33 protein-coding genes and 1 pseudogene are annotated in these 40,496 nt (G+C 58.1%); 15 read left to right on the top strand and 19 right to left on the bottom strand.

What is annotated here, in order from left to right; translation table 11 throughout:
- Positions 1 to 380: 380 nt before the first annotated feature.
- The 10 genes from cas2 to csx2 all read right to left on the bottom strand — a co-directional run bounded on the left by cas2 (position 381) and on the right by csx2 (position 11,511).
- Positions 381 to 659: a CRISPR-associated endonuclease Cas2 gene (cas2, locus tag SYN60AY4M2_RS09455; protein ID WP_011431332.1), complete on the bottom strand. Its 279-nt coding sequence runs from the start codon at positions 657 to 659 to the stop codon at positions 381 to 383.
- Complete coding sequence (gene cas1 / locus SYN60AY4M2_RS09450; protein WP_099812782.1) at positions 659 to 1,648, bottom strand: CRISPR-associated endonuclease Cas1; 990 nt, start codon at positions 1,646 to 1,648, stop codon at positions 659 to 661. The genes cas2 and cas1 overlap by 1 nt, the downstream gene beginning before the upstream one ends.
- Entirely contained in the window at positions 1,648 to 1,947 is a 300-nt protein-coding gene (csx18, locus tag SYN60AY4M2_RS09445) for a CRISPR-associated protein Csx18 (RefSeq protein WP_099812781.1), read from the bottom strand. The genes cas1 and csx18 overlap by 1 nt, the downstream gene beginning before the upstream one ends.
- 32 nt (positions 1,948 to 1,979) lie before the next feature.
- A complete protein-coding gene (locus SYN60AY4M2_RS09440) occupies positions 1,980 to 3,938 on the bottom strand; it encodes an RAMP superfamily CRISPR-associated protein (RefSeq protein WP_099812780.1) in 1,959 nt (652 codons plus the stop codon).
- A 29-nt stretch (positions 3,939 to 3,967) separates the two neighbouring features.
- The gene (locus SYN60AY4M2_RS09435; protein ID WP_099812779.1) at positions 3,968 to 4,609 is read right to left on the bottom strand and encodes a Uma2 family endonuclease; all 642 of its coding nucleotides are present in this window, start codon (positions 4,607 to 4,609) and stop codon (positions 3,968 to 3,970) included.
- Positions 4,609 to 5,001, bottom strand: a complete 393-nt coding sequence (locus SYN60AY4M2_RS09430; RefSeq protein ID WP_099812778.1) for a hypothetical protein — start codon at positions 4,999 to 5,001, stop codon at positions 4,609 to 4,611. The genes SYN60AY4M2_RS09435 and SYN60AY4M2_RS09430 overlap by 1 nt, the downstream gene beginning before the upstream one ends.
- Positions 5,002 to 5,014: 13 nt before the next feature.
- A complete protein-coding gene (gene cmr4 / locus SYN60AY4M2_RS09425) occupies positions 5,015 to 5,785 on the bottom strand; it encodes a type III-B CRISPR module RAMP protein Cmr4 (RefSeq protein ID WP_099812777.1) in 771 nt (256 codons plus the stop codon).
- A 45-nt stretch (positions 5,786 to 5,830) separates the two neighbouring features.
- Entirely contained in the window at positions 5,831 to 6,955 is a 1,125-nt protein-coding gene (locus SYN60AY4M2_RS09420) for a type III-B CRISPR module-associated protein Cmr3 (RefSeq protein WP_099812776.1), read from the bottom strand.
- Positions 6,952 to 9,945 (bottom strand): type III-B CRISPR-associated protein Cas10/Cmr2, encoded by a 2,994-nt coding sequence (gene cas10 / locus SYN60AY4M2_RS09415; RefSeq protein WP_099812775.1) that lies wholly within the window; start codon positions 9,943 to 9,945, stop codon positions 6,952 to 6,954. The genes SYN60AY4M2_RS09420 and cas10 overlap by 4 nt, the downstream gene beginning before the upstream one ends.
- Before the next feature lie 246 nt (positions 9,946 to 10,191).
- Entirely contained in the window at positions 10,192 to 11,511 is a 1,320-nt protein-coding gene (gene csx2 / locus SYN60AY4M2_RS09410) for a TIGR02221 family CRISPR-associated protein (protein ID WP_099812774.1), read from the bottom strand.
- Between the two features lie 178 nt (positions 11,512 to 11,689).
- Here csx2 and SYN60AY4M2_RS09405 point away from each other — a divergent pair, with 178 nt between their 5' ends.
- From SYN60AY4M2_RS09405 to SYN60AY4M2_RS09385, 5 genes are all read left to right on the top strand, one after another.
- Entirely contained in the window at positions 11,690 to 12,274 is a 585-nt protein-coding gene (locus tag SYN60AY4M2_RS09405; RefSeq protein WP_099812773.1) for a Uma2 family endonuclease, read from the top strand.
- Positions 12,275 to 12,301: 27 nt separating this feature from the next.
- Positions 12,302 to 12,910, top strand: a complete 609-nt coding sequence (locus SYN60AY4M2_RS09400; RefSeq protein ID WP_099812772.1) for a Uma2 family endonuclease — start codon at positions 12,302 to 12,304, stop codon at positions 12,908 to 12,910.
- Positions 12,911 to 12,986: 76 nt separating this feature from the next.
- On the top strand, positions 12,987 to 13,553 hold the full coding sequence (locus SYN60AY4M2_RS09395) for a hypothetical protein (protein WP_099812771.1): 567 nt from the start codon (positions 12,987 to 12,989) through the stop codon (positions 13,551 to 13,553).
- 153 nt (positions 13,554 to 13,706) lie between these two features.
- Entirely contained in the window at positions 13,707 to 17,423 is a 3,717-nt protein-coding gene (locus SYN60AY4M2_RS09390) for a PAS domain S-box protein (RefSeq protein WP_240527804.1), read from the top strand.
- Positions 17,424 to 17,743: 320 nt separating this feature from the next.
- On the top strand, positions 17,744 to 19,795 hold the full coding sequence (locus SYN60AY4M2_RS09385) for a prolyl oligopeptidase family serine peptidase (RefSeq protein ID WP_099812770.1): 2,052 nt from the start codon (positions 17,744 to 17,746) through the stop codon (positions 19,793 to 19,795).
- Here SYN60AY4M2_RS09385 and eno read toward each other — a convergent pair.
- Positions 19,792 to 21,090, bottom strand: coding sequence for a phosphopyruvate hydratase (gene eno, locus SYN60AY4M2_RS09380; RefSeq protein WP_099812769.1), 1,299 nt, complete (start codon positions 21,088 to 21,090; stop codon positions 19,792 to 19,794). The two genes, SYN60AY4M2_RS09385 and eno, sit on opposite strands and share 4 nt — an antisense overlap.
- A 659-nt stretch (positions 21,091 to 21,749) precedes the next feature.
- On the opposite strand from eno, the gene SYN60AY4M2_RS09375 reads away from it, so the two are divergent.
- The 6 genes from SYN60AY4M2_RS09375 (at position 21,750) to pxcA (ending at position 26,709) form a co-directional block, all read left to right on the top strand.
- The gene (locus SYN60AY4M2_RS09375; RefSeq protein ID WP_240527803.1) at positions 21,750 to 22,184 is read left to right on the top strand and encodes an alpha/beta hydrolase; all 435 of its coding nucleotides are present in this window, start codon (positions 21,750 to 21,752) and stop codon (positions 22,182 to 22,184) included.
- 210 nt (positions 22,185 to 22,394) lie between these two features.
- Positions 22,395 to 22,799, top strand: a complete 405-nt coding sequence (locus tag SYN60AY4M2_RS09370; protein WP_099812768.1) for a universal stress protein — start codon at positions 22,395 to 22,397, stop codon at positions 22,797 to 22,799.
- A 312-nt stretch (positions 22,800 to 23,111) separates the two neighbouring features.
- Complete coding sequence (locus tag SYN60AY4M2_RS09365) at positions 23,112 to 23,465, top strand: ferredoxin-thioredoxin reductase catalytic domain-containing protein (protein WP_099812767.1); 354 nt, start codon at positions 23,112 to 23,114, stop codon at positions 23,463 to 23,465.
- Between the two features lie 113 nt (positions 23,466 to 23,578).
- Positions 23,579 to 23,695 (top strand): photosystem II reaction center X protein, encoded by a 117-nt coding sequence (locus SYN60AY4M2_RS09360; RefSeq protein WP_011431350.1) that lies wholly within the window; start codon positions 23,579 to 23,581, stop codon positions 23,693 to 23,695.
- Positions 23,696 to 23,777: 82 nt separating this feature from the next.
- Complete coding sequence (locus SYN60AY4M2_RS09355; protein WP_099812766.1) at positions 23,778 to 25,181, top strand: glycosyltransferase; 1,404 nt, start codon at positions 23,778 to 23,780, stop codon at positions 25,179 to 25,181.
- A 157-nt stretch (positions 25,182 to 25,338) separates the two neighbouring features.
- Positions 25,339 to 26,709 (top strand): proton extrusion protein PcxA, encoded by a 1,371-nt coding sequence (pxcA, locus tag SYN60AY4M2_RS09350; RefSeq protein WP_240527802.1) that lies wholly within the window; start codon positions 25,339 to 25,341, stop codon positions 26,707 to 26,709.
- Positions 26,710 to 26,881: 172 nt separating this feature from the next.
- Here pxcA and SYN60AY4M2_RS09345 read toward each other — a convergent pair whose 3' ends face one another.
- The 5 genes from SYN60AY4M2_RS09345 to SYN60AY4M2_RS09325 all read right to left on the bottom strand — a co-directional run bounded on the left by SYN60AY4M2_RS09345 (position 26,882) and on the right by SYN60AY4M2_RS09325 (position 33,572).
- Positions 26,882 to 27,469 (bottom strand): DciA family protein, encoded by a 588-nt coding sequence (locus SYN60AY4M2_RS09345; protein WP_011431354.1) that lies wholly within the window; start codon positions 27,467 to 27,469, stop codon positions 26,882 to 26,884.
- 8 nt (positions 27,470 to 27,477) lie between these two features.
- Positions 27,478 to 29,334, bottom strand: a complete 1,857-nt coding sequence (locus SYN60AY4M2_RS09340) for a mechanosensitive ion channel domain-containing protein (protein WP_099812764.1) — start codon at positions 29,332 to 29,334, stop codon at positions 27,478 to 27,480.
- Between the two features lie 82 nt (positions 29,335 to 29,416).
- Entirely contained in the window at positions 29,417 to 31,504 is a 2,088-nt protein-coding gene (gene uvrB / locus SYN60AY4M2_RS09335; RefSeq protein ID WP_011431356.1) for an excinuclease ABC subunit UvrB, read from the bottom strand.
- A gap of 201 nt (positions 31,505 to 31,705) precedes the next feature.
- Positions 31,706 to 32,566 carry a hypothetical protein gene (locus tag SYN60AY4M2_RS09330; RefSeq protein WP_011431357.1) on the bottom strand — a complete coding sequence of 287 codons (861 nt, stop codon included), beginning with the start codon at positions 32,564 to 32,566 and terminating at the stop codon, positions 31,706 to 31,708.
- A gap of 28 nt (positions 32,567 to 32,594) precedes the next feature.
- Positions 32,595 to 33,572 (bottom strand): GTP-binding protein, encoded by a 978-nt coding sequence (locus SYN60AY4M2_RS09325; protein WP_011431358.1) that lies wholly within the window; start codon positions 33,570 to 33,572, stop codon positions 32,595 to 32,597.
- Positions 33,573 to 33,694: 122 nt separating this feature from the next.
- Between SYN60AY4M2_RS09325 and SYN60AY4M2_RS14100 the strand changes: the two genes are divergently transcribed.
- Both SYN60AY4M2_RS14100 and SYN60AY4M2_RS09315 read left to right on the top strand, forming a co-directional pair.
- A complete protein-coding gene (locus SYN60AY4M2_RS14100) occupies positions 33,695 to 33,865 on the top strand; it encodes a hypothetical protein (protein ID WP_011431359.1) in 171 nt (56 codons plus the stop codon).
- A gap of 364 nt (positions 33,866 to 34,229) precedes the next feature.
- Positions 34,230 to 34,361, top strand: a pseudogene (locus SYN60AY4M2_RS09315) (IS200/IS605 family transposase); the annotation flags it as partial.
- A 215-nt stretch (positions 34,362 to 34,576) separates the two neighbouring features.
- Here SYN60AY4M2_RS09315 and SYN60AY4M2_RS09310 read toward each other — a convergent pair.
- The gene (locus SYN60AY4M2_RS09310; RefSeq protein ID WP_011431360.1) at positions 34,577 to 35,173 is read right to left on the bottom strand and encodes a chromophore lyase CpcT/CpeT; all 597 of its coding nucleotides are present in this window, start codon (positions 35,171 to 35,173) and stop codon (positions 34,577 to 34,579) included.
- Positions 35,174 to 35,640: 467 nt separating this feature from the next.
- On the opposite strand from SYN60AY4M2_RS09310, the gene rlmN reads away from it, so the two are divergent.
- Positions 35,641 to 36,711 carry a 23S rRNA (adenine(2503)-C(2))-methyltransferase RlmN gene (rlmN, locus tag SYN60AY4M2_RS09305; protein ID WP_099813314.1) on the top strand — a complete coding sequence of 357 codons (1,071 nt, stop codon included), beginning with the start codon at positions 35,641 to 35,643 and terminating at the stop codon, positions 36,709 to 36,711.
- Here rlmN and SYN60AY4M2_RS09300 read toward each other — a convergent pair.
- Positions 36,708 to 39,644, bottom strand: a complete 2,937-nt coding sequence (locus SYN60AY4M2_RS09300) for an ATP-binding protein (RefSeq protein WP_099812763.1) — start codon at positions 39,642 to 39,644, stop codon at positions 36,708 to 36,710. The two genes, rlmN and SYN60AY4M2_RS09300, sit on opposite strands and share 4 nt — an antisense overlap.
- A 7-nt stretch (positions 39,645 to 39,651) precedes the next feature.
- Complete coding sequence (locus SYN60AY4M2_RS09295; protein ID WP_011431363.1) at positions 39,652 to 40,293, bottom strand: ABC transporter permease; 642 nt, start codon at positions 40,291 to 40,293, stop codon at positions 39,652 to 39,654.
- 78 nt (positions 40,294 to 40,371) lie between these two features.
- Between SYN60AY4M2_RS09295 and SYN60AY4M2_RS13910 the strand changes: the two genes are divergently transcribed.
- On the top strand, positions 40,372 to 40,496 hold a 125-nt coding region (locus SYN60AY4M2_RS13910), incomplete at its 3' end, for a MerR family DNA-binding transcriptional regulator (RefSeq protein ID WP_143597320.1).

Here is a 40,496-nt window from a genome sequence, read left to right as displayed (position 1 = left end):
CCGGAAAGCCCAATCGAGTTTCCAATTTCTAGGGATCCCCCCGAAGGGGGAACAGTAAACCAAATCTACGAACAGCATTAATAATTCTTTTAGGTTTCCAATTTCTAGGGATCCCCCCGAAGGGGGAACTCTACCCCTATTAAACCCAAGCAGGGCAAGGAATGCAAGACCCATTTGCGAGGGGGTCGGTCGAAGAGGGCAAAAAAGAGCTTGGGAGAGGGGGGTGAGAGGCCTGAAAGCCTTGTGGCGCAAGGCATCGAGCGGGTCAACGAAAGAATCGGCCTTTGCGGGTTTTGGCGAGGCGCTCGCAAAAGCGTTGATACCGTTTTTGTGTGCTTTTGAGAACATCAAGTACTGAAGTGGGTGGAGAGTTGCTTGAGCTAGACAACGATCGAGTGGGGGGGTGCAGTTAAGGGGGGCCCACCCCAGATTTCCACTTGGTCAAGGGCGTGGCTGGTGAGGGGATAGAAGCGGACGCTGTCCTCATCGGGCTTGACCCTTTTCCGGAGCCGTAGCTTGAGCTCCTCGAACTTGTCCTTGTCGAGGACACACTCGAACACGCTGTATTGCACGCGCTTGCCGTAGCCTTCTAGCAGGTCGGCAATTTTCTTGCGGCGCTTATCACAAGGGGTGTCGTAGGTAACGACATAAAGAAACATCAGCGAATCCGGTAAGGCTGATACAGGTCTTGAGGATTATAGACAGAATGCTTAAATTTCTTAACCTGCTGCGTCAGCAAATCCCAGCGGGGTTGATCCCCATCGGGGGTTTGGATGGATCCCTCCATTCTCTGGAGAAAAGCTTTGAGATACTTCTTTCTGCCAGCATCGCTGAGAAAACAGCCCCCATCTCGATACTCGAAGTCTTCTTGGATATCCATAACACCGCTGTTGACCAGCCACAGTACCAGTGAGTCCACAATAGGCGCTCGGAACTCTTCCAGCAAATCGGAAACCAAAGCAGCGTGGCGTTCGCTGCTGGCATGTAGGCAACCTTGATAGGGATCCAAATCTTGCAGCTCAATTAAGGTTAATAGGTGGTTCCAGAGCACCATGTAGCCAAAGCTGAGCATGGCATTCACTGGATTGGTGGGCGGCTGTCGGGTGCGCTTGATCAAAACAAATCCTTTTTGTTGTAAGCAATTGCCCAATTCGGGAAAATACAAAGCTGCGCCGATCCCTTCAATGCCTCGCAATTGATCCAGCGAAGTAGCCTGCAGAGCTTGAGCGGCCAAGTGTTCCAGGCTGCGCAGGGTTAGATCCCTGGTTTCGCTGGGGCGCTGCCTAAGTTGTCGCATCAACAGCACGCGGCCATTGAGGAGCTTAGCTCGCACTATTTGGGCTGCTGTTTGCAGTCTCCATGCTTCAGGGAGCGCCTGTTGCCAATGGGCCAGGCGGCGGTAGCCCCTTTCAATGGGAATGAGGCGACCGTAGCAATAGCCGAGCCGGGAGAGGTAGGCAATGGGGATATTGCGCTTCAAGCACTCCCTCACAACATCGGTAGTCACCTGAGAGCGGCCAAAGATTAAAATTTGCTCCAGCAAGGGCAGAGGCATCTCTTGCAAGAGCGACTCGCCCAAATGAACCAGCACAAACTCTTGCCTGAGGCTTAGCCTGCACCCTTGCTGGGAAACATACAAGGTTCGCATTATTGATCATCTCGACGCAGACTCTCTGAGCCTCGCCTTGGCTCTATGGAAGTGCTGGTCTTGGATTGGCGCTCTTCTGGCAAAACCTCCACGTCAATTTCAGGGCTTGACAAAAGATCCATGACCATCTCTGTTAAGCTTCCGGAAAAGAAGCTGGCAATGGCAACCAAAATAGTGTTGGTAATCACGGCTGCCAGGCCCAAGGGAGCAATGAGCAAAATGGCCAGTGTAATCGAGCCATTGATTACGGCTGTAACAAGGTTTCTGAGAACTTTGGCATTGATCTTCTTTTTGGGCATTTTGTTTCTCCAAAAATTCTTCGAGATTTCTTCTATTTCGAGGGCCAGATTACTTGAAAATCATCAGCATCTTTCTTGAGCTCCTCAAGATACTTTTTCCTAGGATCTGCCGTTGCCCCAAAAACGGTAACCACTTGGTAATCACCCAAATCGGCAATCCAAACCGGAGAGGGCAGAGCACCTCCCTGTACACCCCCGCACAAGAATTTGTCGTACCGGCCTTCATCTTGTCGGCCTAAGCGATGCAAAGTTGCCAGGGCATAGGGTTTGTTGAAATCTTCCTCGCCGCTGCAGACTACGATCCTGCAGTTGGCATCCACCGCTTGCGGCCATTTATCCCTCTGAACCTGGCCAGCACTTCTTGGGCTATCGGGGTTAATGGCCTGCTTGGTTAGAGTCTTGAGAGCGTCAAAGAAGTTGCCCAGGCGCTTTTGGAAAAGCTTCTGAAACCCGGCCACCGACTCCGCCAGCTTCCAAAAGGCATCCTCCGACCTGGGAATTAGGGTAGAGCCGCGCCACCAGGGAGCCCGCTCCCGGTTCTGGCGGGAGTAGCAGGGTCTTCTAGCTCCTTGACCCACACCTCCCAGATGGAACATCATCCAGGTGAGGTTAGTAAAGAGCCTTTTCACCGCCTCCTGCTCTGCTTGGGAAGCGTAATTTTGGCACTCGCTAGAAAAACTCAAGACAAGGATCCCTTCCTGTTGGCCTGCGGCTTCTCCTCGCTGATTGGGCTCCAGCCGAGAGACTTTGCCGTTCAGCAAATCCACATGGATCCAGCCGTGTTTTTGCTGGGGAGTGATGGCCCCAAAAAGTTGCCCCTCCCATTCCTGCACCTGCTTCACGGGCAAAACACCCAGGGCAAAGGTTCGAAACCAGTAGCGCAGCATGTTCTTAAAGGCTACCGGTCGGACTTCGGCAATTGATTTGTTGTCATACCGGTTCTTATCAGGTTTCCAGTTGACCACTTGCCGCCCGTGGATCAACTGACCCTCCAGCTCAAAAGGCAGCCGCAAGAATTCTCCCTTGTATTGAGATAGAGTTTTGCCAGTTTGAATCAGCCGACCGTAGCCGGTATTGACTTGGGATCCCACTCCTTGCTCCAGCCCGCGGATGAGCCATTCTTTCACTTGGGCCAACATCTCGTCGGTGCAGCCTGGGCCTTTGCGGATCCCGATTAAAAACGTGGCCTGTTTGAGAGAGAAAAAGACATTGGGATTTGCTTTATATTCCAAGCTGTTGCCATTCCATCTCCAAACGTTATTGGCAATATCAACAGCCAAGCCTCCCGACCTGGAGTTATCAGGATCCCCTTGTCTTTGGGGACGGGTTGGCACGGGGTAGGCATCTAAAAAGATCACCTTGCCAGCACTATCTTTGTCCTCAGCTTCTAGATGCCCAAGCCAGGGTGCCACTGCTTTATCTGCCTCCTCCCAAGACAGATTGTGCTTCTGCATCAACTCTCGAATGGCCTGGGATCGGGCTACGCCGCGCAGGGTGGAGCTGGGAATGTAAGGGATCCCTAAGGGATCGAAAGCGGGGAGCAACATGCTCTCTGGACCCTTGGCCCCACCGACTCGAATTCGCCAGGGACAAGTAACCTGAAAGGTGTCGCTGGCAATGCGTTGGGTGCGCTCATTCAAAACTTTCAGGCGGGCTCCAAGGTTGATCGTTGTTTCCACTTGGTGCGCCAGCTCCGCCTTGGTGCCGTCTTTAAAAGCATCGAGTGGCGCTCGCATCCAACGCAAATATTCAACAAAGCCAGCGGTGGGATCGGGGTTGGGCGTGGGATCCAAGGGGTGACCTAGCCACAGTGAGGGCTGAGAATTGTTTCCCCCTTGGCCACCACCTCCACCGCGCGGCTGGTTTCCCCCACCATTACCTCCTCTAGGTCGATTTTCCCGGGGTGGCTGGCGGCTGGGATCCCCTGGCCTGGGGGGACGAGGAAGCGGCTGAGGAGCGTTGCCAGGACGAGTAGGGCGATTGCCAGTCATGGGATCTTCTCCAAAAGTGGGAAACAGCGTTAGGAATTGCCAAGGGTTTGCCGAAATTTGCGCAACATAGCGCTGGTGCCAATTTCTAGGGCGCGTCGAATGAGTTGAGGTACAAGATTGGGGATGTCGAAGTCTGGAAAAAGCCAGCTGCAGCTTGATTCTACGTAGTCTTCTCCCTGCAGAATAAAGATCCGCAAACTTCGCTCACCCAAGATCCAAACTTCCGGCACGCCGATGGCTCTATAGGCCTCGATAAAAGTTCGGGAAGTAACGTCGGACTCGATGGCCAGATCAGGTGGGGGCAACTGATCGACATCGATCCTGCCCTCGCAACCTCGCACCAACTCCAGGTGATTGACATAGAAGCAGGTGTCGGGCTCCACGCCAGCTCTGCCTGGCTTTTTGAGGGTTGTTGAGCCAAAGTCTTCCCAATCTCTCCCCTGAGCATCTAAGAGAGCCTTTACAATGTCACTGGCAATGCGATGAAGGCGCTCGTGTTTGGATAAAGGAGACATGATCTCAAAAGTGCCATCGTAGTAGGCAATGCGAGTGTGGCGATCTTCGCCCAGCTCCTCCAGAATGCTCTCGCAGTCTTGCCAGGTAAGAGAATGAATAACCACTCGGCTGCCTTCTTGCAGGGAAATCGCTTGCAGGGGGATCGCGACGCCCATTACTCTCCTCCTTTAATGTCGTGGTAGATGGCCATAGCCCAAAAGCCGAATTCCTGAGCCAAAGCCAGACCTAGCCCTGTTAAACCTAGATACTCTTCAACTCCCAATTGCATAAGACGATCCAGGCCGTTGGAGTTAGCAATTCCCTTTTGGCCAGAGATCTCTTCTAGGCAATCAAAAAACTCCTTGACTACTTGTTTTTTCCCTTCCTGGTTGAGGGCATCTTCTTCTGCCTTAAGGCGCAGCAGGCCCCAGGTGGAAAGGTAGGTGTAGAGCTCCACAGCCTGGTTTTTCTGCTCCTTAAGCTTTTCTTGGTCTCTGGTTTGAGCCCTTAACTGGCGAAGGGATTCGTAAACGGGCTTGGCCAACGTGCGGGGATCAAAAGTTTCCATAAAGCCTCCTCAACTAGTTCCAAGACAACTCGACAAAGCCCCGGCCTAGGCTCTCTTGGCCGCCAATTTGTAGAAGTTGGTTCTTCTGGAGAAGCTTCTGAAATTGCTCCACTGCTTCTTGGGAACTGCCGTTGGCCTGGGCTGTTACCCCCCAGGTAAAGTACATCAGGCTATCGGGGGGGATGGCCTCTTCGTAGCGAAAGCCGCCTTCTACAACTTTGTGCTCGCTGAGCTTAACTTTTACCTGCCGCCACAGGCTCATTTGAATAAGGGTGGCACAGTGCTGATCCGGCAAGACAAGGACGCGGCTGATGCTGGAAGATTTGACAAAGCTTTGCCAGTTTTCCCACTTTTTCAGGCCATTTTTTAGGATGGCATCCTTAAGGTAGATGGGTCGGTTTGTCTCCAAGTTGGTGCTATAGGGATCCGGCGCATCCAACTTTTGACCACTTAGCCGCAGCCAGCGCTTGAGCAAGAGGGGGCAGCTAATCCAGATCACGCCGTGGCTGAGGGAAGCCACCGGCACCCACAAGAGGGATCCATCCCCAATCCAAATGGAGCCTTGGGTAAGCTGATCCCCTTCCCCAATTTCGTTGCCAAAGAGCTCGAACTTTAACTCTTTCTCGGCCACGCTGGCCCGCAATTTGCCGCGGATGGTGCTGGAAGGAATGTAGGGCAAGTTGGTGTGGGCTTCGCGGGCAATGCCCAAGAGGTTGCCTTCTTGGGTGGTGCCGCCGGTGTGCAGGGGAGTCAGCAAGGTGAGATAGACCAGGTGAAAGGCCATAGAAAAACACTCCTTATCCGTTAAAACAGGACTTCAAAAGCAAGCTCAATGGGCCCAAGGCAGCCAGAGCAACTCGCTGTAGCCCAACAGCCGCCAGCGGTGGAAGACGTTGAGCCGGCCATTTTCCAGCTCCGGCTCGTCCTGGGCAAGGGGAGCTGGATGCTCCAGGTAGTAGATGCTGCCAGGCGGGGCGGCAAACACTTGCGGAGCTGGCAGGCTGGTCTTGCGCGGCTCTGTTAGGGAGTCCACCCGCAGGCGACCGCTGATGGGAACTGGCTTGCCGGTGGCCACGCTCACCAGAGGACCGGTGAGGGAGTGGGCAGGATGGGGGGTGACCAAGCGCCATTCCCAAGGCCAGGCGCGGCAGAGGGAGCGCCCATCCACCTTTTTGATGAACACCCCAGGCGTGACGAGGTAGGCCAGGGATCGCTGGCCTTGCCGGAAGGTCTGCCGGGAGAGCTCCTGCAGCGCTTGCCATTGCTCGCCCAGCTTTGGACAGGGGCTTAAGAGGGCGCCGTGGCCTTCTCCTCCCAGCCGCACCACCACTTCTTGCTTCAGAGGCAAGGGATCCCAAGTTTCGCGATCGGGATCCCAGCACTCGATGGAAAGGGCCAGGCTCCAGCCGGGCTGCAGGCGGATGCAGGTCTCCACAAAGTAGCCCTCGGCCTCCCGCACCTGGCGTTTGCCTGCCTGCAGGGTGTTGTGGGGCCGCACCTCCGCCACCCAGGGGGACTTTACTGCCTGCTCCAGATCCCAGCCCTTGCCCTGCAGTGCAGTTTGCACCGCCTGAAAGGGCAGGTAGCCGGCGGCCTTTTGCTTGGAGCTTGGCCGTTCCTCCTCCGGAGCTGCTGCCACCAAAGGGGCGGGCCGGGTGGGATCCCAACGGTAGCCGTCATAGGAATGGCCCTCTTCCAGCCAGGGGATGGGCACCAGCGGGGATCCCTGGTAGAGGTGCAGAGGGCCGGGGAAGTAAAGCTGCTCATCCCAGCAAAGGAAAGGGCCGCATAGGCGCAGGGTTGCCGGCTGGCCCAGGTGAGCCAGAATGGCGCCGGCCAAGGTGTGGCCGCTGGGGGGAAAGCCGCTATTGGCCCAGGCCCGCTCCCCCGGCGCAAAGGGCTTGGCATCGCGAAACATCCACACATCTAGAGGCGATAGCGTGAACCAACTCATCGACCGTTCCTCCCCAAAGTGACGGTGCGGTTGCGCAGCACAAAGGCCGCCAGCTTGAACCAGTTTTTGATGGCCAGATCCCAGGCCCCCGGCTGGGCGGGCAGGCTGTGCTGCCAAAAGTGCTGGATAAATGCGATTAGCTGGGTCTGGAAACGATCCGTCTGCTCGCTTTCGCCGTGGAAGAGATCCCGGCGGCTGCAGAACAGGCGGGCCCAAGCAGGCACCGCTTCCAGGCTGGGGGCTGGGTGCTGCTCCCAGAGCTGGGCGGCGTGTTCAAATAGGGAGCTTTGATCCTGCTTTTGGCCCAACAGCTTCCAGTCAAAATCCAGCAGGTCTTTCCACTTGTCGAAGGTGTCGAACTTGCAGGTGCTCACCAGTTGGTTGCCGTTGGCAAACAGTACCCGCACCTGGGCGCTGTCTTTGGAGCTGCCCTGGGCATAGGCCTGCTCTTTGGCGCCTTGTTCTGCCTCCCAGAGATTCTCCAGGGCAATGGCCAGGGGCACCGAGTGGTGGGCAATCACCACCCCAAAGCTAATGCTGGCCAGGGATCCCAGGGTAAAAAGAGGGCGACGGCTGAGGCCAGCCGGCAACTGCGCCTTTTGCCACTGCCAGTAGTCCCCTTCGTTGGCAAACTCGCGCCAGTCGTCTTCGCCGCCGCGGAAACACTGGCGGATGTCCCAGAGCCAACTATCCCACTCCCAGAGGTTGGTGTAGGCCAGAACGTCGTCCCCCCCGGCGTAGATGAGCCTGCCGGCATAGCGCTGTTCAGTAAGGTAGGGCACCAACTGGCCGGAAAAATCCAACAGAGCCCGGCTGAGGGCGCTGTGGGTGGCTGGGCCCATGCGCTTGCGGCTGGCTTTAACAAACTCGCTGAAGGCGTCCTTGACTTGCTTGAGCTCTTCAGAGTCGAGGACGCGGCCAATAGCGTCCCTCTGGCCATCCGCTAGGCGCTGCAGCGGCTGGGGCAGGTAGTCGTAGTAGGGCTTCATCTTCCCCCCGCTCAGCCACTGGCCCATGTCGTCGCCATCGCCCGCAGCCAGCACGTACCAACTGGCGGGGTTGATGCTGGGGTAGTAGCGGCTGAGGGTGGCCTCGATCTCCTGGCGGCAGCGCTTCTGGGTTGCCTCGTCCGCTTCCAGGTCTTCCACCAGCCAGCCGGCGTTGAGCAGGCGGGGGTGGTAGCGCAGGTTTTGCTGGTCAGCCCACGGGATCCCCCACTTGCCACGCATCTCCCGGATCACCTCCCGCATGCCGGGGTGAATGGCCTCAACGGCGCGGCAGGCCTGCTCGAAGTGCTCCTGCTCGCGTCGCCCGTGGGTTTTCAGGTAACCGGCCACGCCAGCAGTGAGATCTGGGTAGGAAGCGGCGACCTCGTCTTCGTCGAGGGTGGGGAAGAGCTCCGGCAACACCTTGTCTAGGGCCCGCTTAACCGTTTCGGTGGCGTTGAGCTGCTCGCGGCCATCGAAAAGCCCTGCCTGGCGCTGCCAAAGCCGCCGGCTCTCCCCTTCGCTAATCCAGCGATTCCTGGGGGAAGGGTGAACCACCGGCCCTAGGCCAGAGACGGTGCTGCGCGGCCCAAAGGCCACCGGCAACTGCCAATCGCGGGCCTGTTTGCAGGCAGCCTGCAGCCGGCGCGTCGCCTCTACGGCTGCGGCCCACCAGGAGCCGACGTTGAGCCCCGGCTTGCACTGGCGGCACTGCTGCCTTTCGGGATCCCAGAAGCTGATCCGCAGGAACTTCAGCTCCGGATCGGCAAAAAGCTGCCGCTTTCCTTTGAGATGGTAGGTGCGGTTTTGGGCGCTGACCCAGGGATCCCGCTCAATGGACTCCTGGGACTTGAGGATGGCGGTGTCTTTAAGCCTTTGGTGGGGGGATCCCAGGGGCGCCGCCGCCCAGTAGATCTGCCACTGGTGCTCCAGCCATCCCCCCCAGGTGGGATCTTCTGGGCGCAACTGCACCAGCCAGCGGCGCTCCAGTTGCAGGTGCTCCAGCGCTCTTTCCGCCAGGTGGCGCCATTCTTCTTTGAGGGTCTGCTGGGCCAACTGCATGGCCGCCTGCAGCCGCTCTTCGGGCAACAGCAAGAGGATCACGTTGGGGAAGCCGGCGGTGAGCAGAGTGTTGGCAGAAGGCTGCGGGATCCACTGGGCAAATTCGGGATATCGCTTCAAGAGCCAGGCGTCGATCAAGGGCTGGCCGTAGAGGCTGGGGTAGAGCAGGCAGTCGGGGCCGTATTTCTCCGCCAGGCGCCAGCAAAGCCGCGCCGAGAGGTAGTGCAACAGCCAGGATCCGGCCCAAAAGTCCCGCATCTTGCGGCTGGCTTTGATCAGCTCCTGGATGGGGTTGAAGGTCAAGCTGGCCAAAAAGGGCCGCGTGAACTTGGGCTCGTCGTAGCCGGCCAAACAGCCCGCCAGAGCGGCCACGACGCTAGTGTGGCTCCACAGGGATCCATCGGGCAGCCGCGTTTCTGCCGGCAAAAGCAGGAGGCTTTCATCGCCAAACTCCCGCGCCAGCGCCTGGGGAAAACAGCGCCAGAACCACCAGAACACCTTCTGGATATCCTCCTGTTCTTGCCAAATCCAGTCGGGAACTACCCTTGCTTCCTGCGCCAGCAAGTACTCGGCGCGGGAGCGGGCCTGCTGCAGGGCCCGGTGCTCCTCTTCGGGCAGTTGCCAAAAGCGCTTGCGCCCGGAAAGCAGATGGCTCATCTCTAAGCCCGGCCCCAGGCTCTGGCCGCGATCCGCTAGCTGGTAGTCGATGGCAACGGGCAGGTGGCCAATGGCGGCCCGATCGCTGGCGGAGGCGACCAGATCCGCATCTCCCACCTGTGCCAGAGGGGATCCCTCTGCCTTGGGCGAGATCCACCCCTGCATCGCTGCTAGGTTTGGCCACAGCCCTTCCTTAGCGCGGCCAGAGGCGTCGTGGAGGGCTTTGAGGGCAGGATCATGCAGCAGGCCCCAGAGCTTTGCTTGCCAGTAGTAGTGATAAGACATGGTGTTTTCGCAGGAAAGATAGGAAAGTTAAGAACTGAACGTGCAAGAAACAAAGTAGACAAAACCCCAGCAGCCACCCGATAGCCGGCTGCAGAAGCTACAAAACAAAGTCCACCGATCCCGACCGGCCCTCAGGTTTTTTTCAGTATTTCTCCAGGTCAATAGGACTTGTTCAAGCTCAGCCCCTGCCAACCGCTGGACCGAAATTGAAAACCCAGAACCTGAGGGTGGGCCGACGTTGGTAGCCTACCGAGAATTGGAAGGATCCCCTTCCAATTCCCCCTCTGTTCGAGTCAATTCAGGAAACAGCGCTTCCAGTTTCGGCAGCAGATCCTGCAGCACAAAGCTCTCCAGAACTTCGCTGCGTAGAGATTTGGGTTTCATCTGCACATGGGCCACGTCGTTGCGGTATTCGCTCAGCCGAGACCAGAGCTTGGCTAGCTGCTGCACATCTGGGACATGGGCGGCAATGGGAGGCAGGGACTGAAGCTGCTCTTGGTGTTGGATAAGGGATCCAGTCGCAGGGAGATCTCCCAAGAGCTGCTCTTCCCGCGGGATGAGGGATCCCAACTGGTGTTCAATTCCCTGCCGCGCTTCTCGTTCGAGGTAGTTTTGGATCCCCTCACAGAGGCAAAGGGCAGAAACCACCCACTCGCGGGCCAAGAGAATGGCTTGGGTGGTGAAGCGCTTTTCCACATACCAGCGCAGCAGTTGAAAGTGCTTTTGAACTTGAGCGCGGGGATCCTCCTTCTGGTCTGCCGGCAGCGCCAGTTGGCTGTAGCTATTTTGAATGCTTTGCAGCAGCAGGCCGAAGGGCTTGGCAAATTGGCCCACCTCTTCTGCCAACTCCTGGGTAGAGTGTCTTTGTAACTTGCGCAAGTCCTCCTGCAGGCTGACCGGCCTCACCAGCTCCAGAGAACGGGAGATGTCGCGGATGGCTTGTCCAAAGCTCTGCAGCCGGGTGGGCCTGGGATCCCCTTTGCCGGGCCTTTGCTGTCGGTAGAAGTCCCGTTGAACGGTGTCCAAAAGCTGGCCCAGCTCTACTGCCGAGCCGGTGCTGATGAACTTGTCGCTGGCCGTCAGCCAGTCCAGAAGCCGAATGGCCGGCGTGAGATCGATAATGGGGGTCTCCGCCTGGCCAGGGCGGTAGAGGCCGTAGTAGAGCCCCTGGATCTCGACATTTTTGGCCTTGCGCAAAAGGGCGGCTCCCAAGAGCACCAGCAGCGGGATGGAGCGAAAGGCGTGGGTGATATCAAAAAGCAGCCGGCTGTTGGGCTCGATGCCATCGACCAGCACGTCGAAAATCTCCCAGGTCTCCGCTTCCGTTTTGCCCTCAGGAATGGCTTTGGCCACCTTCTCCACCTGGGGTGGCAAGGACTCCTGCAAGCGGCCCCAGTGCTTGGCGCGGGCCTCCTCCGTCAGCAGGAGGATGATTCTATCAATTTCAAAGAGCTGGCAGAGGGCCTTGGCGACGTAGCAGGTTTTGTCTGCCCTTTGCTCCCCAAAGAAATACGTCGTCTCGGTGTAGTCGCCAGTGCCCAGGGTGGTCAAAAGGGTTTTAGCCATAGGGATCCTCCAGGTGGGTCTGCAACGCATCAAAGCACAACCGCTGGCAAGCTACCGCAACCTGGAAGCCCCCCCTTCCCAAAAACAAGAGGCCTTTTCCCGCGCAGTGAAGGCGAAAAACCCAAAGTTAGCCTAGAACTAGAAAGCAGTTGGCCTCTAGAACGAGAGGGATCCTGGCATGCTATCGACCGAAGAGCTGTCGATTGCTCATCCAAAACTTACTCCCGAACAGTTTCTCGCCTTGCCAGAGGAAGATACTACCTATGAGCTGGTCAATGGACAAGCTGTTCCCAAAGATTTGCCGATGTCTCCTCAGAGATTTCATGCCTCTTTGCAGAAGCGGCTGCTTTTCATTCTGGATGCCTGGTGTCAAGGCAAGGGGGATCTGTACACAGAGCTGGCAGTTGTTTTGCAAAGGCAGGATCAAGATTGGCTTCCTGTTCCCGATTTGCTCTATGTTTCCTTTGAACGCTGGCCAGCGCAGCTTGAGGAAGACGGCCCTTGTCCCGTCGCTCCCGAACTGGTAGTGGAGATTCTTTCTCCCGGCCAGAGTTTTGGGGCTGTACTTCAAAAAGCAGCGGACTATCTGGAAGCTGGGATCCCTCGCGTTTGGGTTGTGGATCCCCAAGCCAAGAGCATCACCGTTTTCTACCCCGATGCCCCGCCGCGGACTTTTACGGGATCCCAAGCCATCCAAGATGAGTTTCTGCCCGGCTTGAAGGTTGTCCCCCAGGATGTGTTTGCCCAGGCTCGGATCCCTTAGTTGTTTTAGCTATCTGAGAGGGCTACCATGATTGAAGCTCTGGAAAGGCTAGCAAAGGAACCTGCCGAAAGCTCTGCAACAGCTTCTCGGAAGATTTGGACTGATGAAGAGTTTATGGCTCTGCCCGATGATGGCAATTGCTATGAAGTTGTCGATGGGAAGCTGATTGCTTTGGGTTCGGCAAGTGCAAGGCATGGATACTATGTAAGTTTGATTCACATCCTCCTAGGTGCCTATGTTCGCAGCCAAAAGATTGGCTTTACTTTTGACTCCGATACTTCGTTTAAGATGAAATCTGGCAATCGCCGCTCCCCAGATTGTTCTTTCTTCTCCAAGGAGCGGCTGCGATCTCTCGGCGGGATCCCCAAGAGCTATATCGAGGGATCCCCAGATTTGGTTGTAGAAGTTCTCTCTGAAGTCAACACAGTGGGAGAGATCCACAATAAAATCGTCGAGTACTTTGAAAATGGATCCCGCCTTGTTTGGCTTATTCATCCCGAAGAAAAGTATGTTTTGGTTTACCGTCAGCCTGAGCCCGCAGCATTGAAGCGGCCAGGAGATATCCTGGAAGGCGAAGAGGTGATCCCTGGGTTTGCCTTGGATTTGTCAGAGTTTTTTGCCGAACCTGAGTTTTAGCTGTTTGCCAAGCTCGCAAGTCTTCCAGGGTTCCGCGGCACCTGGTAAACTGGCGCCAAAAACGGGATCCAATTTCATGAGGCCGGTTTACCTGCAAGTTCTGGAGCGCAACCCCAGACGGCTGCGAATTGCCCTGCAAAGGTTTACCCCTGAGCAACTGGCCTGGCGGGTGGTGGCGGGTTTGGGGCTGTTGGCGCTGGGATCCCAGCTCTGGGGCCGCTCGCCGCTGGTGGGGTTGCTGGCCGTAGCAGCGGGCCTGGGGATTGGGATCCCTTGGGGGCTGGGGCAGATCCTGAGCTTGGATCGGGAGCGGCAGCGAGCGACCCTGACCCGGCTGGGTGGCCCCTGGGGGCTTTGGCGGCAGCAGGTATTCTCTTATCCCCTCGCCCAATTGCAAGGGGTGCGGCTGCAGCGGCTGGGACAGGAGATCTTGGATGAGGAGGCGCGGGAGAGCTTTCAGATCCAAGCTCAGGTGCGGTTGCAGTTTCGCCGCGGCGCTTTTGAACAAAAGCTTGAAGAAAAATTTCAAGAAGAGGTTATTGCTTGCTTCAGCAGCCAATCGGCGATCAAAGAAGGCGAGCCGGAAGCGCTTACCCTGGCACAGCGGCTGGTGGGCTGGATCCAGGACTATCTTAACCTGTGAGGTTCCCTTCTGGGCAATTGCCGAGGTTATATAGAAGTTCGTGAGTTGTTGATTGTGATACTTGGCAATCCTTGGCAAACTGCCGAGAATTGGTGTGGGTTTGAATAGGCACTCTCGCCTATCTTAACAGAATTTTGGCAATGCTAAGCTGTCATGATCATTCCTTGGGAGACCATTGTTGAGGAAGCTTTGGGCAACTGGCCGTGGCTGCTTTTGTGGGCAGCCTGGCTCCTGGCGCTTGTCTTCTGGCAGAGGCGGCGGCCGCATCAGGCCCAGGTTGGTTTTCCCGATGTCATCATGCTGGCGCGGGCGGATACAACGGTGGTGGAGTGTAACGAGGCCTGCCAGAAGGTTTTCGGCAATTGGCAGGGCCGGCGCTGGATCGAGGCCTTGCCGCCAGAGGAGCAAGAGCAGGTGCGGCAGAAGATATCCCAGCTTACTCCTCAGCAGCCTACCTTTGCTTGGGCTCACCCCTTGTTCGATGCGGAAGGAAAGGTGCGGTGGTTTGAGTGGATCAACCAGGGCCTTTTCGACCGGCGGGGCCGCTTGCAGTTTATTCGCGGGGTGGGCCGAGACATTACCGAGAAGAAGCAACTGGAAGAAAATCTGCGCCTGCGGGAAGCCCAACTGAGGGCTCTTCTGGACGCCCTGCCGGCAGCCATAGGGGCCAGGGATCCCCAGGGAGTGCTGATTTTGCAAAATGCCACCGACTGCGCCTGGTATGGCGATCTGCTGGGCACTTCTCTGCAAGAGGCAGCGCAGCAACATCCCCACTGGCTGGAGTACACTGGGCAAGCCTTGTTTGACCTGGAGCGGCAAGGGTTTTCCCGATTGGAGAGCAAGGAAATCATCCAAGGCCAAGAGCGCTACACCTATCGCCTGGCTGTCAAGCTGCAGGATGAGTCCAAAGGTTTGGGATGGCTCGGCATTGTCTTGGATATTACCGAGCAAAAGCGGCTGGAACAACAACTGCGAGAACAACAGGAGCGCTTTCGCGCCTTCCTCGACAACAGCCACGACATTTTGTGTTGGATCGATGCCCAAGGCTTGGTTCATACTCTCAATCGCCCGGTTACCGAGAAAGTCTTGGGTCGTTGTCCTGAGGAGGGAGAACCTATACCTCTGGATTGGGTTCACCCGGAAGATCGCCAGATCGTTGCCGACGCCCTTGAACAACTGAAGGCTCGGCCTGGCGAGACGCTCAGCTTTGTCTATCGGATGCAGCATGCCGATGGCCATTGGGTGTGGTTGGAGAGCCGCTGCACCAATCTTTTGCAGGATCCTGCGCTAGGGGGAATTGTCTGCAGCACCCGCGACATTACCCAGCAAAAAGAGGCAGAACAGGCGCTGCGGGAAAGCGAAGCCCGCTTTCGCGAAATGGCCGAGGCTGTGCCGGTTTCCTTCTTTCTCTATTCTCCAGATCTCAGTCAATTGTTTTATAAAAGCCCTCAGTGCGAGCAGATCTGGGGATACAAGCCGGAGGAGTTTTACCAAAAGCCCGATCTGTGGCGAGAAAAGATTCATCCGGAAGATCTGCCGAGGATTTTGCAAGCCGTACCTCAGGTCATCCAAGGAGAGAAGCCGATTACCTATCGCATCATTCATCGAGATGGCCGGGTGCGCTGGTTGCGGACTTCCTGCCGGCCTATTTTCAATGAACAGCAAGAAGTGATCCGCATTGCCGGCATTACCGAAGATATCACCCAGCAAAAAGAGGCGGAGCTGGCCCTGCAAGAAAGCGAAGCCCGTCTCAAAGCTATCCTCGATGGGATCTCTTTTCCCATCTTTGTTAAAGACCTGCAGGGCCGCTACTTACAGGTCAATCGGGCTTACCTGCAGAAAAAAGGTAAACTTCCAGAAGAAGTTCTCGGCAAAGTCGATGCGGAACTCTTCTCGCCAGAGGAAGCTCTGAAGTTTCGCGAGGAGGATCAAAGGGCAATCCAATCTGCTCATCCCATCAGCTATGAGCACACTGTTTGCCGTGATGGGCAAGAACTGGAAAAGTGGATCACCAAGTTTGCCCTGCGGGATCGGCGAGGGGATCCCTATGCCGTTTGCGGCATTGTGGTAGATATCACCCCCCTCAAACAAGCCCAGGATCTGCTGCTGCAAGAGGCAGAGCGAGAGAGACTCCTGGGATCCCTGCTGCGCCGCATCCGCGAGAACTTGGACTTGCAGCCCCTCTTGCAGACCACGGCGGCGGAAGTGCGAGAGTTTCTCCAGGTGGATCGGGTGATGATCTACCAGTTACAGGACGGCATAGGGGGATGGGTAGCTGCCGAGGCGGTGCTGGATCCCTGGCCCAGCCACTTGGGCCGCTCCGTGTGGGATGCTTGCTTTCGCCAGGATCCCTGCTATCGCAAGTACCAACAGGGCTTTGTGCAGGCCATCGACAATGTGGCGACAGCCAGTTTGGATCCCTGCCATCGGCAACTCTTGGAATCCTTTCAGGCTCAGGCCAACTTGGTGATCCCGATTCGGCGGAGGGAGGATCTCTGGGGCCTCTTGGTGGCGCAGCACTGCCAATCCAGCCGCCCGTGGCAGGAGTGGGAAATTGAGCTTTTGCAGAAACTGACCGACCAGTTGGCTGTCGCGTTGCAACAGGCTCAGTTGTACGAGCAGATAAAAGCTCTAAAGCAAACGCTAGAAGAAAAAGTGCGGCAGCGCACTGCGCAGCTAGAGCGGGCTTTGCAATTTGAGGCTCTCCTAAGAAGCATTATCAACCGCGTGCGCGATTCTCTCGACGAAGCTGAGATCCTCAGCGCCGCCGTGCGCGAGCTGGGAGAAAGTCTAGATGCCGATGGCTGCGACATCAGCCTTTACAACGCCGATTTCACCCTTGCCACCATCCGCTACGAGTATTGCCCCCGCTCCGATTCTTATCTGAACCTCTCCATCCCTTTGCAGGGAGGGCCTTACGAAACCGTGTATCGACAATTAACTGCAGGGCAGCCTTGTCTATTTTGCTTCTTAGGGCGAGCCTCGGAAAACCGCCAGGTAGTAATGGCTTGTCCCTTGCTAGATAAAGGCCAAGTGCTGGGGGATCTGTGGATCTTTCGCTCGGCGGCGCGTCCTTTCGACGACCAGGAGATCCGACTTATCCAGCAGGTGGCCAACCAATGTGCCATTGGGCTGCGGCAGGCGCGCCTGTTCCAGGCTGCCCAAGAGCAGGTGCAAGCCCTGGAGCGCCTCAACCGTCTCAAAGACGACTTCATCAGCACCGTCAGCCACGAGCTGCGCACTCCCCTGGCCAGCCTGAAAATGGCCCTGAAAATGCTGCAGATAGCTCGCTCAGAGGAGAAACGAGCGCAATACTTCCTCATTGCCGAGCGGGAGTGCCAGCGGGAGATCGAGCTCATCAACGACCTGCTGGATCTGCAGCGGCTGCAGGCGGGGGCCTATGCGCTGGAGGTGCAAGCCCTCACCTGGCGAGATCTGCTGGGGGATCTGCTGACCGTTACCGAAGAGCGGGCCCGCGCCAAGGGGCAAACTTTCCAAGCCAGCGTTCCCCTGGAGAGCTCCCTCACGACAGATCCCTTGCTGTTGCAACGTATCCTGCGGGAGCTGCTGCACAATGCTGTGAAATACACCCCGGCCCAGGGATCCATCCGCCTACGGGTAGAAACCGAAAACCGCCGCAGCATCGTCGAGGTCAGCAATAGCCAGCCGATCCCCGCCGAGGAGTTGACCCGCATCTTTGAGCGCTTTTACCGCATTCCCAGCAACGATCCTTGGAAGGAAGGGGGCACGGGTCTGGGCTTGGCCTTGGTGAAACAGATGGTGGATCAGTTGCGCGGATCCATCGAGGTGAGCAGCGCCGCCGGCTGGACAACCTTTACGCTTCACCTACCTCATCTGCCCCAACTTTGACACAAAAGGATAGCTTGGTAGCCCCGTACTTGAGTGCGGGGCGGAAAAGCCCTTGAGCCACTTTAGTTGCTTCTTTGTTATAGTTAGTACAGAGCTTCTCCAGGAAAACAACCTACTGCGGTGCAAAACCCGCGCGGCAATAACTAACCTAGAGGAACTTAAGTCCGAAGTAAGCAGAACTTTGAGGTTATGCCTCAAAGGACTGTCTAGGGGCGTCTTGACAGCGCCTTCGCGAGTCCATTTGGGTGGGAGTGTCAAATCCCACGCTGAGGTCTCAGGCTTCTGCCATAGTGGAATTGGTCTTTTGTTGCTCCGTCTCTATGCTCAACTACCCGCCCAGCCATCCGGATCCCACTGTTGTCGACTTCTACCATGGGCAAGCGGTGCCGGATCCCTATCGCTGGCTGGAGGATCTGGATTCTGAGCAGACGCGAGCTTGGATCGAGGCGCAAAACCGCCTAACTTTTGACTACTTGCAGCGGATCCCGGCCCGGCAGCGGCTTCTGGAGCGCCTGAGGCAACTGTGGAACTACGAAAAATACAGCCAGCCCTTCAAAGAGGGCAACCGCTACTTCTACTTCAAAAACGACGGCCTGCAAAACCAGAGCGTTCTCTATACCCAAGAAAGCCTGGAGGGAGAGGCGCGGGTTTTGCTAGATCCCAACACCCTCTCGGAAGACGGCACGGTGGCCCTCTCAGGGATTGCCATCAGCCGCGACGGGCGCTACCTGGCCTATGGTCTCTCCCGCTCCGGCTCCGACTGGCAGGAGTGGAAGGTGCGGGATATCGAAACGGGAGAAGACCTGCCGGATCACCTGCGCTGGATTAAATTCTCCGGGGCCAGCTGGACGCTGGACGGGCAGGGATTTTTCTACAGCCGCTACGACGAGCCGGCCCCTGGCAGCGAGTACGAAAGCGCCAACTACTTCCAAAAACTCTACTACCACCGCCTGGGCACCCCCCAGTCGGAAGATCTCTTGGTCTACCACCGCCCTGACCAAAAAGAGTGGGGCTTTGCCGGCGGGGTTACCGAAGATGGAGACTACCTAATCATCTCCGTCTGGCGGGGCACGGATCCCAAAAACCTCCTCTTCTACAAAGACCTGCGGGATCCCAGCTCGCCGGTGGTGGAGCTTATCCGCGAGTTCCAGGCCGAGTACGCCTTTGTCGGCAACGACGGCTCCCGCTTTTGGCTGTTGACGGACCTCCAGGCTCCCCGGCGGCGACTGGTGGCCATTGATCTCGACAACCCAGGTCAGTTGCAAGAGGTGATCCCCGAAGCCGAGGAGACCCTGCAGGGAGTTAGCCTAATCCACAACCAGTTCGTTGCCTTCTACCTCAAAGACGCCCACACCCAGATCCGGACCTTTGCTTTAGACGGCACCTACCTGGGGGAAATCCCCCTGCCGGGGCTGGGATCCGCCAGCGGCTTTGGCGGCAAGCGCCACGACACCGAGACCTTCTACACCTTCACCAGCTTTACCACTCCCCCCACCATCTACCGCTACGACTTCACCAGCGGCCGCAGCACCCTCTTCCGTCAGCCCCAGGTGGATTTCGATCCCCAGGCCTATGAGGTGCAGCAGGTGTTCTACGCCAGCCAAGACGGCACCCGCATCCCCATGTTCCTTGTCCACCGCCGCGGCCTAGCGCGGACAGGGGATCACCCCACCCTGCTGTACGGCTACGGCGGCTTTGGCATCTCTCTGACCCCCAGCTTTTCGGTGGGCCTGGTGGCCTGGCTGGAGAGGGGAGGGGTTTACGCCCAGCCCAGTTTGCGCGGCGGCGGCGAATACGGGGAAGCCTGGCACCAAGCGGGCACCAAGCTCAACAAGCAAAAGGTCTTCGACGACTTCATTGCCGCGGCTGAGTGGCTCATGGCCAACGGCTACACCAACCCCTCCAAGTTGGCCATCGCCGGCGGCAGCAACGGCGGCCTCTTGGTGGGGGCCTGCCTGACCCAAAGGCCGGATCTCTTTGCAGCAGCCCTCCCCGCCGTGGGGGTGTTCGACATGCTGCGCTTTCATAAGTTCACCATCGGCTGGGCCTGGATCTCCGAGTACGGATCCCCGGAAGACCCGGAGGAATTCAAGGCCCTCTACGCCTACTCCCCCCTGCACAACCTCAAGCCCGGCACCGCCTACCCCGCCACCCTGATCACCACGGCAGATCACGACGACCGGGTGGTGCCCGCCCACAGCTTCAAGTTTGCCGCCGCCCTGCAGGCGGCCCAGGGGGGATCCCAGCCCATCCTCATTCGCATCGACACCAAAGCCGGCCACGGGGCCGGCAAGCCCACTGCCAAGCTCATCGAAGAGACCGCCGACCGCTGGGCCTTCTTGGTGCAGGTGCTGGGGATCCAAGCGGGCTAGCGACTCCGCGCCGGCAACCCCCTAGGCCCCAGGCCCACCCGACCGGCATAGACGGCCGCTTCCCCCAGCTCGTCTTCGATGCGCAGCAGTTGGTTGTACTTGGCGATGCGCTCGCTGCGGCAGAGGGATCCGGTTTTGATCTGGCCGGCGCGGGTGGCCACCGCCAGGTCGGCGATGGTGGTGTCTTCTGTCTCACCGGAGCGGTGGCTGATGAGGGTGCGAAAGCCCGCCTGAACGGCCAGTTGAATGGTCGAGACCGTCTCTGTCAGGGTGCCGATCTGGTTGAGCTTGATCAAAATGGCGTTGGCAGCGCCGCTGTCGATGCCTTTCTGCAGCCGGGCCGGGTTGGTTACAAACAGGTCGTCCCCCACCAGTTGCACCCGGGATCCCAAGCGGGCGGTCATGGCCTGCCAGCCGGCCCAATCTTCTTCCGCCAGCCCGTCTTCCAGGGAGAGGATGGGATAGTTGGCCAGCAGTTGCTCGTAGTAGTTCACCATCTGCTCGGCGCTGCGGGCTTTGCCCTCGAAGTGGTACTGCCCATCCTGCAGCAGCTCGTTGGCCGCCACGTCCAAGGCCAAGGCGATATCCTCCCCTGGCCTGTAGCCCGCCTGTTCAATAGCCGTCATCAATAGATCCAAAGCTGCGGCGTTGGAGTCGAGGTTGGGGGCAAATCCGCCTTCATCCCCCACCCCCGTGGACAGTCCCCTCTGCCGCAGCACTTGTTTTAGGGCTGCAAACACCTCGGCTCCGTAGCGCAGCGCCTCGCGAAAGCTGGGTGCTCCGATGGGCACGATCATAAATTCTTGAGTATCGAGGTTGTTGTCGGCGTGGGCGCCGCCGTTAAGCACATTCATGAGCGGCACTGGCAGCAGGTTGGCAAAGGGTCCGCCCAGGTACCTGTACAAAGGCAGGCCCACCGCATTGGCAGCCGCCTTAGCCGTGGCCAAAGAGACCGCCAAGATGGCGTTGGCTCCCAGTTGCGACTTGTTGGGGGTGCCATCCAGATCGATCATCAACTGGTCGATGCGGGCTTGGTTGAGGGCATCTTCCCCTCGCAGCTCCGACTGGATGGGGCCAAGAATGTTTTCCACCGCCCTCAACACGCCCTTGCCGCTGTAGCGCCTGGGATCCCCATCCCGCAGCTCGTGAGCCTCAAAAGTGCCGGTCGAAGCGCCACTGGGCACCTGGGCCAAGCCGGTTGCCCCATTGGCTAGGCCCACCAAAGCTTCTAAGGTCGGCTGCCCCCGGGAGTCGAGGATCTCATGGGCGGTAATCCACTCGATGGCCGTTTCCACAGTTGCACCTCAGCAATTGGCTAGACAGTTCTGGCCGAAGCCAGATTGCCAATAGACTAGTGGATTTTTGCCCCCGGATCCCTTTGGCTTCCGGAAAACTTTAATGGGCACAGGCGGCACAGTTGCTTTCGGTCTGAGCTAGGAACAGGCAGGGAGTAGCTGAGAACATAAAGCCCTATCTCCGTCCACAGCTTCAGATGTCTCGACATCTCCTCTGGGCTCCTTACCCCTTGGCTGGGCCAACTCTGGCTTGATTGAAACTAATCTCAAGAAAAAAGAGATTTTTTATCACTAGCTGCCACGGGATCCCTTGCTTAAACCCGGCCCTTTAGGAACAACTACCGCCTACGAGAGCCGCAGCCTGCCAAGTCAATCCAGCTTTTAACAAAACTTAACCCTAAGTATATTGATATCTTTTCTCAAGAAGCTTAGAGTAGACTACAGCTTAAAGTTGAGATTTACTATCAATAATTGGTTGTATGGCTCGAAAGGATGTGTCCGTGCGGCCAGAGGCAGCTCTGGGGCAAAGTCTCTGGCCTTTTCCTAAAAAAGCTTGTTTAGCAACGCAAAAGGAGCGGGGATGACAGCGACAACATTGAGGGCAAGAAGGGGGATCTAACTTGCAAAAGTAGATCCCCTAGGGGGCGGGCAACGCCCGTTTGACTGATCTTTTTGGCTGCTGGGGGCGCATGTGGCCCATGCAGCGAAAAATGTTTTGCTGTAGCCGAGAACAGCTCCTGGTGCGTATAGCCCAGAGCCTTCTGCCAGCTTCAGAACAGTGGCGAGCGCGCTCACTCTCCTATGCCCTGGCTAAAGATTTAGACACTTCCCCCATACCTCACTCCCTATTTCAGGTGGTAGCGATTCCAACCCAGAAAGTGTCGGTGCCGATGTTGGTTTGCGCCAGCGAGGATGACCCCATTGTGGATCCCGCTTCGCTCGAGAAGTGGGGAAACCACTTAAAGCCAGGGGATCAAATGTGGTTTTGCCCTGGGGGACGACAGTTTTTTCATTATTCTTTTCCAAGTTTGGTCAATCTGAAAATCATGGATTTTTGGCAGGAATTGCGTAAATTTCAGCCCAGCATGGCCTAAGGCGGCTGGAGTTTTGCGGGATGATGGGCATGGCCGCTCATCCCAACAGGAGAGGGGCTCCGTTTGCAGCCCAGGTCGAGCCCCTGACAATAGAAAAACGGGCAGGGGTGGAAGGAGGCCATTGAGCTTCCGGTAAAATTGATTGGTAGAATAGGGCCAGCCCCCGACGTGGATAGGGAAGGGGCGGGCTTAAGTGTGGGATCCGCGACTATGTTCGACAAACTGCTCTTTCCCATCGACAACTCGCGCGAAACTAGCCACGCCCTGCCCTTGGTGGCGGACATAGCGCAGCGCTACAAGAGCCAGGTCTATCTGCTCTCCGTCCTAGACAGCACGGACCTGAGCCCAGAGCAAGCCGAGCAAGCCCGCCAAAGTATCCACAACTTGCTCAAACAGGCTGAGGCTGGCCTCCAGCAGATTGGCATCCAAAATGTCAAGAGCGAGTATCGCGAGGGGAAGGTTCCTTTTGTCATCTGCGACGTGGCGGACGAGCTGGAGATCAGCCTGATCGTGATGGGATCCCGCGGCATCAGCTTGTCTGCCGAGGGACAGAACAACTCCGTCAGCCACCGCGTCATCGACCTCTCCCCTTGCCCGGTGCTGGTGGTGCCTTGAGGAAGGGGATCCCAGCCGACGCCATTCTTGCTGTTTTGTTCTATTCTGTAGAGTGCGTTGAGGCCGGCTCTGGCTGAAGAACCCGAATGTTGCCTTCTGTAACAGCAAGGCGGCTGATATTTGTATTGTCCAAAAGTCTGCAGTACAACGAAGAGCGAGATACAGCTTTTTCCGACTCTGTGAGAATCTTGTGGAGAGGTAGGATCCCTGTCATACAGGAGAAGCATCTGATTTTTATGAGCGTTGGTCAGCGTTGCTGGGAAAAGCTGTAAGCTCCATTGCTATTCACTAGTGCCACCTTTAGGAATCGTCATGGAAAGTCGTGGTTACAACAAGGCCTCCCAGAAGACCTTCGAGGTGATGCGGCATTTCGCAGAAACCTACGCCAAACGTACCGACACTTTTTTCTGCTCTGATCCTACGATTACGACGGCAGTGATCGAAGGCTTGGCTCTCCACAAAGAGCAGTTGGGCGCTCCGCTCTGTCCCTGCCGCTTTTACGAAGACAAAGAGGCGGAAGTGAAAGCCGGCTATTGGAACTGCCCCTGCGTGCCAATGCGCGAGCGCAAAGAATGTCACTGTATGCTCTTCTTAACCCCAGACAACCCCTTTGCCGGCACCAGCCAAACCCTAGAGGAGGTGCCCCTGGAATACCAAACGAAATAATCGGCCAAGTGCCTGTCATTGGAGGGGACGATCGGGCGGGGAGGGGTGACAAAGATCGGTATAGTCAGAGAATAGCTGGGTAGTTGCTATTCGCAGGAGGAGGAAACTCTTTTATGACTCCCTCACTGGCTAACTTTCTCTGGAGCTTGCTGTACGGCGCAGTGGTGCTGGGGCTTCTCTTCGGCGCCATCGTCTTCGTCAGCCAAAGAGATAGGGTGCGTCGTCGCTGAGTCTCCTGCTCGCCAGGGCTTGTCTGCGGATTGCCCACCGCCCTTTATGATCTAAAGCTGATCTGGCGACATCCCGGGAGCGTTGACCCACCCCCTGCACTACTGGCGGCAAAAAAACCGCTACTACCACGAGGATCTGGAGCGGCTGCACCGCTTCTTCGTTCCCCCAGGCCTGCGCATTCTGGAAATCGGCTCCGGCACCGGATCCCTGCTCAACGCTTTGCAGCCCAGTTTTGGGGTGGGGATTGACTGGGACGCAGAGATTGTTGCCCAGGCGCAGAGGCAGTTTCCCCATCTTCACTTTCGGGTGCAGGATGCCCACACGCTGGACAAGCAGGATCCCATCTTAGCGGAGCCTTTTGACGTTATTTTGCTCGTCAACACCTTGGGCTACCTGGCAGACGTTCAGCAGGTTCTTGAGCGGCTGCGCCGTTTTTGTACCCCGCGCACTCGCCTGATCCTCTCGTACCACAACCCCCTCTGGGAGCCGCTGCTAAGCCTGGCGACCGTCCTCAAGCAGCGCATGCCCCTGCCGGCAGCCAACTGGCTCTCGGCAGGCGATGTGGCCAATTTGCTGCACCTAGCAGGGTACGAGGTCATTCAGCAGGGCAAGCGGCTGTTGTTGCCGCGGCGGATCCCACTGCTTTCGACGCTGATTAACCGCTTCATTGCCCCCTTGCCCGGGATCAACGCCCTTTGTCTAACGGAATACACGATCGCCCGCCCCCAGCCCGATCCCGCCTGGGATCCCCCCCTTGAGGAGCAACCTTCTTGCACAGTGGTGATCCCAGCCCGCAACGAGGCGGGCAACATCCGCCGCTGTGTGCAGCAGTTGCCAGAGATGGGATCCCGCACCGAGATCATTTTTGTAGAGGGGCATTCCAGCGACGACACCTGGGCTGAGATCCAGCGGGTTCAGGACGAATACCAGGGGATCCGCACCATCCAGGCTCTCCGGCAAGAGGGCAAAGGCAAGGGAGATGCGGTGCGCAAGGGGTTTGCCGCGGCCAGCGGCGATGTGCTGATCATTCTCGACGCCGACTTGACTGTCCAGGCGGAAGAGCTCCCCAAGTTTTTCCGCGCGGTGGCCTCCGGGCGGTGCGACTTTGCCAACGGCTGCCGCCTCGTCTATCCCCTGAAACCAGAAGCGATGCCGCGCCTCAACCAGTGGGCCAATCGTTTTTTTGCCGCTCTCCTCTCCCACATTCTCGGCATCCGCATCAAAGATTCCCTCTGCGGCACCAAGGCCCTGTGGCGGGAGGACTATTGGCAGATTGCCAAGCTGCGGCAAGAATGGGGGGATTTTGACCCGTTTGGGGATTTCGACCTGTTGTTGGGGGCGGCCAAGCGCACCCTCAAGATCCTGGACATCCCGGTGCGCTACTTCCCCAGAACCTATGGGCGCTCCAACATCCAACATGTGCGGGACGGGCTGCGGCTGCTGCAGATCTGCGCTTTTGCCCTCAGCCGCTTCAAGGGATCCTGAGCCCTAACCCCTTCAACACGGTTTTGATCCAGACGGGCCGCTTCCCCATCCGGATCCCTGCCCAGCCTCCCAGAAGTTGTTACAATAGTTAGCCATTGAAAAATGCATGGATCAGCCCTGAGAAAAACCGCCACAGGAAAAAGCAATGGGGGAATCCGTGTTGAGCAGGCTCGGCCAATGGATCTCAAGTACTCCCCTACGCTCCCTCGATCGAGCCTATGAAGCTGCCCTGCGCATCAAAGCCATCGAAGACCGCTACTTTCAGGGGGGATCCATCGGCAGCAACGGAAACCACGGCCAAAACACCAGCCGCTACTTTCAGATCCAATTGCGCCAGGAATTGCGTCAAATTGATCTTAGTTTAGCGGAGTTCAGGGCCAGTAGCGTTTTTTCTCGCCTGCCGGATCCCGAGCAAAATGGCAGCGGCCCTCCCTTCTCTTCCGACAAAGATCAGGCCAAAGAGGCCCCCGTCGGCCCTTCTGAAAACGACGGTAAAGACGCTGAAAATGGCCGGCAAAGTCGGGATCCCTCGATTTTGGAAAAGCTGGAGTTTATCGATCAGGTGACCTCGCGCTACAAGCGCCCCGCTGCTCAACCCAGGTCCACCTCCCCTCCGCCCAAGTCTCAAGAGCAACCAGAGCCACTGACCTCAAGCCAGCCGGAGCCCTCCGATCCCTCCATCAAGACCAATCTTGCTAAGACAAACCTCGACAACAGCAATGCCCCGGTTGCCTCTAAAACGGCCCTCCTGCCTCGCTCCATCCTGCGTACGGCCAACCAGATCCGCCGTGAGCTGAGTTCGCAGGCAGAAGAAGAGCTGCTCCAGGAGTATCGCGGCCAACGCACGCGCACACTGGTGGCAGTTCGGTTTTTGTTGCTGCTGGCCATTTTGCCGCTGCTTGTCCAGATTTTCTCGAAACACTTCCTGTTCGGGCCGTTGGTGGATCGCTTTCAGCCGCGGGAGCCCACCATCCTGGCTCTGAGCTACGAATTTCAAGAAAAGGCTCTCTCCGAGTTTGAGTTTTTCAAGGAAAAAATAGAGTTTGAGCGGGCTTTACACCACCAATCTCCAGAGCTCGACCTGGAATCCGAAGACCAACTGTCCAAGAAGGCAGAGGAGTTGCTGCAAAAATACAGCCGTAAGAATTTGGAAGGCCTCAAGAACGTCCTTGCCGACGTGCTATCGCTGCTGGTGTTTGGCTGGCTGATCTTCATCGGGCGCGAGGAAATTGAAGTTCTCAAGTCTTTTTTGGATCGCCTGATCTATGGCCTCAGCGACAGTGCCAAGGCTTTCATTATTATTCTCTTCACAGATGTGTTCGTCGGCTACCACTCTCCCCATGGCTGGGAGGTGCTGCTGAGCAGCTTAGCTGCCCACCTGGGTCTGCCAGAAAACCGCAATTTTATCTACGGCTTTATTGCCACTTTTCCGGTTTTCCTCGATACACTCTTTAAGTACTGGATCTTCCGCTACTTGAACCGCGTATCGCCGTCGGCGGTGGCCACCTACCACGCCATGAACGATTGAGGGTTTGCAGTTGCCTTCATCGAGAATCCAGGCCGCTGCCGCCACCATCCACAACCTCAGGGGGAGTTCCCCTCACCCCCGGCCCCTCTCCCTCTGGGAGAAGGGAGCTGGGGATCGACCTAACGAGTTGTTTCGTTGCCCCTGGAAACAGCCCTAATTTGAGTTCCCTGAGTTAGCTGCGCACGCGCAAGGACTGGCGATGGCAAAACCCGCAGACCAACCAACGCTCCAGTTCGGCGGCAGGGGCGGGGCAGCCACAGGCAGGGCAAGGGAACAGGTTTTGCTGAGTTTGTCTCTGTTTCACCAGTCGGGCCCAACGTTCGAAAGCGGCTTTAGCATCGGCGGGAGACGGCCGTGAGCCGGAGCGGCGAGCGGTTGCAGGCTGCTTTTGGGCTGGGGTTGCAGATGAGATGGGGTAAAACTTGCCTACCAACTCCGCATCAGGGTGGGGAGCGGACGGGCTGGATCCCTCGTGCCAAGCGCCGGGGCTGAAGCGAATGTCGCTGAGAGGAGGGTGCAGGCGGCTGTTGAGTTTCCTGAGAATGAGCTGGCGCTGCAGAGTTAAGTTTTGCGCCCAGGACGGGGTAGAGGTGGCCACCTGTAGCACCTGGCGGCGCAGGTTGAGGGGATAGGTTTGCGCTGCTACCGCCTCTCCCACCACTTCCGGCCAGAGCTGTCTTAGGAGCTGCATTTGCTTCAGTTCAGCCCAACACGGATGGCTGCCAAAGCTACCCAGTGCCTCATCTAACCGTTGCAGCATGGTGTCGCTCAGGAAACGCCATTTTGGTCTTCCAACGATTTTGCCGCTTCGCTGAGGGCGGACTGAATGGAAGCGGCATCGGGCAGGGAACGGGATCCGCCGTTTTGACTGGGGGGAGCAAATCCTTCGAGGCTGCGAATGTGAATATCTTGCTGGGGGAAGGGGATGCGGATCCCACGCCGGCGAAACTCTGCTTCGATGGCAAAGTTCAGCTCGCTGATCAAGACAAATTGATCCTGGGGCCGGTTGATCCACACCAGCAGCTCAAAGTTGAGGGAAGAGGGGCCAAAAGACTTGAGCCACACCTGCGGGGCGGGGCTGCTCAGTACCCGCGGATTTTCCTTGGCGGCGCTGAGCAGGGCTTCGGTGACCAAGGTGGTATCGGAGCCGTAGGCCACGCCCACGGGAATGTGGATGCGACAGCGGGGATCCCGGTAGCTCCAGTTCACCACCTTCGACTCGGTGAAGCGGGAGTTGGGCACGATTACAAAGATGCGATCCAAAGTGCGCAGGACGGTGGCCCGCGGGCCAATGCGCTCCACGGTGCCGAGCAGGTTGTCCACTTCCACCAGATCCCCGACTTGGATGGGGCGCTCCAGCAGGATGGCGATGTAGCTGATGTAGTTGTTGGAGAGGTTTTGCAGACCAAAACCGATCCCCAAACCCACCGCCCCGGCAATCACCGCCAGGGATCCCAAATTGAGGCCACTGAAGGGCAAGACCAAGAGGATCCCGAACAGGGTGAGGATGTACTTGAAGATGGCCGTTGTAGACTCCTGGGTGCCCAGATCCAGTCCCAGCCGGCTCAGAAACCGCTGCTTAAAGCCAACGCTGACGTAGTGGGCAACGGTGAAGACCAAAGCGGCCAGCACAAAAAAGACCAGCAAGCTGGCGATGGAGACGCTGGAATTGGGCAGCGGTTGGGTGAGGACGCCCAGCGCCGTGGCCACCACGCGCCCCAAGCCCAGGTAAAAAGCGCGCTGAAAAGGCCGCAGGGCAGGTATAAAGCTGATGCCGCGATCCAGAGAGATGCCGGCAATGAGAATTGCCCCCAGGCCTCGCAGCAGCACCCCTGCGATGTCGATCCAGCTCCCCCAGGCCGGGTCGGCCTTGAGCTCCAACCAACTTTGCAGGCGGACGAGACTGCGGTCGAACAGCCGCCAGAGAAAGAACCCCACTGCCACGGTGGCCAGCCCGGCCAGGATGGTGAGCATCAGCACGCGCGGATCCTGCGCCCGCTGCAGATCCAGCCGATCCTGCCGGTAGTCGGCAATGGCTTGCTCCAGCCGCCGCGCCCAAGTGTTGGCCACCAGACGCACGTCGTTGAGGCTCACCTGGCCCAGCGGCACCCTGCGCTCGGCGGCGGCGTCGGCATAGGTGACGGTAAACAGATACCGCTGGGTGGCCTCAAAGCGACCTCTTTCTCCCAGGCGGAGGACGTACTGGCCGTTGGCATCCTGGGCCACCCGTACCTCCGGCTCTGGCAACTGGCCTTCTTCCAAGAAGCGCTCAATGATTGCCCGCACGTTGTCGGCCCGCACATCGCTGGGGTATTCTGCCGTCTGCAGGCGAAACACCGGAATGTTCCCCACCAAGACTTCTGTGCCCTCTTGGCCGGTCAAGGGGATCCGCAGTGGGCTAGAGGTCGGGGAAGGGGATCCCTCAAGAGTTGGCGCTTCGGCAGGAGTGGGGTGGGAAAAGCCGGGATCCCGCAACTCGAGGGCTTGGGCCACCGGGATCCCAGCAGCCTTGGAGACCGGAGCGGGCAGGAGCCAGAGGCCAATCCCGGCTATCAGCCCCACCGCCAGGGCCGCTCCCTTCAGCAGGACAGAGTCTCGAATGGCTCGTTGGACCCGAACGCCCATTGTCTCGGGGATCCCTAGGATGCTGCTGTAAGCCTATGGTGGCATAAGCAAATCCCGATTTTGGCCGATCCAAGCGAGGACCTTAAGTGCTCTGATGGTGGCCCAAAAGGCGTTGGCGCAGCTTTTTAATTTGGTCTCGCAGTTGCGCAGCTTCTTCAAATTCCAGGTTTTTGGCCGCTGCTTTCATCTTCAGTTCCAGTTGGCCGATCAGCTCTGGAATCTCCGAAAGAGGGATTTCGTCTGCAACTGGAAAGGCTTTTTCCAGGTCTTGGCTGTTGAGTTTGCGGGAGATGGCCAAAAAAGACAGAATGGCGTTGCTGTTTTTCTTAATAATGGGCTTAGGAGTGATGTTGTGTTGGCGGTTGTATTGCAATTGAATCTCCCGGCGGCGCTGGGTTTCGGCGATGGCCCGGGCCATGCTGCCGGTCAGGGTGTCGGCGTACATCACCACCGTGCCACGGACATTGCGCGCTGCTCGCCCGATCATCTGAATCAGGGATCGCTCCGCCCGCAAAAATCCCTCTTTATCCGCGTCCAAAATGGCCACCAAGGAGACTTCCGGCAAATCCAACCCTTCCCGCAACAAATTGACCCCTACCAGTACGTCAAAAGCTCCTTCGCGAAAATCTTGTAAAATTTCGATCCGCTCAATTGAGCTGATCTCGGAATGCAAATAGCGAACCCGGATCCCGCGTTCTTGCAAGTATTCTGTGAGATCTTCGGCCATGCGTTTGGTGAGGGTGGTCACAATGACCCGTTCCGGGAGGCCCTGCTGCGAACGTTCCAATCGCAGGTAGATCTCTCCCAACAAATCCTCCACCTGCCCGGCTGTGGGGCGGACATGCACTTCCGGATCCACCACCCCGGTGGGCCGAATGACCTGTTCTATAACCCGACCGGTGCCCGGCACATAGAACTTCAGGGTTTTGCCGTTTTCCACCACCGTTTCAAATTGGGCTCCGCTTTGCTCCAGTTCCCAGTTGCCGGGCGTGGCGGAAACAAAGACGCATTGGTGGACTTTGGCCCAGAACTCCTCGGCTTTGAGAGGGCGGTTGTCGAGGGCGCTGGGCAGGCGAAACCCGTGATCCACCAGCACCTGCTTGCGGGCGCGATCCCCATTGTACATGCCGCGGATTTGCGGCACGGTGACGTGGGATTCGTCCACCACCAAGAGCCAATCGTTGGCCTTGAAATAATCCACTAAACAAGCAGGCGGCTCCCCTTCCTTGCGCCCCGTCAGGTGCCGAGAGTAGTTTTCGATGCCGTTGCAATAGCCCACCTCCCGCAGCATTTCCAGGTCGTAGCGGGTGCGCTGTTCTAGCCGTTGGGCTTCCAGTAGCTTGCCTTGTTTGCGAAAGAAAGCCAGTTGCTCCTCCAGCTCCTGCTCAATGTTGAGGATCGCCTGCTGCAACTGGGCTTCTGGCGTTACAAAGTGGCGAGCCGGGTAGACTCTGAGGGCGCTGAGGCTGGTCAAAATCTCACCTGTAACCGGATCAATCAGGCGAATGGCCTCGATCTCATCGCCAAAAAATTCAATGCGGATCACCCGATCTTCATACGCCGGCACAATTTCCAGCACATCGCCCTTGACGCGAAATCGCCCCCGCGCCAGCTCCAGGTCGTTGCGCTCGTACTGAATGCCGGCCAGATCCCGCAAGACCTCCCGCTGGTTGATCTCCTGGCCGACTTGGAAGGGGATGGAAGCCTTCAGGTATTCCTCCGGCATGCCCAAGCCGTAGATGCAGCTTACCGAGGCCACCACGATGACATCTCGCCGTTCAAATAGAGAGCGGGTAGCGGAGTGCCGCAACATGTCGATCTCATCGTTGATGGAAGAAGACTTGGCGATGTAAGTATCGGTGCTGGGCACATAGGCTTCCGGTTGATAATAGTCGTAATAGCTGATGAAATATTCGACGGCATTGTAGGGAAAAAGCTCTCGCAGCTCGTTACACAGTTGGGCGGCCAAGGTTTTGTTGGGAGCCATCACCAAGGTGGGCCTGCCGACTTGCTGGATAGTATGGGCAATGGTAAACGTTTTGCCGGTTCCGGTTGCCCCCAGCAGGGTTTGAAAGCGATGGCCCTCTAAAATCGACTTCACCAAGCCGGCAATCGCCTTGGGTTGATCCCCCGTGGGCTGATAGGAAGAAACCAGTTGAAACTCCGACATAAGTCTATCCGTTGATCTTTTGAGGATCCATGGTTGAGTGTTCTGGTTAAGACTTTTAATTTAGACAACTGGGCAGTTACAGCCTGCTTGGCCAGAACCTATATCGTCCCATAAGCTAAAACCTTTGTCAGTGGAGTTTCCGTCGGTGCGCTGGATCTCCTGACGAAAGAGCAAGCTGTAGTTGAATTCGGCGGCTACACCTCACAGGCTGTAAATTTGTCCATCGATTAGCAGATGGGTAATGCCTTTCTTCTGCAATTGTGGGCGTACAATCTCCAGAATGTATCCGGGAAATTGGATGACCCGGTAGGGCGGATAGGTGTTGCTGCCACGACGGCTCATCTCGGAAAAGCGCCGAGCCACCTTGTGGTTGTCGAAAATGGGCAGCGTATTGGCGTTTTCGATCCCCTCTACGGGCAGGGATCCCAGCCCCAGAAATTCCTTGAGGGGGCGGGTGGTCAGCTCTTGGTAGCGATCCACCACAACATAACAGGTCTCAGGCAGGTCGAGCTTCTCTAGGGGGAGTACTTGGATGTGATGGACGGGATCCGCCAAGGGATCTTCTGAGGGCACCGCTGCCGCGTCGTCTAAAAAATCGTCGGCATCCTCTTCTTCGTCGTCATCGTCTTCTTCGTCTTCCAGGTCGTTGTCCTCGTCGTCTTCTAGGTCTTCTTGAAGCTCGGCTACGAGCTGGGCCGGCAATTCTTCGGGGGCCAGTTCTGCCACCGTGGCCGTCCTGTCCTCAGGGATCCGCTCCCCTTCGCTGACATCGCTGAGATCGGAGGCGTCGGCAGCCCCCTGTGGGGGCAAGACCTGTTGCCCCTCCATGCCGTCCAGGGGAAGGGTGGGTTCCTCGCCCGTGTCTTTGCGGCGAGCTGCTGAGCGTTTGAGCTGGATCAGCCGCTGGTACTCGTCGGCAGCGATGTTTTCCTTGAGGACACGGGTGATGGTGGTAACGCTTACCCGAAATTGCTCGGCCAATTCGGCGGCAGTGGCTGCCGAGCCGCGGTAGGTGCTAACAATTTGCTGTTGTTCTTGTTCTGAAAGTTTGCTGCGGGCCATCGCGGTTATCCCATCCCAAAACTTGGACTCATGGGCAGGCGGCGGTTGCCCGACACAGCCGGTTGAGGCCGGCGGCCAGCGCTTCCCGCTCTAGTTCCTTGCCGATGAAGACAATTTTTGACCAACGCGGCTCATCGGGATCCCACTCCCGCTCCAAGAAGAGGGTCTGTCGTCGGCCCACCTGATGAAAGATAACCCGCTGCGGCTCGTCCGCAACCCACAGCACCCCCTTGGCGCGAAAAATCGTCTCCGGCAGATCCTGCAGCCAATCGCGGAAGGCCGCCAGATCCAGCGGTTGCTGCAGTTGAAAGCTCAGAGATTGGATCCCGTCTTCTTCCAGATGGTGACTGGGGTGAGCGTGACCTTCAGCCTCGGCAGCGGAGAGCTTGGGATCCCACAGCTCTGGGCGAAAGGCGTGCACATCCAAAATGCGGGCCAGGGGCACCTGGGCGTGGGTGGTGGGCAGACAGGGAGCGTCGGGGTTGTAGCGACGCAGATCTAACAGGATCTTCTCTTGTTCGGCTGGGGTGATCAAATCTACCTTGTTCAGGAGCAAGATGTCGGCGCTGCTGATCTGGTGGGCGGTAGTTTGGGACCGCTGGAAGTTGCGCCAGTACTCGGCCCCATCCACCAGGGTCACCATCCCATCCAGGCGCAGCTCCTCGTGGAAGGTTCTCTGTACAAACAGCTCGGCCACCTGCCTGGGATCCGCCACGCCGCTGGTCTCCACCACCAGGTAGTCCAACGCCTGGGCATGCTGAAGCAGCTCGCGAGCCGCCCGTTCGAGATCCTCCCGCACCGTGCAGCAGAGACAGCCGTTGCTGAGCTGCATCAGCCCTCCTTGGGGCATGTTGACCAGTTCGCCATCGATGGAGATCTCGCCAAACTCGTTGAGGATAACCCCGATGCGCAGCCCGTGTTCCTCCTGCAAGATGCGCTTGAGCAGCGTGGTTTTACCACTGCCCAAAAAGCCCGTCAAAATTGTAACCGGAAGCTGAGCTTTCATACATTCATTACATATCAATCACTCAAGACTCAATCGACAAGCGGCCAACAAACCCTTTTCTCAGGTTCTCTGGAGGCTCTACTAGCTTAGCTCCAGGGCCAGTTTTCCAGGATCTGGACTGAATGGCGGCGCTGCTGGGATCCCTAAGCCAGCAGGTTCGGGTGGACGAGGTGGGCATGCAATCCACCTACCCCGTCTGGGTGGGCTGCGCCGGCAGATCCGCTGGGCCGATGTCGAGCGCCTTGACCTCGCTCCACCAGCCAGGGGGGCCTGTTGACACTCCCACCGTCTAAAGGCGGGGGATTCTTACGCAGTCCACAAAAGAACCCGCAACGGCGTTGTCAAAGCGCCTCTAGACAGTTCCTTAACGCAAAGCCCCAAGGTTCTGCTGACTTTCTTAAGCAGGTTGGCGGCAGCATTTGCCTCAGCCCAGAGGGTCTCCACCCGTCGGGTTTTTCACCATAACTAGGTAGCTCATCTCCATCTAGGAAGCTTGCCTGCGAGCTGTACGCCTCCTCTACCTCAATAAACTCCATGCCATAATGCTGACATAATTGCACGATACGCTCCTTGAACCGACCTGTTGGGACGAAAACAAAGTTTTGGTTAAAACCGCATTCTTGTTTTTGTTCTTTGTTCCAACCTAAATAAGCGATAGTGCGAGAGGAAAGTCAACGGTACAATCACTACAACCATGGTGTGGGGCTAGCGGTTGTTTATCTTATTTTTTGGCCAAAGAGAAAGAAAGAGGTCTTGGTGGGAGAAGTCAGGAAGAGGTTGTTTGAGCTATGAAACTATATCAACGACCCCCATCATGGGTAAGCGACTAAAGTGGCTAGCGGGCTTTTCCGCCCCGCACTCAAGTGCGGGGCTACCAAGCTATCCTTTTGTGTACTACCTGGTCAGCGGCCCTATGTCCAGCCTTGGATGGACAGGCTGCTGGGGGTTTGCCCTGTTGCTCTTGCTCTGGATGGGATCCTGGCCTTCTGGGTTTGGATGGGGAGCTAGCTCCAGCGGGGCAAGTAGCAGGAAAAATCCTGTTTTTTAACAAACCGAAAGGGCCCGGAAAGGGATCCCCAGACCACCTGATCTGTTTCGGGATCGCGCCCCTGATCCAGGCTGTGGAAGTAGTCGGCCCCGATTTCAAACTCGCTATAGAGGTAGGTGGTTCTGCCCTTGCGCTCGACGATACAGCCCTTGCCGGGTACGCTGCGGCCCCGGTAGCAGGATCCCGTCCATTCCACCTGAACCGCGCAGCCGGGCAAAAGCTCCAGCTCTGCCGCCGCCAGGCTGGCCAGTTTTCCCAGATCTCGGCCAGCACATTTGTAGGCCTCCGGGGATCCCAGGGCGTAGTTTTGAATGCGGATCCCGTCTGGCGTCTCGAAAAGGTGGATGACCCGCTGCCGGTAGGGCTGGTCGGGGTAGATATCGTACAGTTGCTCCACGTAAAACCCTATCCCCTGAAACACCGACCACGGCAGAGGGCATTGGTAGACGTGAATGTTGGCGAACCAGACCGGCTCGGCTATAGCCTGGTGCAGATTGTTGAAATGTCCGGCCATCCAGGTGGCCAGTTGGGCCAGTTGCGGCGAAACCGACATAGCGCAAGTGACATACTCCCGTCTCTCACCCTAAAGCGCTCTGCGCCGCTGACGCGAACGGGTAGAGAGCAGGCTTCTCGCTTCGAAGGACTCCGTTCCGCTAGCGCGAACGGGGAGCTATTGCAAGAACCCTCTGCAAGCAGCCACGGAATGCCCTATCGCAGGGCTGTACCAGATTCCGGCAACGCCGTTTTGTACAGCCAATCTGATTTTACGATATTTTTTGCGGGGGTGGCTGTATCCCGACCCTGACTGCCCCCCAGTCGGATATAGGGGGGTACAGGGCGGGGCTTATCCACCCCCGCACCCCCAGAAGCGTAAGCGTGCAAGCCTATTATCCGGGACGGCAGGCCCGCTTGCCAAAACCAGCTCTAGGGATCCAGTTTGGCCGACAGGCTAGAGTAGAGAAGCTCGATCCCCTCCGCTTGGGATCCGATTTGCCTTTCAATGGATTTGCGAACGGCGCTATGTCTGCCCCACCCCTTCCCCTGCTTGGGCAATCCCTAGCTGCCTTGAAAGACTGGGCGGTTGAGCAAGGGCAGCCGGCCTACCGCGGCCAACAACTGCACACCTGGCTCTACCACAAAGGGATCCGCTCCCTGCAGGAGGTGACGGTCTTTCCCAAGGCCTGGCGCGAGGCGCTGCAAGAGTATCCCGTGGGGCGCTCCCAGGTGGTGCAGCGGATAGAATCCCGCGATGGCACGGTCAAGTTTTTGCTGCAGTTGGCGGATGGGGAGTTGATCGAGACGGTGGGGATCCCGACCGCCAGGCGGCTGACCGTCTGCGTTTCCTCCCAGGTGGGCTGCCCCATGGCCTGCAACTTCTGCGCCACCGGCAAGATGGGCTACCGGCGCAACCTCAAGCTGCACGAAATTCTGGATCAGGTGTTAACGGTGCAGGAGGACTTTGGCCGCCGCGTCAGCCATGTGGTCTTCATGGGCATGGGCGAGCCCCTGCTCAACCGCGACACCGTGGTGCAGGCCATTCGCAGCCTCAATCAGGATATTGGCATCGGCCAGCGGCACATCACCCTCTCGACAGTGGGCGTGCCCCGGCAGATCCCCTGGCTGGCCCAGCAAAAGCTGCAGATTACCTTGGCCGTCAGCCTGCATGCCCCCAACCAGGAGCTGCGGCAACAGCTGATCCCTTCCGCAGCCCACTACCCCCTGGACGCCCTTATTCAAGATTGCCGCGACTACATGCTCTGCAGCGGGCGGCGGATTAGCTTTGAGTATACGCTGCTGGCCGGGGTCAACGACCTGCCCATCCATGCCCGCCAACTGGCCCACCTGCTGCGCCAGGCCAGCCAGTCGGGGGCCCGCCTGCACGTCAACCTAATCCCATACAACCCCATTGCCGAGGCCAACTATCAGCGCCCTCACCCAGCGCGGGTGGCGGAGTTCGTCCGCCTGCTAGAGGAACACCACGTCCAGGCCAGCGTGCGCCAGACCCGTGGCCTAGATGGCAACGCTGCTTGCGGTCAGCTGCGGGGATCCTTTTTGCGCGCTTCCCCTGAGCCGGCCCCTGGCCGTTCCTAGGCGCTGCCGGCTCTAGAGAGGTCTTTTGCCGCCGCCGGAGCGGGATCTGGGCTTTGGGGGAGCCAAACGCGGAAATGGGTCCATCCTTCCAGGCTGCTGACGGAGATCCGGCCCCCCATGTGCTCCACCAGTTGCTTGACCAGGGACAGCCCCAGGCCGGTGCCGCCGTGCTCCCAGCGATCCGCCTTCGGGATCCGATAGAACTTTTCAAAGATGCGGGGCAGCTCCGCCTCTGGGATCTCGCTGCTGTTGCTACAGACGAAGAGGATCCCTTCTCCTTCCTGGGCCACCCGCAGGTGGATGGATCCCTCGGGGGCGGTGTACTTGATGGCATTGTGCAGCAGCTCGCGCAAAATGCGGCCCAGAGCCGTGGGATCCGCCTCAAGGGGTGGGATCCCCTCTTCCAGGTGCAGTTGCAGGTTTTGCTGTTTGCTCTGTGCCAGGGGCTGAGCTGCCGCCACCAGATCCCGCAAATAGCGCGGCAGGAAGATCTCTTCCGGCTGGAGCAGATACTTCTCGGCTGCCAGCCGCTGCATGTCCAGCAGGTCGTTGATCAGCTCAATTTGTCGGTTACACTCCTTGAGGGCAATGGCGAAATAGTGCTGCTGTTTCTCGGAGTTATTGTGGGCTATTTGCAACATTTGCAGGGCCATGCGCACATTGGCCATGGGGGTGCGCAGCTCGTGGGAGACGGTGCTCAAAAAATCGTCCTTGAGCAGGTTGAGCCGCTCCAATTCCTTCACCTGGGCCTGGGCCGCCTCATACAGACGGGCCTGCCGCAGGGCCAGAGCACACAAGTTGGCCACCTGGTAGGCCAGTTGCCTTTCGGCTTCCGAAAACTCCTGCTGTCGCTCCACCAGCAACACCCCCAGCCGCTCTTGCTTGTCCCAAAGGGAGCAGGCCAAAAGCTGCACCCAGTGCCCGCCTTTTTCCTTTTGACAACAGCAGTGGACTTCCCAGGGCTGCTCGAGAAAAGTATGGGAGTGCAGCAGGTGCACCAGCTCAGGGTCGTTGAGATAGACGGGATCCGCCTCCTCCGGAAACGAGCAAGCCGGGATCCAGCCTGACCCCCCGGCGCCGGTCAAGAGAATGTGGCAGCCGCTTAGGTGGAGGGCTTCGGCCAGGCTCTTGACCACCTCTTCCAGGATCTCCCCCTCGTTGAGGCTGGCCACCATCTGGCCGCTGAGGGAGCGCAGCACCGCCTCAAAGCACAAAGCCTGCTGCAGCTTAGCGGTGCGCAGCGCCACTTGCGCTTCCAGCTCGCGGTTGAGGGCTTCTAGCTGCTGTTGGGCCCGCTTTTGCTCGGTGATCTCCCGCCCCACCGCCAGGATCTCCACCAATTGGCCTTGGCTGTCGAAAATGCCCTGATCCACCCAGCTCACCCAGCGGGACTGGCCACTTTCGCCGGGGTACTCCCGCTCGCTGCGGTAGAAAGGACGTTCAGGCGTAAGAGCCGCAAGAGACTGCAGCACCGCCTCCCGTTCTTGCGGCGGCAGAGAGTCCACCCAGCGCCTGCCTATTGTTTCTTCTGCCGAACAACCAAAAAAGCGCAGGTAGGCAGGGTTGACATAGGTAATGCGGCTATCGGGCAAAGAGCGACAGATCAGCTCCGTCTGCTGCTCCACCACAGCGCGGTACTGCTGCTGCTGTTGCCAGAGGCGATCCAACAGCGCCTGTTGGCTGGCCGCCGCCTGTTGCCAAGCCTTGGCCAGGGTCTGCACCTCCCAGATGGGGCCGGGATCCACAGGGGGCCAGGCCGGGATCCCAGTTTGCACAAATTGCTCCGCTATTTGGGTCAGGCGGCGCAGCGGGCGAGAGAGGGCTTCACTGAGGAGGATCCCAGCTCCCAGAAAGCCCAGCAGCAGCCCCCCGCCCAAGAGGGCCGCCTGCTGAGTGCTGCGATAGACAGGGGCGAGAAGGATCTCCTCCGGGATCCCCTGTACGAAATAGAAACTCAGCCCCCCTTCATCCTGAATGGCCGTCACCTGTGCCAGATAACGGATCCTGTCCACCCTAAGGCGCAGCAGATCTTGCGAGGCCGCCGTCTCCCAGGATCCCACCTGCGCTTGCACAGCCAGCAGCAGCGGGTGGGGGGAGAGCTCCTCCGTGCCGGCCACCACCTGGCCCTCTTCATCCAGCAACCAGCTCACCCCCGGATACCCCAAGCTGACCTGCAGATCTTCCAGAAAAGCCTGCAGTTGCTGAGCCGAGAGAGCAGCCACCAGGCTGCCGTAAACCCCGCCCTCCCCATCCGCCAAGGGCAGCGCCGTCAGGACCAGCCGCTCCGGCCTTTGATGGGGAGACTCGACAAAAAAGTTGCTCACCACCCAGGTACGGCGGGCCCCTTCCTGTTGCAGGACTGCGGGAAACCAAGACAGCCGCCGCAGATCCACAAAGCCCAATTGCCGCGTCAAGCCGGTGGGATCCCCGCTTTCCGGATCCCGTTGGCGGCCTTGGACGGATCCCGGCTTCAGGCCCGGCGTGTGGTAAGTCCAGATCGAGCCATCGGCGTGGCGGCGGGCCGTGATAAACCCCCCCTGCTCAGAGACAAAGCCGACATAGCTCAGCTCGGGAAACTGCTGCAACTGGCGGGCAAAATACGCTTCCAAGACTTCCAGATCGGGAGGCTGAGGAGCGGCCAGATTGGGCAACAGCCCCCAGCGCACCGCTCCCTCAGTGAGGGCATTGACCTGCAGGGGGGCCTGCAGATACCGGTGTAGGTTCTCCTCGGCTCGGTGGTTAACCTCACGCTTCAGGTGCTCGGCCAACTGCAGCGCCATCTGCCGCCCGGCTCGCCAGGAGAGGTAGCTCACCCCGCCCGCCCCCCCGGCCACCGCCAACAGCAGCGGCAACAGCAGCGCCACCTGCAAAGGGATCGACCGAGAAGCCAGGGAGGGCAAGCGCATCCGGGAAGCAATCGAGGAAAATAGCATGGGATCCCTAGGCTTGAGGAGGTTCTAGCGCTCGCTGCACAGCGCCGAGGACAACTTCGGCACCCATGGCCAACAGCGCCACCGGGATCGCCCCCACCAGCAGGATGGCGGTGTCGTAGAGGGCAAACCCCAGCGTGATAAAGCTGCCCAGCCCGCCCGCCCCGATAAAGGCCGCCAACGTGGCGCTGGCAACCACCTCGATAGTAGCGGTTTTAACGCCGGCCAAGATTACCGGCAACGCCAAAGGGATCTCCACATAGCGCAGCACCTGGGCAGGGGTCATGCCCATGCCCAAGGCGGCTTCGCGTAGGGCCGGATCCAGGCTGCGGAAGGCCACGTCGGTGCTGATTAAAATGGGGGGCAAGGCCAAGATCGTCAGGGCAATGGCCGCCGAGCGGAAGCCAAGGCCAAAGTAGGGAATGGCCAAAAACAAAATCGCCAAGCTGGGGATCACCCGCAAGCTGCTAAAAGCATTGATCACCACCAGAGAAACCACCTGCGAGCGGGAGCTGCCAAAACCCAGCGGCAGACCCACCAGCAACGCGATCCCCAGCGGCACCGCCACCAGTTGCAGGTGTTGGAGGAAAGCTTGAAGTAGCAGGTCGCTGTTGCTTTGAGCATAGTCCAAGGAGCGGGCCAGGAGGCTCATCGAGAGCATGACTCTAGTCAATGATATGCTGGACTATACTGAAAATAATGTACAGTATGTTCAGTATGGCTGCTTGGTATGGCTAGGTATGTAAAACCGAGAGAAGCGGCGGATTATTTTGGGGTGTGTCTCCACACCTTGAGGCGATGGGAACAGAAGGGCTGGATCAATGCAACACGTACACCATCCGGTAGGGCGAGAAG

This window comes from Synechococcus sp. 60AY4M2, assembly GCF_002760375.1.
Classification (GTDB): domain Bacteria; phylum Cyanobacteriota; class Cyanobacteriia; order Thermostichales; family Thermostichaceae; genus Thermostichus.
The sequence above is the reverse complement of the archived record's forward strand: the minus strand, read 5'-3'. Positions and strand labels throughout refer to the sequence as shown.

Excerpts from the sequence above, each read along its gene's own strand:
- uvrB (WP_011431356.1), bottom strand. The coding sequence starts at position 31,504 with ATGTCGGAGTTTCAACTGGTTTCTTCCTATCAGCCCACGGGGGATCAA.
- SYN60AY4M2_RS09385 (WP_099812770.1), top strand. The coding sequence starts at position 17,744 with ATGCTCAACTACCCGCCCAGCCATCCGGATCCCACTGTTGTCGACTTC.
- SYN60AY4M2_RS09345 (WP_011431354.1), bottom strand. The coding sequence starts at position 27,469 with ATGCTGCAACGGTTAGATGAGGCACTGGGTAGCTTTGGCAGCCATCCG.
- csx2 (WP_099812774.1), bottom strand. The coding sequence starts at position 11,511 with ATGGCTAAAACCCTTTTGACCACCCTGGGCACTGGCGACTACACCGAG.
- csx18 (WP_099812781.1), bottom strand. The coding sequence starts at position 1,947 with ATGCCCAAAAAGAAGATCAATGCCAAAGTTCTCAGAAACCTTGTTACA.
- SYN60AY4M2_RS09395 (WP_099812771.1), top strand. The coding sequence starts at position 12,987 with ATGAGGCCGGTTTACCTGCAAGTTCTGGAGCGCAACCCCAGACGGCTG.
- cas2 (WP_011431332.1), bottom strand. The coding sequence starts at position 659 with ATGTTTCTTTATGTCGTTACCTACGACACCCCTTGTGATAAGCGCCGC.
- cas1 (WP_099812782.1), bottom strand. The coding sequence starts at position 1,648 with ATGCGAACCTTGTATGTTTCCCAGCAAGGGTGCAGGCTAAGCCTCAGG.
- cas10 (WP_099812775.1), bottom strand. The coding sequence starts at position 9,945 with ATGTCTTATCACTACTACTGGCAAGCAAAGCTCTGGGGCCTGCTGCAT.
- SYN60AY4M2_RS09295 (WP_011431363.1), bottom strand. The coding sequence starts at position 40,293 with ATGAGCCTCCTGGCCCGCTCCTTGGACTATGCTCAAAGCAACAGCGAC.
- SYN60AY4M2_RS09325 (WP_011431358.1), bottom strand. The coding sequence starts at position 33,572 with ATGAAAGCTCAGCTTCCGGTTACAATTTTGACGGGCTTTTTGGGCAGT.
- SYN60AY4M2_RS09370 (WP_099812768.1), top strand. The coding sequence starts at position 22,395 with ATGTTCGACAAACTGCTCTTTCCCATCGACAACTCGCGCGAAACTAGC.
- SYN60AY4M2_RS09430 (WP_099812778.1), bottom strand. The coding sequence starts at position 5,001 with ATGGAAACTTTTGATCCCCGCACGTTGGCCAAGCCCGTTTACGAATCC.
- SYN60AY4M2_RS09435 (WP_099812779.1), bottom strand. The coding sequence starts at position 4,609 with ATGGGCGTCGCGATCCCCCTGCAAGCGATTTCCCTGCAAGAAGGCAGC.
- rlmN (WP_099813314.1), top strand. The coding sequence starts at position 35,641 with ATGTCTGCCCCACCCCTTCCCCTGCTTGGGCAATCCCTAGCTGCCTTG.
- SYN60AY4M2_RS09440 (WP_099812780.1), bottom strand. The coding sequence starts at position 3,938 with ATGACTGGCAATCGCCCTACTCGTCCTGGCAACGCTCCTCAGCCGCTT.
- SYN60AY4M2_RS09390 (WP_240527804.1), top strand. The coding sequence starts at position 13,707 with ATGATCATTCCTTGGGAGACCATTGTTGAGGAAGCTTTGGGCAACTGG.
- cmr4 (WP_099812777.1), bottom strand. The coding sequence starts at position 5,785 with ATGGCCTTTCACCTGGTCTATCTCACCTTGCTGACTCCCCTGCACACC.
- SYN60AY4M2_RS09300 (WP_099812763.1), bottom strand. The coding sequence starts at position 39,644 with ATGCTATTTTCCTCGATTGCTTCCCGGATGCGCTTGCCCTCCCTGGCT.
- SYN60AY4M2_RS09360 (WP_011431350.1), top strand. The coding sequence starts at position 23,579 with ATGACTCCCTCACTGGCTAACTTTCTCTGGAGCTTGCTGTACGGCGCA.
- SYN60AY4M2_RS09405 (WP_099812773.1), top strand. The coding sequence starts at position 11,690 with ATGCTATCGACCGAAGAGCTGTCGATTGCTCATCCAAAACTTACTCCC.
- SYN60AY4M2_RS09340 (WP_099812764.1), bottom strand. The coding sequence starts at position 29,334 with ATGGGCGTTCGGGTCCAACGAGCCATTCGAGACTCTGTCCTGCTGAAG.
- SYN60AY4M2_RS14100 (WP_011431359.1), top strand. The coding sequence starts at position 33,695 with ATGGCGGCGCTGCTGGGATCCCTAAGCCAGCAGGTTCGGGTGGACGAG.
- SYN60AY4M2_RS09420 (WP_099812776.1), bottom strand. The coding sequence starts at position 6,955 with ATGAGTTGGTTCACGCTATCGCCTCTAGATGTGTGGATGTTTCGCGAT.
- SYN60AY4M2_RS09400 (WP_099812772.1), top strand. The coding sequence starts at position 12,302 with ATGATTGAAGCTCTGGAAAGGCTAGCAAAGGAACCTGCCGAAAGCTCT.
- SYN60AY4M2_RS09310 (WP_011431360.1), bottom strand. The coding sequence starts at position 35,173 with ATGTCGGTTTCGCCGCAACTGGCCCAACTGGCCACCTGGATGGCCGGA.
- SYN60AY4M2_RS09365 (WP_099812767.1), top strand. The coding sequence starts at position 23,112 with ATGGAAAGTCGTGGTTACAACAAGGCCTCCCAGAAGACCTTCGAGGTG.
- SYN60AY4M2_RS09330 (WP_011431357.1), bottom strand. The coding sequence starts at position 32,566 with ATGGCCCGCAGCAAACTTTCAGAACAAGAACAACAGCAAATTGTTAGC.